Source organism: Candidatus Nitrosopumilus sp. bin_6a (assembly GCF_054095695.1).
On record NZ_JBSWSR010000009.1, the window covers coordinates 1 to 57,671 of the forward strand.

A 57,671-nucleotide genomic window follows, 5' to 3' on the forward strand; every position below is an offset into this window, starting at 1 on the left:
GGAACAAATGGAACTGTACATTCAGTACCACAATCAGAACAAGTTACAGTTGTAGATTCATCTCTACTGTCATTTCGTGAGCCTCTATCATCTCTGGAATATCGTGAGCCTCTATCATCTCTGGAATTTCTAAAAGAACGTGATGTTTTATTTTCTCGTCTTGAATTTCTTCCATCGGTTTTTCCATCAGAATATTTTGATTTGTATAATTCCATTGATAGAGAATTGGAGATCAATTGGTTATAGATACTTAGAGCTTTAATTTGTGCCTAAAAGAAAAAAACCACATCAAACCAAAGATTTATCCATTTCAGTGGACATTATTTCTTGTACTTTTAGAAAATAGAGTTTTGTCGAATAAGGCATATCATCCAAGTTATTGTCAACTGCAATCATAAAATATCGTACAGCTCGTTTTGAGATATCTAAATTGAATTTCATAGTCAAGACAGGATCTTGGTGAACTTTGATTTTATCTTGTAGCCATGGTGGAGCCATTTCAATGGTCTCTCGAATAACTTTATCATACCAATATGAAAGATTTTGAGGATGTAGACCTTGTTTAAGATTAGCTACATCAGTATCAATTTTTTTCATCATATGATTAATGATTGCCATGAGGCTCAATCTGTTAATTTTGTTTTATTCCAATTACTCAAAGATCGATAAGCTACTTGTCAATTGATAGCAAGTTACCATCAGCATCAATTTCTGAATTTTTGATTCTTGTAGTAGATATTCTAGTACCATCTTTTGCCAAAAACATAGGAATTATGATTACTTTGACAGGAGGAAGATTTCGTTCTTCTCTTAATTTGTTGAGCATATTTCCTTGATTACTTGTTTCATCACTAACAACTAATGCTTCAACTTCTTTTTTTAAAACTGCAGGTCCAAAATCATTATCTAGTTTACTTATTTGAAAAGAGGAATTTGGAAATTCTTTTGAAATAATTTTAGTTAAATTTTCTAGTCTTTTTTCATATTTGTTGATTGTAGTTTTTCCTTTTTTTATAGCAAATTCATCACTAGTTAATCCAATGATTACTTTATCAGAAATTTCAAATGCATTTGAAAGCAATGTTAAATGTCCCTTGTGAATAATATCAAATGTACCTCCCATAGCAATCAAAGAAAATTTAGACATGCAAATCTATGAACTTCTTTGAAAATAAATCTACTTTATTCATATGTTTTAAGGTGAAATAATTCAAAAAATTGCTTTATTATTATAACTTCATGAAGCCTTCTTTGATTAAGAATTGAATGCCTTCGACAAATGAGTTATCATCGATTTGACCATCTGCCCACCATCCTGCATTATTCTTAATCCAATCAGGGATTTTGTTATTTTGAGCAGATGCTCCTTGTTCAGTTAATGGGATATTCATAAAATTTTCTTTGATTAAGAATTGAATGCCTTCGACAAATGAGTTATCATCGATTTGACCATCTGCCCACCATCCTGCATTATTCTTAATCCAATCAGGGATTTTGTTATTTTGAGATGCAGTATCATCAGAATTTACAGTAAATGAAATTATTGCAATTGTTGTTTTTGTATTTCCATATTGTGCCTTGACGGTGAATTTTCCATCACTGAATTTTTCATTTAATAGAATCTCATGAGAAAATGTACCATCAATATCTACTGGAACTTTTTGAGTGACAACCAAATTACTTCCACTAAAAATGGAAATTCGTAGATTTCTTTCTACATCATACTTGTTTACATTACCAGAAAAGATAGCAGAATCTCCAAGAGAATAGGTTTCATTATCAGATTTAATATCTACAGTATAATTATTAGAACTGGTTTGTACTGGAGCACCACCATATCCTAAAGCCATCTGTCCAGAAGAGGATACAACAATTAATGAAATGATAGAAATGATGAAGAAATTCTTAGATATCATAATCAACAATGCATATTTCTTTCTTCATTTAAAGGATGGGGGATCTTGAGATTAAAGAAAAATTTCTAGTTCACAATTATGAGAGCAATTGGACCTTGATCAGCTATTGGGACGTTGTTTCTATCCCATACAAAAGTTTCAATATAATACAATCCAGTTTTTTCCGGAATCCAATCTATAGTTTGAGTTTCTTGTCCAGTTCCGATAAATCGACCATCAAATTTTCCAACATATTCAACAACAGGAGAGGTACCTGATTCTTTTACTTGAACATAATAGGTATATGCCGTTTCAGCCGACTCTTGATCTGATGCAAATTGAATCAATGTTTCACTTTTGATATAAGCTGGAGAACCAACAGTGAGTTCGGATAATTTATTTCCATTAGAATCTTCCACATATACATCAGAGATAGTTACTAGCTTAGTAGGAATTTGTGATTTTGGAATTTTGATATCAACAAAGTCAGAAATAAAAATATTGGATTCTGCAAACAAGAAAAATCCTACAGCTCTTGAATCAATTTTTTCATTAAATTCAAAGGGAACATCAGTATTGGGATTCACATCACCGAGTTCAATTGTATACACTCCAAGAAATCTGGGAGGTTCAAATCCATCATAAAATGCAAGATAGACATTAGTCTCAGAATTTGGAGCACCCCCATTTTCGAGTATGCCTGAAAATCTAAACGAAGTGTCCAAAAAAACATCGGTCGAGTAAACGGATAATCCCTTTTGTTTTGGTACTGAAGAATCAAATCCTAAAAGAGAAACAGATGCCTGAGTTATGTTGGGATTTGGAGTTTGTGAACGTATAGAATAAGGAGATTTTCCATTAGGAGCAATTACTTCTAATGTCGTATTTCCTTGTACAATCTCTAAAGGAGTTGTGTCATAGTCATCATAAAATTTTACTTGTATTTTGACATTGGTTACAGGAGTTAAGGAATTGTTATTTTCAGCCAGTCCAACTACAACAGTATATCCTTCATCATCTTGATACACAAATGGAGATTTACTCAGTAATATGTTTAGAGTAGAAGGAGTGTCAGTAACTTCTGCAGAAAATGCTTGTGAGAAAGGAACCAAAAGTAGAATTAGAAATGTGCATAGAATTACCTTCATCATAATTTTCTTTAAGAAATGAGATTAATTTCAGGTAACATATCAAATAGTGAACAAGAAAGGTAACAACGTTAAACCCAGTTTACACTAAAAAGAATAAAAATAAATTAAAAATTGATGTAATTTTTATTTTCTCTTTGCGGTAATTGCTAACCAGTAAATTAAACCTGGAGTTAAACCAACAATGAGTGGTATGAATACCGGCCATGCGTCTGCTGCTGATGCCATATAGAAAAACGAAAACTTATCCTATTTAAATCCATCCAGGAGTCTGAATTCCAGCATAGATCGGAGAGATTGAAAAGTGGACCGGACGGAATTTGAATCCGTGACCCCCCGCGTGCAAGGCGGGTATACTACCAGGCTATACTACCGGCCCACATGAAGAATGAATAAAGTGTGGATTTTAATTGTTGTCTTCTTGGCAAGAATTTTATTTGAAAACACGATCGATTTAATATGGTACTTTTAGAATCACAAATCAAACTAAAAACTGGAGATATTGCACCAGATTTTGAATTAATGGGAATTGATGATAAAAAACATTCGTTGAGTGATTATAATGATTACAGGGGGATTTTAGTAATTTTCATGTGTAATCATTGCCCATATGTTAAAGCAAAAGTAGACGCACTAAACGAACTGTATGAAAAATGTGGTAAAGATATTGCAATTATAGGAATCAACAGTAACGATTCTACTGATTATCCAGAAGACAGTTTTGACGCCATGAAGCAAACGGCCAAAGAGAAAGGATTTCAATTTGATTATTTGGTAGATGAAACACAAGAGATTGCAAAGAAATATGGTGCAATGTGTACACCAGATCCTTTCTTATTCAATGCACAAAAAGAGTTGGTGTTTCATGGAAAAATAGACAATGCCATGAAGCCAGACGACAAGGCAACAGAAAAGACAATGATTGTCAACATGGAGAAATTATTGTCTGGAGAAAAAATTGAAAAAGATTTTGACCCATCAATTGGGTGCTCAATCAAATGGAAAGAAAATTAAACTTAAATGAGTCTTGCCTAGAGATTTGTTCGTGGGCTCGTAGCTCAGCTTGGCTGGAGCGTTCGACTGATAATCGAAAGGTCATGTGTTCGAATCACATCGGGCCCATTTTTCATTATTTTAGATTTTGAGATATAGTTTGAGACCATTGTAAAATATCTTCAATTTTTTCAGATATCAAATCAGCATGAATTTTAGATTTTTTAGATACTTTGCCACAAAGGGCCAATTTCATATTTTTTCCAGATTTTTCAATTATTGGGTTTATGGAATCTGCGAAAAAGTTCAAGCCTTCATCAGTTTTGGAAAATACTACAATGATCAAAATACCAGATTTTTGTTTCCATATTTTTCCTATCAATTTTTGAAAATCAAGATCAAACAACACGTTGATTGATGAAGACATATCCCCCAAATGAGAAACCTTCCAACCATCAGAGTGATAAACTGCAGATGCTGCTTCAGAACTCAATCTGCTTTGGGCATCAGATGCCATAACAATCAAATTTTTCTTTGGATCAGAGACAACTTGAATTTGATTAAAAATCTGTAGTGATTTTGATATAGTGTTAATCAAAAGATTTTGTTCGGAAGTTCCAATCTTTCCATCATCATATAATTTTGTCACATGTTCAATCGAAGGAAAAATTACTTCAAGCACCAAACGATTTACAGTTCCTCCAGAATGCAAACAATTACGAATTAATGAATATACTTGGTCTTCAGTTCCCTTTACCAAATATTCAATATACTTGGGAGCTACTTTGAAATAATCATCAGGAAAACTAAATGATTCTTGTCCTGGTTCTAAAAACCACAAAGTGACATTTCCGATATTTTTTTGTCGAAGTAATCCTTCTGCTGCAAAAACCTTGAGATATTTTGACATCGTAATTCTGTTGATACCAATTTTTTCAGAAATTTCAATTCCAGACATTCCAGAAACATCATCATCCAAAATCGAAATTAGTTTTTGTCTAATCTCTTCAGTAGAATATCCTTTACCCATAGTGGTCTTGGACTATGGTATTCTATAAAGACTAATTTTGATTTTCTAGAAAGGCACTATTTTAGAATAAAACATTATATACTTGGGTACTGTATAGTACGGTAAGGAAAAGTAAATTGCCAAAAGCTGGATTCAAATCAATCACTGTTTCGGAAACTGTTTATGATAAATTCCATGAAGTTTATCAAAAGAGTAAAGACGACCTAACAATGAAGGGTGTCAACAGTTTTGCAGGTTATGTTACTTACATGTTAGAAGAGATGATGCAAAAGGATAAGACCTTTGCAAGATATGCTCCAAAGATTGAAAAAATTTCAATCGACGATGATCGTGTTGTGTTAAAAGATAATATCAAAAATAGAATTGCAGAAGTTGCAATTCAAAAAGGCGAACTGTTTTGTCAGTTGTGTGATGAAAAAGATTGCGTACATGTTGGTTTTGTATTTTCATTACCAGACGTATATGAAGTTCTAAATTCTAGAGGAATCAAAAATCCAAGATAAGGTGGAGGAGGTGGGATTTGAACCCACGAACTCCTGAGAGACAGGATCACCCATTATTTGATCTTAAGTCCTGCATGTCCAAAAGCACAAAGTGCTTACTTTGGCCAGGCTTGATTACTCCTCCAAAAGGATAAAAATCTGAGTGAAATTTAACAGTTTAGAGCTTATTCGCTCAAAATGAAGAATTATAAGGATTTTCTACAGGGTGAATTTGTGCTTCGGTAGCTCAGTCTGGTAGAGCGTTACATTGGTAATGTAAAGGTCACGGGTTCAGATCCCGTTCGAAGCTCCTAATAATTTCTAATCAATAATTCATGGTGACCAGTTCTCTTTTTAGAATTGGAATTGATTGAACGGTTGGCCTGAATCTTATTAACTTTCCAAGGTTTTGCAGAGAACATATCTGCAACTTCTTTAGAATTAGAATTTGATAATAAGACCCTGCAGCCTTTGGAATCCAAATCCATACAGAGTTCTGCCAATCTACTAAGATCATCATGTGTGAAATCCTTGTTAGTGTAACTTGTAAAATTAGCAGTGTCACTAACTGGTTGGTATGGCGGATCAAAGTACACAAGATCATCTTTTTTCGCATCTCGAAGAACTGCTTCAAAATCCCTACAATTGATAGACACTTTGCTTGATTGTAAAATATGGCTTACTGAACGAAGATTATCTTCATTTACGATATTAGGATTAGAGTATTTGCCCAATGGAACATTGAATTTCCCCTTACTATTTACTCGATATAACCCATTGAAACAAGTCCTATTCAAAAATATCAATCGAGATGTTTTTTCGATTTGGCTTCTAGGGTTACTTTCTCTAATAGAGTAATAGTAAGATTTTGAATCTTTTTGATAATTTTTTTCATGATTTTTTAGTGATGTAATAAGATCTTCGACTCTATCCCTGATTGTAGTATATGACAAAACAAGATCAGAGTTAAGATCAGAAATACTACATTTTTGACTCTGTCGTTCAGTCAACATATGGAATAGTAATGCACCTCCTCCCAAGAAAGGTTCGAAATAGGTTCCAAATGTTTCAGGCAAATTTTCATTTAATATTGGAATCAATTGGCGTTTTCCACCAGCCCATTTTACAAAGGGTTTTGGAGTAGAAAGGATCTGACTAAATTGTTGCTTCACATAGTATAATCACAAGATTACATATTGTCAAAATAGACAATAAAAGATCACAAGCTGTGTGGTATTTTTTAATCAAATTTTTGTAGAGAACACTCTAGAGGAAAATAATAAAATGAAAAGGAAAAGGTTGGAGTTTTAGTCCCACTTTGACCAGGCGGCCATCCATCTGTATGTCCAAGTGTTCAATTTACAACCTAAGGCTGCAAATGTACATGCCAATACTGCACCTGCACCTGCACCGAGTGCAACTGGGCTGTTATAGAATTTGCCTACTTGCGGTTCGATTGGTGTCATATATGGTGGCAATGTTGGTCTTGGGTATTTGAATGCCGTCTCTAGTGGGTCTGCTACTGTTATCAGGTTTACCATGTTGAACAATGGTAATGACATTCCTACTAGTACGCCGCCGAACAGTATCAAGGAGTGCTTGTTCTTCTTTGTTGCCCAGTATACTAAGTCCAACAGCATTGCTGATGGTAGCCAAACTGGAGTTACAATGAAGTCATATGGGTATCCTAGCGAAAACCATGCGGCTTTAGCTATCCATGTGTATACTGTCATAATTAGAGCGTAGTACGTTGCTGTGCCTGGAACGCCTGTAAATGTTAGGTAATATGTTGCACCTACAATAAGCATCAACGTTTGCGATATTGAGAATACCGTGTACGAAGTCCAAGCCCAGTCAGTGTAGAAGATGTAGTCTCCTGCATTAATTGTTAACAGTGTTGAGTTAACTGCAACTACTACTATGAATAAGTAGTGTGTACATCGTCTTAACCAGACCATAAGAAAGTGAAGAAACGGTCAGTATATAAAATTTTAGAGTGTGATGGAGATCGTCATTTTCGAGTATAAATTAAAACGAAAAAAGAGCTAAAGTATTTTTTAAAAATTAAAATGAAAAAGAAAATTGCTGAAGGGGTTTCCTTCTAGTTACCAACCAACGTATAGTGATACGAATAAGCAAAATACAGTTGCACCGGCAACACTGCCGCCAACTATACCATTGCTATTTTTGTTGGAACCTTCTTCCATGACTTTAACACAGAAGATGTAACCTATTGCGATAATGATTGTTAGTACGATGAAGGCAAAGTGACCACTTGCTGTTGGATATGCCCATGGATAATAGAAATATCCTGCTGCAGTACCACCAAAAGTTGCCAAAATTGCTGCCCAGAATGATACTGTGATCATGCCGGTCATGTTTTCAACGCGTTTTCCAATCATTCGTTCTATGTCAGCGCTTGATGAACCGCCACCGCCACCAGAACCGAATCCTTTTGGAAGAGTCATTCTGGAATTATTCTAATTCAGATTCTTTTAAGTCTTTCTTAAATGAGCATACCTAGTACGATCTACGTTATTGAAAAATAATAAAAGAGAAAAAATGTGCTAATGCACTTTTTCTAAGGAATTGCTCTGCTGTACAATTTGCCTTCTAAGGCCATCTTGTACATCTCTGCAACGTATGGGTTCTCTCCTGGAGTTTCTGCACCAAGTTCTACGAGTCGAGCATATACTCTAACTACGTATGCTAATGCACCCATGAAAGCCACTACGACTCCCATGTTAAACATCCAGTGATTTGGAACTGCAAAGATTTCTTCTACAAACCAGAAATGCCACATCTCATTGACACCAATTGTAAACATGGTTGCAAGGTAACCAAGAATGGTCATCTTCAATCCAGTGTTCATTGAATTATTTGGGCCTCTAAGAACTGGGATTTTTCTATCATAGATTGCTGCTGCTCCCCATCCAAGTGGTAATGTGATGAAGTGGGAGTATAGCCACCAGTGAGCTGGTGTAAATGCACTATCTCTGATAGAGGTTTGATGCAAAGAACCATCAACGAAGTTATCAACTTCGACTGATGCTGCAGTAGAACCCATAGCAATAACGATGAGCCAGACTTTCTTTAGTCTCTGGATCTCAACTTCTTTTGGGATTAATGCGGGCATCTGTGCCATGCATACCATCATGTGAATTCGGAATATAAAGTAAGAGTTTGAAATAAGAGTTATTTTATACAATTTTTTACAAGAAATAAATAATATTATAGAAAAATTACATGTTAGTGCATTCAAAATAATTTAAATTTGAACATTTTTTTATCGATTTCATTGTTATACATCAATGTTTAACATCGTTGATAATGTCGATCCTCGTTACTAAGGTAAAACATATAACGACGTGTTTCATCTCCTCATTTTAGGGATAACTATGGTCGAAAAAAGAATTTTCGTATTTGGACTTGCTGTAGTACTTGCACTAGGAACTTTAGGTTTCAACTGGGTTGAATCCGTACTTCCAACTGCAGATGCACACGGTGTCCAAGCACAACTCCAGAGTCGTTTCATCAGAATTGAGGATGAAACCTTCAACAGACAATCCCTACAAACTGGCGAAACCTTGACACTTCAAGGAACATTAGTCAGCTTAGTAGAAAGAGACCTTAGAGGATGGCTATCCATTTTCTCAGAGTCAACCAACGCAGGTAATAGATGGGAGATGTTGGCAAGAGATCCACCAGGAAACGTCTTTGACATTCCAGGTAACTCAATTGTCGATTACTCATTGTCTGCCAAAGCACTTGAAGCAGGTGTATACCACGTACACACCCAACTCAACGTTGCACAAGTTGGTCCAGGACTTGGTCCAGGTCAAACAGTAGTCGTTGAAGGAGATCCAATAATCAAACCAATCCCATATACTAACATCGCATATCAATCAATTATTATCGGTGTAGGATATGTCATTACGTTTGCAACACGACCCTGGCAAGTAATCTAAACAACCCAACCTTTTCCTTTTCATTTTCTAGATACTCTTTACGTCTAACGTAAACCAAGTTTTATCTTCTAGAAAACAATAGAGAAAACATGCTTAGTTTCAAGATAACGAAATTGGATATTTTTCAGAGTTATTTTTTTGGAGAAACAGAATTTCGTTCTGATAAATACAAAGTAAACATACAAAATCAAAGAAGAGGAAAAGTTCTAAAATTACCTTTTGAGATAAAACCACAAAATCAAAAAATTGTTGTCAGGGTTTCAGGAAAAGAAGACTTGTTTGTTGAAGATTATCTTCCATACAAGGGAGAATCAGAATGGCTTGAAATTGACTCTGACGAGATAACATATTTTCTTGCAGATCATCAAGACCAATGCGATACAATTGAAATCATGTATGAATAAAGGAAAGGACTTTAAGGAATCTGATTAAAATCATCACACGATGAAATATCCTGGAATGGGGGATCCATACAAGAGAAATAAAACTCTCAAATTTCTAGCCATTACAGCAGTTATAGCAATATCAGTAGGGGTTACCAGTTCAGTACTTCAAGGTCAGTTTAGTCAAAACGATCCTCTCAAAGTCTGTATCAATGATAGAGAAACACCTTACAAAATGAAGGTCACTTTAGAGTTGATTATTGACGGTCTTCAAACACCTATTCCTGCCAACATCAATGCAGGACTAAATGAGGGAGAATGTAAAAGAACCATGTATACGCTAACTGATGATGGAACCATCTATGTGGAATGGGAAGAAGAATACTCATGGGAAATTGGTCACTTTTTGTGGATGTGGGATTTTCCTCTAAGAGACATGGATCAGGACAAATCGACATTTTATGTCAATGATAAAGAATCTAGCCAGTTCATCAATACCCCATTGCAAGATGGATATCACTACAAGGGGGTATTTACCACAAAAGATTATGACTCATCAAAAGACAAAGATTTCCTACCAGAACTAGAAAATTAGATGTTGTAGACTTTGTCAAAAAATCAAATTTTTAAATTTTAAGATTCAATACAGTTTTCACTAAAAGAAATTAAAAATAATGAAAAGATGAAAGGTGGTAAGTTTACCAGTATTTGCCGTTGTCTGGAATAAGACCGATACCTTCTCTTTCAAAGTGTCTGTCTAATTCATCAACCCATCTCTCACGGTTGTCTTTGTAAGCCCAGCCGTGTACACGTAACCAGAATGAGATAATTCCTAGAAGGAATATTGTGAACATAATGGTTCCGAAGATGTAAATCATTACATCGTAGAATAATGGGTCGTAGTTTGGTCCTAGTTGTCCTGTAATTGTAGACAGGATGCTAAGGAAAGTACCTACGATAGGAATCATAATAATTTGGCTCTATTTGTGCGATATATACATTTCTTTTATTATCAGAAAGTACGAGATCAGTATTCATCAAGAGTAGAAAAAAGAAACTCAGTTTACACTAGGAATAGATAATAAAATAAGAGAAAAGTGAGGTTTGTTTATCCTCTTCCCATTGCTGCGTATTTGCCAGATCTTCCTTTAATGAAGAATGCTCCTGCAATACCACCGAATACTGCTGCTGCAATAACAGATGCACCAACTACACCACTTGCATCAAGATATGGAGTTCCTGAGCCAGCTGCTGGATTTGCTTCAGCAGATGCGACTCTTCTTGCTTGAATCTCAAGTGCTTCTTCTAATGTGTATGATCCGGTTTGTCCTTCACTACCGACGTTACCCATGTATTGGGCGAATGCAACTGCATTTTCTGCATACATTCCGATTGTGAAGACAGCGATTAAGGATGCTGCTAATAGTATTTTTGTATTCATACCGTTTACCTGCTCGTTTTGGCGCCAGAGACTTATTTAACTTTTATTCTGAACCCCAAATTCCGGTTCAATGTACGAGATCAGTATAAGTAACGTTTAATTCTGTTCTATAATGAGCCAAATCATGGGACGAATGCATACACACAGACATGGAAAATCACATTCAATTAGACCTGCTACACTTCGTGCACCTTCTTGGATAACTCAGAGTCCTGCAGAAATTGAAGAGTTAGTAATTAAATATACAAAAGACGGTTTGACCCCTAGTCAAATTGGAATTAAATTAAGAGATCAACATTCCATTCCTTTGATCAAACCAATTACCAAAAAAAGCATGGGACAGATTTTAGAGGAAAATGATTTGAAAGCAGAAATGCCAGAAGACCTTGAGAACATTGTTAAAAAAGCAGTAGGTCTTCAAAAGCACCTTAAAGCAAACAAAGGGGATAATAGAAATGTCAGATCTTTGGAATTAATTGAAGCCAAGGTTCACAGACTATCAGTCTATTACAAAAGAATTGGAAGAATTTCAAAAACATGGAAGTATAAATCCGTGGTTGCTCAGTTAGAGTAATGGCAAAATCACTAGATGAATCACTTTCTTATTTCAAAGATAAAATTTTAGATTGTATAAAATCAAAAAAATCAATTTCTGTTACAACTCACATAGATTGTGATGGATTAACATCAGGGAGCATAATTACTAAAGCACTAATCAGAGCAGGAGCAAACTGCACAGTTAGAACATCAAAAGAATTTAGCAAAAACATAGTAGAATCTTTCAAAACAGATTCCAGAGATTTTCATGTTGTGACGGATCTTGGAGGAGGTTTTGCAAATGAATTAGATAAAACATTAGGAGATAATTGGATTGTTTTAGATCACCATCAAATATCAGAAAATGAATTGGATAATCAAAATGTGATCAATTCATGGAAATATGGAATTGATGGAGGAGTAGATATCTGTGCAGGCGGAATGGCATATTTGGCCTCAGCCGCACTAGATGAAAGAAACTCAGATCTATCTGCAATTGCAGTTGTTTCAGCTTTGGGCGATAGACAAGACCAAGGAGAAAGAAAGTCATTTACAGGTAAAAATTTTGAGATTGCAAATATTGCCAAAGAGCAAGGCTTGGTGGATATTGATTTAGATTTATTGTTGGTGGGAAGGGAAACAAGACCACTTGCAGATGCTTTGGCATTTACGTCCCAGCCATTTATCGAAGGTTTGACATGGAATAGAGATGCATGTCTATCAATCCTCCATTCATCAGGAGTTAAACTCAAAGACGAGGGAAGATGGAGAGTTCCAGCCGAACTAAATGAAGAAGAAAAAAGGCAAGTGATTGAGGCAATTACAAAATTTGCTTCAGGTAAAAATACAACAGAAATAATGTCAGAATTGATTGGGTATACCTATACATTTCCAAGAGAAGACAACAGGAGTTTCTTACGTGACGGAAGAGAATTTTCAACAATGCTCAATTCATGTGGAAGGATTAACCGTTCAGGTGTTGGAATCGCAGTTTGTATGGGAGACAGAAATAAGATCCTAAGAGAAGCTGAGATGATTCTAACAGATTATAGAAAAATGATTAGGGAATACATGAATATTTTATCCAATGAAAGATGGAGAATTTCGGAAAGTGAAACATGCATAATGGTAAATGGTGAAGATATTGTTCCAGAAACAATGACAGGAACCATCTCATCATTGATAGCAGGTTCGCCTAAAAACTCAGGAAAAATCATAATCTTGAGAACAAAGGCTGAAGAAAACACAATCAAATTCTCATCAAGAAAATCATTTGGATGTACATCAGACATCAATCTTAGTGAAATAATGAGAACAGGGGCTGAGAAATTTGATGGTATTGGAGGAGGCCACAATGCAGCTGCTGGAGCAAAAATAACTAAAGACAAATTGGATGAATTTCTTAACTACTTAGAAGTAAATGTCGTTAACGTGTCAAGTTCAAGTAATTCTCAATAACATTTCAAAAGAAAAAGCTGAAACTGTCAAAAAGGCCTTAGAACCAGACAATGTAGATTTTCCAGAAGGATTGAGTCTTTATATTGAAAATATTGATAACAGTCTAGTTTTTAATTTTGAAAGTAAAAAGAATATGAAACAGCTAATAGGGACAGTTGATGAAGTGATGGAACATATCCAGGTTGCTCTAAAGGTGATTGAGTGATGTTAGACCCAAAACTAGTCAAAGAAAAACCTCAAATCATTCGAGACATGCTAAAATCTAGATCTGTAGAATTTGATGTGGATGGATTAATTGAATCGGATCAAAAAAGACGCGAATTCATCATCAAGACTGATGAGTTACGAAAAAAGAAAAATCAAGTAGCATTAGAAATTGCTCAAAGAAAAAAGGCAGGAGAAGATGCATCGTCAATTTTATCAGAAATGAAAAATGTTTCAGAAGAACTTGCAAAATTAGAATCAGAGCAATCAGATATTGAAAAGAAATATTCTAGATTGGCACTAACTATTCCAAATCTAGTTCATGAATCAGTTCCTATTGGGACAGATGAAACATCAAATAAAGAAATAAGAAAATGGGGGAAAATCCCAGAATTTGATTTCAAAATTAATGATCATATAGACATTTCAGAAAATTTGGATTTAGTTGATCTTGAAAGGGCCGCCAAAGTAGCAGGAGCCAGATTCTATTATTTGAAAAATGATCTTGTAAGATTAAATCAATCATTAATTCACTATGGATTAGATTTTCTAGCAAAAAAAGAATATTCTCTTGTTCAGCCTCCCTATATGATTAACAGAGAATCTATGGAAGGCGCAGTTATTGCAGATGACTTTGAAGAAGTAATCTACAAAGTTGAAGATGAAGATCTATACATGATTGGAACATCTGAGCATGCCATGGCAGCAATGAGATCAAAAGAAATCATAGAAGGAAAAGATTTGCCTTTGAGATATGCAGGTGTTAGTCCATGTTTTAGAAAAGAAGCAGGTGCACATGGAAGAGATCAAAAAGGAATTTTCAGAGTCCATCAATTTGATAAAATTGAACAATTTGTATTTTCAAGACCAGAAGACTCTTGGAAAGAACATGAAAGAATGTTATCAGTTGCTGAAGAGTTTTACCAAAACTTGGAAATCCCACATCGTGTGATGCTATTATCAACGGGAGACATGGGAAAAGTATCAGCCAAAACATATGATATTGAGGCTTGGATGGCAGGACAAAATGCCTATAGAGAAATTGTTTCATGTTCAAACTGCTTAGAATACCAAGCAAGGAGATTAAAGATAAGATTCAGAGATAAAACAAATGAAGACACCCAGTATGTACACACCCTTAACAGTACTCTGATAGCAACAACCAGAATTTTGGTATCAATAATGGAAAATTTTCAAACTAAAGATGGACACATAAGAATTCCTAGTGTTTTACAGAGTTACATGGGAAATCAGAAAGAGATCTAGTGACATACCCTTATATTTTGGGTTCAAAGGTCGTTAATAATTGGCACGTAGAAAAGGTCGAGTAAAGGACAAGTGGCGAGAAAAACGCTGGGTTACAGTACATGCACCAGATTCATTCAACAATGTTCCTATTGCTTATGTTCCAATAACAGACGATGAGAATGCAGTAGGCAGAGTTTTAGAGGTTACACTATATGATATTCTAAAAGGAGACCCATCACAACATCAATACAAAATTTATTTCCAAATTGATAAAGTTGAAGGGGACAAAGCATCAACAATTTTCAAAAGATATGAATATTCAAAAGAATTTTTGCGTAGTTTAGTTAGACGTGGTTCATCTAAAATTAATTTTATTGCAGATATCAAAACAAAAGATGGATACATCTTTAGAATCAAGCTACTTGCTTTAACACACAGACAACTTAACACATCTAGACAACATGCTTTGAGATTAATTGCAAGAGATGTAATCAATAAAACAATTCCAGAAATGACAATAGATCAATTTGTTCAAGCAACATGTTATAGTAAAATCAATTCAGATATCATGGCAGCATTCAAGAAAGTAATCAGAGTAAGACACGTAGGTCTAGAGAAAGTGAAACTCGTTAGAACTGCAGATAAAGAAACAAAATTACTCGAAGCATAATCAAGAGTTATTCTTTTACAATAATGGCACATAAGATTGAGATATCAATTGATGTGATTGTTCATGCAACAGAAGATATATCAAAAATTTTTCAATCTTTTGAAGATACTTTAGATGTTAGAAGAGAAGATTTCACAATAGAAGAAACAGAAGGACATTATGAAAATCCAATAACTTTGTTGAAGGCAAAAATTGTGAAAAAACAGGCTCAAAATTTCATGAATAAATTACTTGAATCATTATCCAAAGAGCAAGTAAATGAGTTAATTGATGAAATTGAAGAAAGGACAATAGATTCCAGATTTCATATGAGACTAGATAAACAAGAATTAATCAAAGGAAATCTAGCAGTTAGAGAAAAAGACACTATACAATTGAAAATACATACGCCAATATACAACAAAAAAGATACTGTCAAAACATTTACAGAAATTTTTCAAATTGCCAACTAGATTAAATAGTAATAAAAGAACTATACAATTTGGGAATGAGGAAATAACAGCCGCTCCAGTCTGAGCGAAAGCTTTGAAGACGCCGCGACGAACCGACCCCTTTTATCGATCAATGGTTTTGATAATGGATTTTTCCACCATATTTCATGGTATTATTTTAAATACGGATAGACAAACCGGAATATCGTGTCAGATTATGATGTAATAGTTGCAGGAGGCGGTCTTGCAGGTACAATTACAGCACAAGCTATTTCTCATTATTCAAAGCAAAATCTGAAAATTCTAGTTGTTGATAGAAATACAGAATTTTTACCAGGTCGAAAATCACTAGCTGGATGGGTATGTGGAGATGCATGCTCCAAAGAAGCAGTTGATTTTATGTCAAAAAGAATCAAAGTAGAATGGACTAGACCTGAAATTGAACATGATGTAAAAGGAGTCATGGCATTCTCGCCAGACAAGGAAACTGCAATTCCATTTGATGGTTCAGGTTACATGTTAAATCGTCAAAAACTACCAGAGATTCAAAATGAAAGATGTAGAAAAATGGGAATTGAGTTTAAATTTGAAATTAATCTTACAGGCCTGATTTATGAAGGACAGCAGGTAGTTGGAATTCAAGGAGTAGATAACAAAACAAAGCAACCATTTAAGAAAACATCAAAAATTGTAATTGATGCTACAGGAGTTACATCCATGCTTAGAAATGGATTGCAAAACTCTACCAAAGTTGAAAAGAGAATTGATAGACGAGATTTAGAATCAACTGGAAGATACATCATGCATTTTGAGCCAGGACAAAAAGATCTTTCAGAATTTGATCCAGATTATTGTATAATACATTTAGATCAAGACATTGCCCCAGGGGGTTATGGATGGGTGTTTCCAAAAGGAGAAACCAAAGTAAACATAGGTTTGGGAGTTGAAAAATCTCTTTTAGATAAAAGAAACAAGAGATTAGGTAAAAAAGACAATGTAGAATCACTCATGAAAGAATATCTTCATAGAAATGTTGCAATTAAAAATGCAAAATTATCTGAAGACCCAGAGGATATTAACAATAATTCAGGAGTCTTTCAAGTTTCAGTTAGAAGACAAAACGATTGCATGGTGTCTGGCGGATATATGATGGTCGGAGATTCCGCATGGATGCCAAAACCAATTGACGCTGGAGGAATTGGACCAGCTTTGATTGCAGGTACAATCCTAGGAAATAACGTTGCACAAGCATTAGAAGCAAACGATGTTTCTGAAGCAGGATTATGGCAATACAATTTAGATTATATCAAAGAATACGGATACAAAACCGCAGGTCTTGAACTTTTTAGAAGACTTGTACAACAAATGTCAAATGAACAAATTAGTTATGGTATGAAGCACTTTTTAGGAAATATGGATGTCGAGGCAATTAGTAAAGGAGAACATCCAGACTTTTCAGGATTAGGAAAAATTGGAATGATTATCAGAGGTGCGATGAACAAAACAGTTGCAGACGGACTCAGATATACATCCAAACAAAATCAATGGTTAGTAGATCATTACAACAACTATCCAAAAGATCCTTCAGGATTTGACGAATGGAACAAAACATTACATCAGAAACTTGATGAGGCTTTTGCAAAAATAGAAGCATTTGATTCTAAGATCTAATATTAAATATTGTGTAAATCAATGAAAACATACTTTGGAAGAAGTGCAATATCTTGATTGGAATAATTCAAACCATATTTTAGACAAAGCGTATGAAGCAGGTCTTTTTGTACTCATTATAGGGCCTAAAGGAACAGGAAAGACATCTCTAGTTAGAGATTTTGCTAAAAACAAGAAGGTAAACTTGGAATCTATCAATTTCAGTCTCAGAACTAGAGAAAGCCATCTGGTGGGGACAAAGACGCTGACAGATGGAACAGTAAGCTTTGACGAAGGAATATTGATCAAATCAATGAAAAGTGGAGATATGCTTTACCTCGATGAGATAAATTCAGCAGAAGCAGATGTTTTACTTAGACTAGATGAAGCACTAGATGATAGACGTCAGATTGCATTAAAGGAATCAACAGGGGAAGTAATTAAAGCAAAAGACAGTTGGTTTGTGGTTGCAACAATTAATCCATTGACACATAGCGGAACAAAAGAATTACCACCTCAATTACTCAGCAGATTTCCAGTACGAATCAGATTAGAGTATCCTCCAGAAAATATAGAATTAGAAATTATTAAAAAACATGTTTCAGGAAATTATGAATCAGAAATAATTCAAGCAATTAAACTCGCAAATACATTAAGGCAAGCTGCTGCAGTTGAAGAACTATTTTATTCACCTAGCTTAAGAGAAACCATTGCCTTTGGAAAATTACTAGACAAAGGAATGTCGCCAAAAGAAGTTGCAGACATTGTTTTTGGAAATGTCTACACACAATGGGGAAATATAGAATATCAAAAAGTCAGTGACATTATAACGTCAATGTTTGGAAATTAAATGCAAGCAATTCAACTTCAAAACGATTCTTTAGTTGAAATAGCAACATTTCTTGTTAGACGATGGTCTGAAAAAGACAATATCATAGTAGAAATTTCAGACAAGACAGAAACTAAAACAAGACTAAAAGAAAACAAAGTAATCTTAACACCCTTAGAAAAAAGAATAGGTAATGATTTTCAAAAATATCGACAATTTAGAACGTCATTATGGTATGAAGCAATGAGAATAAAATATTGCAAAAAAATTCTCAGTAATGATCATGCATTTGGATTTATTCTAAACGCGATGGAAACCCAAAGAGTGGAACAGTTGGGAAGAAAGGTTTGGAAGGGCATGGATGATGAAATTATTTTCAACTACACATACATGTTAGTTGCAAGACCTCAATTAAATACAGTATATGGAAAAGCAAGGATAGTAGAGGCATTTTACCAATATTTTATGTTTGGTGCAATAAAAGGAGAGATTCAATCAAGCAATTTTGAAAAAATAAAAAAAGCATCAATGTTAGCTAAAGAAATTCTCAACAAGGCAATTAAGGATAAACAAGGCACTGATTGGATTGAAAAAAAAGTCACAGAAATAATAAAGATATTAGATATTGATTCTCTTCTAACAATTCCAGTATCTTTGCCATTTATGAAAGCTGGAATGGCATTATCTGAAGATGAATTACTAAAAGTTCTAAAAATAATTTCAAAAAATAAAGGAGATTTTGAAATTACAGATCCAGATTCAATAGTTAGAGGTGATGATGTGTATGATGAATACAAAGTATTACTAGATGAAAATAAAAAAACAGAAAACAGAGGATTGTCCACAGAAACAGTAGGAATTCAAATTCCATCAACAAAAAATATCGATGAAACAGCAATCTATGATTTGAGATTGATTAACGGATTAAAGATGAAATTTAAAGAATGGAAATCAGGATGGAAAGAACAACATCTAAGATCTGGAGATGAGTTTGATGGAGAAAACTACATTGAAGGGAATGATCCATTTTTTACAGATATCAAAAAATCAATTAAAACAAAAATTGTGATACTGTTAGATCATTCTTCTAGTATTGCATCAGATGCAATTGAGTACAAAAAGGCCACCTTAGCACTTTGTGAAGTATTATCTTTTCTCAAAGTAAAATTTGCAGTTTATGCATTTAGCACTGAAAATAGAGCAATGGTATGCTGGTCAATAAAACCAGAAAATGTCAAATGGAATAGTATTACTGCAAAAAGATTGGCACAAATCGTTGCCAATGGCTCCACCCCATTGGCTGAAGTCTATGATAAAATATTTCCAATTTTACAGTCAAAAAGACCAGATATTTTTTTGACATTGACTGATGGTGAACCATCAGATCCAGATGCAGTAAGAAATATGACTAAATCATTCAAGGGATTGGGAATTCGCATGGTTGCTTTAGGATTAGGCCCAAATACTGTAAGGGCAACAACAATTGCAAATAATCTAAAACATTTGGGTTATGAAAAAACCATGGCAGTCAGTAGACTAAATGATATTCCAAACAAGGTAATTAGCATTTTAGATGGGTAAATTTTTGATTTTACTATCAGGATATTTTATATGAAGTAAAAAATCAAGGCCATCTAGTTAAAAGATATGTCAGAAAATAATTTTGATAAACCATTACTTGAAAAATTTGAACGAGAAATTTGGAGTAGAATCCCACATTTAGAAAACGGCAAAGTGGTCAATGCAACACCGCTAATTGATCTAACCAGTGATCTTAAAGAATGTGCAAAAAAGCTTTACAAGTTAGATATTTCAGACTTGGACTTGAAAGTATATGGAAAATTTGATGCGGATTTAGTATCAGGTTCAATCAAAATCAGACCAGCAATTCACATAATGCACGATGCAATTAAAACTGGAAAGTTGAAAAGCGGTCAAACAATTATTGAGGCAACATCAGGAAATTTCGGAATTGCTCTGGGACAGATGTCAAAACTTGGATTGACCGTTGTGTCTCTTGTTTCAAGAAAATTACAAGAAGGGGTCTTTAAGGAATTAAGAAACGAGAATATTCGTATAATGGATTTGGATATGGATATTTGTCCTGCTCCAGGAATGAAAGATAGTGATGCTGATGCACTGGTTGCAAAAGCAACTGCAGCAAACATTCGTTCTCAATTAATCGAATTAGGTTTTGATCCAACAAATTATGATAACTCAATTTCAGAAGTTGAAACATTATTGGCAGCACAAGACATTATCAATTTAGCAAAACTGCTTGCAAAGATTTATGATTGCTTTTGTCCAGAACAATATGATAATCAATTAAACATTGAGGCTCATAGAACAATAACAGCTGTAGAAATTGATCAGCAGTTACAAGAAAAAGGGGATTCGTTAGAAGACTATAGGATAATTTGTTCATTTGGAACAGGTGGCACATCTGGAGGACTGAGTAAGTACATGAATGAAAAATATGGAAAAAAAGCCGTACATGTAGTATTTCCATCTCCAGGTCAAGATGTTGCAGGAATTAGAACAAAAGCTAAAGCAGATGGATTAAAGTTGTATAATCCAGAAGCATATTTTGCTGAGCATGAAGTTGATTTTGGACAGGCAAAACATTTACTAAAATTCTTTGTAGATAAAGGTCATAATATTGGTGAAAGTACAGCACTTGCTCTATACTCAATATTAGAAATGCTAAGTGAAGGAGAAAAAGGAAAATTTGTGGTTGTGGTTGCTGACGGTATAGAAAAATACAGAAAAAATCTAGAAGCAGCATCATCTAACCAACGTATTCAAGTTTCATTGGAAGATGCAGCATCCAGTGTTCAAGATTATGATAAAATAATTTGGGTACATACACAATATACTCCAAAAGAGGAAGGAATTGAAATGATTGCAAAATCATTAGGCGTAAATAAAGAAAAAATCACAATACCAAAGGCAAGTACCATTAATCAATTATTGTCAACACAGCAAATTCCAGAGGAGCTTAGTAAAGATCTAGATGGCTCTAAGGGCAAATCACTATTAATTTGCATGGCAGGAAATACGTCATTAATGACGGCTCAAGTACTTGCTAGCAAAGGCATAGTAACTGAAAGTTTGAATGGCGGAATAACTAATTTACCTGAAGGAAGAGGTAAAAACCCAGGGGAATTTATCAAAGCTGCAACTGAATAGTGTCTTGAAATGTCTTTCTGTTTCTCAACCATTTGCTGATCTAATCATATCTGGGAAAAAGACTATTGAATTAAGAAGATGGAATACAAATTTTCGTGGAGAATTTTTAATTCATTCTCCATTAAAAATAAGAATAGAAGATGCTAAAAGATTAAAAATCAAAAAGAAATTTGTTACAGGTGCAATAATTGGAAAAGCACAACTTTATGATGTAAAAAAATATGATTCAGTAAAAGAAATAAAATCAGATGAAAGATTTCATTTTGCATCAAAAAAATTTCAAAACAAAACTTTTGGATTCATGTTAAAAAATGCAAAACCATTAAGAATTCCAATACCGTGGAAAGGTCAATTAGGTTTTTTTGAAATAGATATTCCAAAAACAAAGATCAAAAACAAAAAAATAGTTTCAGAAATAATAGATGAAGAATATCGTTATCAGTGGATTGGACATCATTGAGGAACTGAAAATCTCAAAAAATTTGACTAGTATATATAAAGCTCATATTTAAAGTACCTCATTATGCCACAAACAAAACCAATTGTTAGTGTAGAAAATGTTGTCGCATCAGCATCAGTAGATCAGAAAATAGATTTGATTGAAATTACTGAAAAATTTCCAGACACAGAATATCATCCTGAACAATTTCCAGGCCTTGTATTTAGATTAACTAATCCTCGAACTGCCACACTTATCTTTAGAACAGGGAAGATGGTTTGTACTGGAGCTAAATCCGAAGAGATGGCAATAAAAGCTGTCAATACAGTAGTTCAGAAATTAAGAAAAGGTAAAATCAAAATTAAAAAAGATGCAGTCATCACGGTACAAAATATTGTTGCAGCAATTAACTTAGGTGGAAAAATTCATTTAGAAAAAGCTGCTAGAACATTACCTAGAAGTATGTATGAGCCAGAACAATTTCCAGGACTAATTCATAGAATGCTGGATCCAAAAACAGTGATACTATTATTTGCATCAGGAAAATTAGTTTGTACTGGAGCTAAAAAAGAATCAGATGTTTATCGTTCTGTTCATAATTTACATGCATTATTAGAAGAAAAAAATCTAATGATTTATGATCAATGATTAACTGTTTCAAAAATTGGCTAAAGATATTTTTGAGGAAGAAAAAATCAGATTAACTCCAGAGAAGGGTTTTGCTTTGGTTGGAATAGACTATTTTGCAGAATCAGGAAACCAATTGTATATAATTGAACATTTTGAAATGTATCAAGATGCTTTAAATGCAAAAAAAGATCGAAAGAATCAGAATGAATTTTTTGTGTTGTACAAAGGAACTGGAAATGAATTTTTTTGCAGATAGATCAGAAAGATGACAAAACTTTATTAAATTTTACAAAATCTCTTATCACCCAGTTAAAAATTAAAAAAATATTGCCTAATGAAACAAGTGATTTGATTGATACTTTATATCAAAAAGAAAATCCTGTTAAATCAGAACAAACATCTAAGCAAATTATTCGAAAAAGTGCAAAGGGGAAATATCAAATTTTTGATGAGGTAGAGTTTACGCGTGGAAGAGAGGTCTTAGGAGATTTAATTGTACATGGGATGATAGCCTCAGGAGGAACGGATATTGACTGGCTTATTGAACATAAAGGTGGTTTTATCATATTAGAATTCAAGGGATTTCATAATGATAAAATTAACATCGCAAAAGGCCAAATGATTGCATATGAAAAACTGCATGAGAAATTAAACATGACAACAAAATGTTATCTTTATGTAGTTGGATGTGATGATATCGATTTTTCTAATCCAGATTCGACAATATGGATTTTTGAGATGAATCAGTGGAAATCAGGTGCAATACCAAAAAACACTACTGACATTTATGGAGATGATACAGCAAAACAAAACAAATTCATTGTTTATCGTGAATATATGCATGAAGTTAGTGTAGAAAAATTACGAGATTTAGTGGATTTACATTGGAAAGAATTTGAATAAATTAAGCAATAAATGAGAATGTGCTCGAGATTATTTCCTTACCATTATCCACTTTGATTGTATAAGTTCCAGAATTTTCCCATCCAGGGCCTCCAGCTATTGCTAAAGTAGAAAATTTCCCATTGCTTTTTAGTGAAACTTGTTCTGCCCATACAAGTTCATTGTTTTGGTTTTCTATTGTAAGATTTACATTTCCAGTTGTGTCAGATACACCGCTAATTGAAATCAAATCTTTTTTGTTGTATGATTTTAAATCAGTTTGTACAGATAGTGAAGTTGGAGTATTATTTGTGCCAGTATCAATTTTGGTGGTAACATCTGCGATACCACTAAAAGCTATTGTTACAGCAATAACTACTACTAAAGCAAAACTACCTATTCCAAAAATGATTTTTTTGTTTTTTGGTTTAGAATGAGAGATTTTTGGGATAGTTTGAAGTGATTGAGTTTGTTGTAATGGTTTTATTTCAGATAATGCAACATCTGGAACGTGTTTTTCTTCAACATGAGGTTTTTGAATAAATTCCGGTTTTTTTCCCAGATGTTTTTCAGCTAATTTTCTTACATAATTTCTTTCATAATTACTAATTACTTCATTATTTTCACAAGCCCTGTAAATCTGCTTTAGAATTCGGTCATCTCCAAAATCCTTATCCAAGAGATCTTTTACATCATCCAATATTGGATCTGTCATGTTAATTTTCTCTAGAATTGATTATTTATGAATATATGTCAAAAAGCTACTTTGAATAGATTTTTTGGGCTTGAATTATGACAGTTCTGATGTAATCCTTGGCTGTTGAATCTGTCACTCCCATTTGTTTTGCTCTAAGATAAAGATCGGTTTCTTTAGGATTTGTCAAGTAATATTTTAAGAGATAATTGAGTCTATGAGACCTTTTTTCATCACTTTTCATGATTTTATTTTTCTTTGGCACTAAAAAGGTCAGAGGATAATGACATAACCAACCAGAAAATATAGTATCATAAAATTTGGATAAAAACATATGATCTTTTTTAAACAATACGAAAAAAGAATGGAAATGAAACGAATTGATGCAACTATTCAAGCAACCAAAATCGGTGCAGTGACTGAGGCAATTACAGGCATTGTCGGAGGATTCTCCATCATGGAGGGAAAGGGTAGAGGTTCAGGTGCCAGACAAGAAATGAGATCTGGTAGAGGAACAGGCACCATTACTGCTGAATATAATCATGTTGCAATTGTAAGTACAGTTGTAGATGACTCAGACGTAGAGAAAATTTCCTCAGCAATTGCTAATGCAGCTTTTACAGGAAAAGGAGGAGATGGAATTATTGTAGTATCCAATGTGGATAACGTCATGAATATCGCAACTAAAAAGAGTGGTTCTGAAGCCCTCTAATCATTTTCTTTTATCAAATAACATACAATTTGTGGAGGTATTATCTGCTGAGAGGGTAACTACTCCTCTCAGGGGTGTTATCCCTTTGGGGGACATATTTTTGAAGGGATGGAATAGTATTACAATTTGAGTATAAAAGCAAAGGATTTTGAAGAATTATTGTTGGCCTTCAATTCCCATCAACGTTAGTGTTGATCTAATTTTTGGAATTTTTCGTATCTTCCAAGTAATAGTTTCTCTTAGTGCTTCAACTTGACTTGATTCTACTTTAGCCAAAATATCGTATGCACCAAAGGTTCCATGTACTTCAACAATACCTTCAATCGATTTTAGTTCTGAAATCACTGTTTCTTCAGAACCTAGCTCACAGTTTATGAGTACATAAGCTGTTGCCAATTATGATTTAGCTCCTATTTTCATACCTAAAATGTTCTTTTGAAATATATAAGAATAGTCCGATTTACTTAAAAATTCAACATGAAATAGAAGGATTTCACAAACAAATGTAAAGGAATTTAGAATAAATCAAAAGATTTCTAAGATGAAACGTATGCATTACTCATAATTTTTTCTAGATCTTCAATATTTTTTGAAAGAGTGATTTTAGAGCGTAATTTAGAACCACCTTTCATACCTTTAGTAAACCTCATGGCTTGACCCTTGATATTTGCAAATTTTATTTTATATCTACTAGTTAGATGCAAATAATCAAAAAAAGAATCCAATCTATCTTTGAAAGAATATTCGTTGTAGGAATTTGTTTTCAAATAATCATTAATTTGTTCAAATAAAAATGGATTGCCCATAGCTCCTCTTCCAATCATTACATAATCACAATTAGTATTATCAATCATGTTTTTAGCATCCTCAGGGCTAGTAATATCTCCATTTCCAACAATTGGAATTGAAGAAATTTCTTTTAGTTCTTTTATCATATTCCAATCAGCTGTTCCAGAATAACCCTGACTAACAGTTCTTGGATGTAGGGTGATCATTTGGATTCCTTCATCTTCAGCAATTTCAGCGATTTCTCTAAAAAGGAATTTACTAGCATCAGTAACTCCAGAACGAATTTTTAGTGTTACAGGTTTTTTTACAGCACTTACCAATGTTCTAAAAATTTGTTGTGTCAAATTGACTTCTTGTAACAATGCTCCTCCTGCCATTTGCTGTGTGATATGAGGTGCAGGACATCCCATGTTATAATCAATTATATCAAAAAAAGGTTCTACAATCTTTGCTGCTTTTCCTAAAGTAGGAAGATCAGAACCAAATAATTGAATTGAAAGAGGGCGTTCTTCATCAGAATACTCAATAAACTCTTGTATAGTTTTCATTCTTTCTTTAAGTTGACTTTCTTTTGCAACGATACTATGAATATTTGTAAATTCTGTAACTACTAAACCAGCTCCCATTTTTTTACATTGTAAACGAAGAGCAGGATCACTTACTCCTGCCATAGGAGCTAAAAATGCCTTACTAGAAAATTTTGGAAGCATATCTGAACTTTACAGATTGAATATATTTATCATACAAAGGGTTTTGTAAAAAATTCTATTTAATTATCAGGGCAGCCGTCTGTGTCTCTGTCACCATCATAATCTTCAGGATCAAGAGGACACAAATCTTCATCATTTATGATGTCATCTAAATCATCATCATGGACAAATCTCTGTTGTTCTGGAGCAGTATCAGGACAGCCGTCATGATCATTGTATTTATTCCAAGTTTCAGGACTGGTTGGACATGAATCAATTGCATCATAGTATCCATCATCATCAGAGTCAATTCTTGTTGGAGTTGTAGATGCTGCTGCTAATACATCTGGACAGCCGTCCCAATCCAAATAACCATTAAAGTTCTCTTGTTCATCAAGACATGTATCCCATCTATCATCTATTCCATCACCATCAACGTCTGGGAAACTATATGATGGTCCAACAGAGCCGGTTGAATCAGGGCAGCCGTCTGTGTCTAGATAGAAATTATAAGTTTCAGGTTCTAATGGACATGCATCAATTGAATCTGGAATGCCGTCTTGATCAGAATCAAGTTTAGAGGATTGTTTGTCTGGACAGCCGTCTGTGTCTTCAAATCCATTGTATGTTTCTGGTTGGTTTGGACAATAATCTAGATTATCTATAATACCATCACCGTCAGAATCAAATGCAAGTTTATTATCAGGAATTGAATCTGGACAGCCGTCTGTGTCTAGATATCTGTTGTAAGTCTCTTTAATATTAGGACATTGATCTATGTTATCATTTATACCGTCAAAATCAGAGTCTCCAAATGAATCATAATCTACTGAATCTGGACAGCCGTCTTCATCTTGGAATTGATTAAATCTCTCTCTAATTGTTGGACACGCATCAGAAATATCGGGGATTCCATCATAATCAAGATCAGACAATGCAGATTGTGAAAATCCAGGTACATCAGGACAGCCGTCTTTATCCAAATAACCATTATAGTTTTCTTTTTCATCCAAGCATGCATCCCATCTATCATCTATTCCATCACCGTCAACGTCTGGAAATAGATACGATGAGGTAATTGAGTCTATAGAGTCTGGACAACCATCACCATCTTTGTAAAAATTGTATGTTTCAGGTTCTAGAGGACATGCATCAGAAATATTTAGAATTCCATCCATGTCAGAATCAAGTGTTGAACTAAAGTTGTCAGGACAGCCGTCAGTGTCTAAAACACCATTGAAAGTTTCCGGTTGGTTTGGACAATGATCTAGATTATCTACAAGTCCATCACCGTCAGAATCATAAGTTGATTTATTGTTTACAATAGAATCCGGACAACCGTCTTCATCTAAGTAAAAATTGTAGGTTTCTTTATTATATGGACAAACATCATATTGATTTAAAATTCCATCACCATCAGTGTCTCCTGATATCACATATTCAATTTCATCTGGACAGCCATCTTCATCTTGGAATTTGTTGAAATTTTCACGATCTAATGGACAGTTATCAACTGAATCAAGAATGCTATCATGATCAGAATCAATTAAACCATTAGAATCTGAACCAAGAACATCTATACAGCCGTCCCAGTCTAAATATCCGTTATAATTTTCAGGTTCGTTTAAACATGCATCCCATCTATCATCTATTCCATCACCGTCAGTGTCTGGGAATGTGTATTGAGGGGTGATAGAATCAACGCTGTCAGGACAGCCGTCTGTGTCTAGATATCTGTTGTAAGTTTCAGGTTCTAATGGACATGCGTCAAGAGTATCAGAGATGCCATCTCGATCCGAGTCTCTCAAGCTTGATGTATCATCAGGGCAACCGTCTTTGTCATCAACACCATTGAACGTTTCTGCACGATTTGGGCAGTTATCCATAAAATCGGGATAACCATCGCCATCAGAATCTGCAATGCCTTTTGTACCATCAGGAGATAAATCTGGACAGCCGTCTTCATCTTGGAATTTGTTGTAAGTCTCTTTTACAGTAGGACAATTATCAATATGATCTTGAATTCCATCGTAATCAACATCATACCATGGAACAAAGTCTGCTGGACAACCGTCAATGTTGTTACCGTATTGTGGATCATAGTCTTCTAGAAGATGGGGACAAAAATCTAGATTGTTTGGAACTCCGTCACCGTCAGAATCAATTGTTTCATTAGCAAAAACACTACTTGGCATCATGCCAATTGTAGATGTAAGTAAAAGCAAAAAGCCTAAAAGATATTGTTTTTTCATTCTATGATTCCGCTATTATCAAGTATTTATTAAGTCTCACGTTGAAGTGGTTCTCTAAAAATAGTGAACAAATAAGATTATGGATCTGGGCATCCATCTAAATCTCTGTCACCATCATAATCTTCAGGATCAAGAGGACACAAATCTTCATCATTTATGATGTCATCTAAATCATCATCATGGACAAATCTTTGTTGTTCTGGAGCAGTATCAGGGCAACCATCCCAATCCAAGTATTTATTCCAAGTTTCAGGGCTAGTTGGACATGAATCAAGTGCGTCAGGATAACCATCACCATCAGAATCTGTTGATGTAGGCGTGGTAGATTCTGCTCCAGGAACATCTGGACAGCCGTCTGTGTCTAGATAGTTATTGTAATTTTCAGGTTCATCAATACATGAATCCCATCTATCCTCAATTCCATCACCGTCAGTGTCTGGGAATGTGTATTGAGGGGTGATAGAATCAACGCTGTCAGGACAGCCGTCTGTGTCTAGATATCTGTTGTAAGTTTCAGGTTCTAATGGACATGTATCATATATATCTGGAATTCCATCTTGATCAGAATCAAGTTTAGACAATTGCTTGTCAGGACAGCCGTCTGTGTCTTCAAATCCATTGTATGTTTCAGGTTGAGTTGGACATAAATCTAAAACATCTGGAATTCCGTCACCGTCAGAGTCTGCGGTGGATTTATTGTCAGCAATATAATCTGGACAGCCGTCTGTGTCTAGATATCTGTTGTAAGTTTCTTTAGCAAGAGGGCATTGATCTATATCATCATAAATTCCGTCACCGTCAGAATCACCAACGGATAGATAATCAATGCCGTCTGGACAGCCGTCTTCATCTTGGAAACCATTGTATCTTTCTGCTAATGTTGGACATTGATCTAGATGATCTGCAATGCCATCATAATCAGCATCAAACATGTTACCAGCAGTTGTACCAGGAACATCTGGACAGCCGTCTGTGTCTAGATAGTTATTGTAATTTTCAGGTTCATCAATACATGAATCCCATCTATCCTCAATTCCATCACCGTCAGTGTCTGGGAATGTGTATTGAGAGTCGATAGAATCAACAGTATCAGGACAACCGTCTGTGTCTAGATATCTGTTGTAAGTTTCAGGTTCTAATGGACATGCATCAAGAGTATCAGAAATACCATCTCGATCAGAATCATTGCTTAAAATATAATTATCAGGACAGCCATCTTTGTCTAAAATTCCATTGTATGTTTCTGATTGGTTTGGACATCGATCAATGTTATCTATTATTCCATCACCGTCAGTGTCAAATGCAAATTTATTATCTGCAATATAATCAGGACAGCCATCCAAATCTTGGAATTTATTGTAAGTTTCAGGGCTGAATGGGCAAGAGTCATTGTGATCTGCAATACCGTCACCGTCAATATCACCAGAAATCATGTATTCAATTTCATCAGGGCAACCGTCTTCGTCTTGGAATTTATTGTAATTTTCACGATCTAATGGACAGTTATCAACTGAATCAGGAATTCCATCATAATCAGCATCTGGAGCTTCTAATGAAGTAACACCAGGTACATCAGGGCAACCATCTGTGTCTAGATAGTTATTGTAATTTTCAGGTTCATCAATACATGAATCCCATCTATCCTCAATTCCATCACCGTCAGTGTCTGGGAATGTGTATTGAGAGTCGATAGAATCAACAGTATCAGGACAACCGTCTGTGTCTAGATATCTGTTGTAAGTTTCAGGTTCTAATGGACATGCATCAAGAGTATCAGAAATACCATCTCGATCAGAGTCTTTTAAAGTCATAATATTATCAGGGCAACCGTCTTTGTCATCAACGCCATTGAACGTTTCTGCACGATTTGGGCAGTTATCCATGAAATCAGGATAACCATCGCCGTCAGAATCTGCAATGCCTTTTGTACCATCAGGAGATAAATCTGGACAACCGTCTTCATCTTGGAATTTGTTGTAAGTCTCTTTTACAGTAGGACAATTATCAATATGATCTTCAATACCGTCATAATCAACATCATACCATGGAACAAAGTCTGCTGGACAACCGTCAATGTTATTACCATATTGTGGATCATAGTCTTCTAGAAGATTAGGACATTGATCTAGATTGTTTGGAACTCCGTCACCGTCAGAATCAATTGCTTCATTAGCAAAAACACTACTTGGCATCATGCCAATTGTAGATGTAAGTAAAAGCAAAAAGCCTAAAAGATATTGTTTTTTCATTCTTAGATACTCCTAAAGATCAGGACATCCATCAGTATCTCTATCACCATCATAATCCTCAGGTTCTAGAGGACACATGTCATTTTCGTTAATTATATTATCTAAATCAGCATCATGTTTGTATCTTGATTGTTCTGGTGCAATATCAGGACAACCGTCATCATCTTGATACTTGTTCCAAGATTCTTTAAGATTTGGACATGAATCAATCTCATCGATTATTCCATCTTCATCACTATCAACTCTAATATTTCCAGTAGGCAATACATCTGGACAGCCGTCATAATCAACATATTTGTTCCAAACTTCATCTTGTTGAGGACACATATCCATTACATCTGGAACGCCATCACCGTCAGAATCAGGTTGTGTGTTATCAGTATCTGGACAGCCGTCATCATCTTGGAAGCCATTATAATTTTCAGCAACTAGTGGACAATCATCACTAACATCTGGAATACCATCATTATCAGAATCTACTACGAATGACTTTGTAACTGAGTCTGGACAGCCGTCATCATCTTGGAATTTATTATAAGTCTCTTTAGCAGTTGGACATGCATCAATTCCATCTGGAATACCATCCATATCTCTATCATTCTTTAAGATGTAATTATCTGGACAACCATCTCGATCTAAAATTCCATTATATGTTTCTGGTTGGTTTGGACAGTGATCATTGTAATCGTTAATTCCATCACCATCAGAATCTGGGGCACCTTTGTTATCTGCTACATTATCAGGGCAACCGTCTAAATCTTGGAATTTATTGTAAGTTTCAGGAACTAATGGGCAATCATCTAAATCATCTACAATACCATCAAAGTCCGTATCTAAACTAGTGATAAAATCAGGGTAATCTGGACAACCATCTTCATCTTGGAAGCCATTGTATCTTTCTCTATCAAGAGGACATTCATCTACAGAATCTAAAATACCATCATAGTCAGAATCAGCACCAGTTGGATTATCTGGACAACCGTCATGATCTTGATAACGATTCCATGTTTCTGAAGTAGAAGGACATTGATCTAAAGAGTCTCTAATACCATCACCATCAGAATCTAATACAGCAACATCTGGACAACCGTCTTGATCAAGATAACCATTTTTTGTTTCAGCAACAAGCGGACATTTATCTTCTAAATCAGCAATTCCGTCACCATCATAATCAAATCCAAATAATCCAGAAACACTATCGGGGCAGCCATCATGATCATTTATGCCATTGTAAGTCTCTTTAGCAAGAGGGCATTCATCTAGATTATCTGGAATACCGTCTGAGTCTCTATCAGATGTAGAAGTAGTATCAGGACAGCCATCTCTATCAAATACACCGTTGAAAGTTTCTGGCTGGTTTGGACACAAGTCAGCATAATCATTTATTCCATCACCGTCAGAATCAGGAATCCCTTTATCAGAACCTACAAAGTCAGGACAACCGTCTAAATCTTGAAATCTATTGTAAGTTTCTTTTACATTAGGACATTGATCAATACTGTTTGGAATTCCATCCAGATCAGAATCAACATCACTTGAATAAGGAGGAATATCTGGACAACCATCTTCATCTTGGAAGCCATTGTATCTTTCTGGATCTAATGGACATACATCATCAACATCCATAATTCTATCGCCATCTGCATCATTTAATATACCTGCAAAAGATGGAAGCGAATCAGGACAGCCGTCATAATCTGCAAATCTATTGAAAGTTTCTGGCTGGTTTGGACAAATATCAAATTTGTCAGCTATACCATCACCATCTTTATCGTTAAATGAAGTATCTAATGCAACATCTGGACAACCATCAGTATCTCTGTAACCATTATACACTTCTGGTTCATTCATACACAAATCAATTTTATCTTGAATGCCATCATTATCAGAATCTATAAAACTTAAATCATTAATTGAATCAGGACAACCATCCAAATCTTGGAATCTATTATAAGTTTCAGCACTTAGTGGACATTCATCTGCAAAGTCTGGAACTCCATCCAAATCTCTATCACCTGCACCATAAGTATCAGGACAACCGTCTCTATCTAAAACACCGTTGAAAGTTTCTGGCTGGTTTGGACAATTATCAACTAAATCAATAAATCCATCGCCATCAGAATCTGGTGCACCTCCGGGTCCAGTTCCTGGAAGAGTATCAGGACAACCATCTTCATCTTGGAATTGATTGTAATGTTCTTTAAGATTAGGGCATTGATCAATATGATCCTCTATTCCATCATAATCCTCATCATACCATGGTACAAAATTGGAAGGACATCCATCAACTGCTCCTTCATAATCTTCCTGTAAATTAGGACATGCATCTAAAGAATCATCAACACCATCATCATCCAAGTCATCAGCAGCAAAAACAGGGCTAACTGGCATACTAGTCAATGTAGCTAGAAGTAGCAATAAGAATGACAGAGAGTGTATTTTTTTCAAAGCCTAAAAATACGTCGAGGATCCAGTTATTAAACCTCACTCTGGAATGTATCAAAAAATCAAGAGATTTCAGAAAAGTTTGCATGTTAGACAAAAAACTCGATTAATTTAAGTAAACCAGAACACGATCTGAACTGATGAGTTGTTCTGGAGAGACAGTTGAAGAAGAAGATCGTTTAATTCAGATCAAGCCTGCAATATCTGATCAATTAAAAAAAGCAAAGTACGGTGTATCTGATCATTCTACAGTAGAACTCTGCCATTGGACAAAAAAATCATTCAAACATGAGGGCAGTTGTTATAAACACAAGTTTTATGGAATTTCAACCCATAGATGTATGGAATTTTCACCAGCTGGAATGCATTGTGAAAATAGATGTGTGTATTGTTGGAGGCCAATGGAATTTTATGATTCAATGAAAATGGAACCAGAACATGTTGCAGAACCTAAAGAAATTTTAACAAAATTAATGGCTGAAAGAAAAAAATTAATCAATGGATATTATGGAGATTCAAGAAATGATAAACAAAGATTAGATGAATCGTTATTACCTAGCCATTATGCAATTTCACTTTCTGGTGAACCAACAATGTATCCAAAACTTCCAGAACTAATCAAGTATCTTAATTCACTTGAAGCAACAAAATCAATTTTTCTTGTAACAAATGGTCAAGAACCAGACATGATTCAAAAATTACAAGATGAGAATGCATTACCAACACAGTTGTATCTGTCTACAAATGCTGCAGATTATGAATCATTTATGAAAATTAACAAGCCAAAATATAATGACTCTTGGGAAAGGTGGAATAGAACACTTGACATGTTAAAAGATTTGAATACACGAACAGTGTTAAGAATTACTTTGATTAGAGACTATAATGATCAAAAAGAAAATATCTCACTATTCACAAAAATGTTTGAAAAAGCAAGCCCACATTTTATTGAAATTAAATCATATATGCATATTGGACGTTCAACTAACAGATTAGAGCATGCCAACATGTTAGAAATGGAAGAGGTAAAGAAATTTAGTGAAGGAATAGCAAATCAAAGTAAAATGTTTTCAGTGATGGATGAAAGTATTGTTTCAAGAATCTCCATATTACAAAATAATGAACGATTTATTGATCGTTACATCCCTACTTATTCAAATACCATTTAGAAAATTTCTTTAATGCTTTGTATCTATGAGACAATTCATTTTTATTTTCAAGTTCAGCAAATGTTTTCTTTAAATTATTTGGAATGAAGATAGGATCATATCCCCAACCTTTTCCTTTTTGAGATTTAGAAATTTTCCCATTTAGTTTTCCATCAAAAGACTCTAAAAAATTTTTATCACAATAACTTATGAGTGAAATAAATTTTGCATTGCGATTATTTTTTACGAGTTCTAGAATTCCTTTATTTCCAATAGTTTTGAAAACATATGATGAGTATGGACCAGGAAAACCTCCAATTGAATCAATGAATAAACCATCATCTTCAATCAGAATAGGTTTTTTGAATTTAGAAAAAGCATCTCTTGCTTTGGCAAGTGCAATTTCATGTAGTGAATTTGATTGGATTTCTTTTAGATCAGATTTCAAAAAACCCAAACTGATTCCAAACAAATCTAAAATTTTTTTTGCCTCATGATATTTGTGACTGTTTGAAGAAACAAAAAAAAGATCAAACGACTTGCGCATATCTACCACGACTCTCAATATCTGAAACAAGTTTAGTAATTTTGGAATAATATGCTTGACCAACTATTGATTTGTACCCATTAAGGAAATTTTTCCATGATGAAAGCATGATTCTTGCATGAGCACTATTAAGAATCTCTTTAATTAATCTCAAATCAACTGCATGGTCCTCAGGTTTTATTGTGATTTGAGATAATCCAAAATCAATTACAAATATAGTTTTTTTAAATAAAATAAAATTCGAAGTTGTCAAATCCCCATGCATGATTCCATTTTTGTGTAAAATTCCAACTAATTTTCCTATATCTTTTGATAATTCAATGATTTTTGATTCAGATAAATCATGAACAGGTTTTCCAGGAATTTCTTGCAGCATAATAGAAGCATCATCTAAATTTACAAAATAAACAAGCGGTGTAGGAATTCCATATGATTTAACAAGAGATAATGTTTGTGATTCTTTAATTGTTCTTTGTTTACGAATCTTTGAGTCAAGTGAAGGATTTCTATACTTTTTGATTTTTCTAATTTTTAATATTGCATTAGAATCATGCCATTTAGTTTGATACAAATCTGCCTCGGCTCCTTTTTTGACTAGTTTCATTAACATTATATCCAGAAGAATTCAATAAAAATTAATCATGGATAAAGGAGAAAAAAGAATCAAGCAAGAAGATTGTAGTGAAGATAAACTAGGTGCAGGAATTCTTACATTAACTAACAAAAGATTGGCATTTGATAAAACAAATGCAAGAGTGATGGATTTTTCAAAACATTTTGGAGAGACTGTTTTAGATATTTCATTAGACAATGTAATTAAAACATGGAAAGAAGGATTGTTAATGAAAAAAGTCTGTTTTGTGGCAAAAACAGAGAAGGGAGAACAGACTTTCAAGTTTGGAGTTTTTAATACCAAAAGTTGGGTTAAAAGCATTGATCAAGCAATTGATGAAAATAAGAATCAATAATCTACTTTAACAGAATCTAATCGCCATGATTGAGTTACAAATGTATCTTTTAATGCAACGCCTTGTTTAACTTGAGATTCTAGTAGTCCAGTCCAACATATTTGACTTCCACAATCTCCTGCATATTGCAATGGCACTACAAAAAATTTACAACCATGTCTTTTGCACACATCTTTTAGCATTGCAGATAGCCGTTTGTTTGCTGCAACTCCTCCTACTATCATCAATTCTTTTTTTCTTGTAAATGACAAGGCACGCTCTACTGCTTCACTAATCATTGCAAATGCAGTTTCTTGAAGAGAATAACATGCATCTTCTTTGTTTTTTGTTGCAACAGATTTAGTTGCAGATAATAATCCAGAAAAAGATACATCATTTCCTTTTACAGAGTAAGGCAACAACACATAGTTTGAAGATAAATTTGCTAATTCTTCAATATTTTTTCCACATGGAGATGCAAATCCAATTGATCGACCAAACTGATCAAGCAACTGACCTAAAGTAATATCCAAAGTTTCACCAAACACCCTCCATTGCTTATTTAGAAATGCCAAAAGCATAGTATGGCCTCCTGAAACCAAAAGTACCAACGGGTTAGTTGCACCAGTTAACAATTTCCCTAATTCAATATGTCCAATTGCGTGATTAACAGGATATATCGGAATTTTGTAAAAGGATGCTAATGAACGTGCAACTACTGCTCCCACACGTAAACATGGGCCTAATCCTGGACCTGCAGCATATGAAACAATGTCCAGATCTTTAATTGAAATATTTGCCTCTTTAAGACAATCAGATAAAACTAGAGAACTATTTTCAATGTGATGACGAGATGCCTCACGAGGATGAATTCCTTCTCCCTCATCAGGACGATAAATTTTTCTAATATCTGATAAAATTTTTCCTTTTTTTCCAGTTTTTTCGATAATTGCACAAGAAAATGTATGAGCTGTGCTTTCAATTCCAAGACCTAACATACTAACCACGACTTAATGTTGATACAATTTTGATAACATCGCCATTTTTTAGTTTTTGATCTCCGCTAATCCTTTGTTTCGTCTTACAATCTATTGCATGTAGAAATCCTTTTGCAATATCAGCATGAATTAATTCGGCTAGATCTTTTGCAGTCGAATCTTGAGGAACTAATTTTGTATCAGGTAGTATGATTCCATCTTTGTTGGTAAGCTTTGTTTCATCCTCAACAGGGTAAACCACAATAAATTTCAGAGAATCAAAAACTGCAGTGTTTAATATTTTTTGAATTCCAGTTGAAGGAATTTTTGAAAAAACTGATTTTACTAATTCAAGTGCTTTTTGTTGTTGTGGAGGAATTTCTTTTCCTTCAACTAGTGTAAAACCTTCATTGCCAGAAGAATAATTTACAATTCCAGCTTTGGATGCCTTTCGTAAAAGTAATTCAGTTTCAGCACTACAGGGAATAACAATGTCAGGGATTTTTTTAATGATTTCAAGATCATGACAAAGATCTGCTTTGTTTGCTGCTATGATCATGGGTTTTGTACTTTTTCTTAACTCTTTAACAAAAATTTCAATGTCATCATCATTCCATTCTTTTGGATTTTTTGTCACAAATCCTAATTTTTTGAGAATTTCTTGAACTTGAAAATCTTTAATTCCCAAACCAGAAAATCTTTTTGCAATACCATCAGTAAGCTTTGCTCGTTTTTGATCTATTTCACGAGTTATCTTGTCCCATTCTCTTTTCAAAATATCTGCAAACCATTGATCAAATTCATCTTGAACAAAAGCAACGTCTTCTAACGGATCATGTGTTCCAGCTGGAACAGGTTGACCTTGAATATCAGTAGTTCCTGCTATGTCAACAACATGAATTAAAACCTCAGCTTGTCTTGCATCATCTAGGAATTGGTTGCCTAAACCTTTTCCTTCATGTGCACCAGGAACTAATCCTGCAACATCAATGAGTTTCACCGGAATAAATCTAGTCCCACTTACACATAATTCATTGTCATGTTTAATTCCAAAATGTTTGCATGCACAATCTGCTTTTACATATGCCACTCCAATATTTGGTTCAATTGTAGTAAAGGGAAAGTTTCCTGATGCTACAGGAGTTTCAGTTGCCGCTGAAAAGAATGTGGATTTTCCTACATTTGCCTTTCCAAGTAAACCAATTTGCAATATTGTGCAAAACTCAATTCTACTTATTAGTATTGCAGAAATCATTTAATCTGCGAATTAGACTTTCAAAGCATGTCAATTGTAATCACAGGGAATCCAGGAGTTGGAAAACACACAATTACACAAGAAATTGCCAAGAAAACAAAATTACCTGTAATAGACATCAATACAGTTGCAAAAGATTCAGGATTATTTGAAAAAAATGAAGATGTAAATGATATCGATGTTGAAGAATTAGAAAAAATCCTAAAACAAAAAATTTCTGAAAAAAATATCATTGTAGGACATTTGGCACCATATGTTTTAAGAAAAAATCAGATAAAAATCATGATTGTTTTAAGAAGAAGCCCCTATGATTTAATGTCAGTTTACAAAAACAGAGAATATTCAGATAAAAAATGCAAAGAGAATACAGGTAGTGAGATTCTAGGCATTATTGCGCATGATGCAATTGCTAAATTTCAAGAAAAAGTGTTTGAGGTAAATGTCACAGGAAAATCCATTCCAGAAGTAGTAAAACAGGTAATGCTAGCAATTTCACAAAATGAAGGGAATGAACAAGTAGATTGGCTTGAATTAATGAGAGAAAATAATGATTTGGGAAAATTTTTTGTTGATTGATTAAATAACGCCTTTGAATTTGTGTAGTTACTTGTTTGAAATTTCTAAAACTGATTTAGCGGGAAGGATTGGTACTTTGTATACCAATCATGGAAAAATTGAGACTCCAGCATATGTTCCAGTAATTCATCCAGTAAAACAAACAATTCCATCTAAAAAAATTCGAGAAATTGGTTTTGATTTAGTAATTACTAATGCATACATTACAAAAAATAATTATGGTGATGAGGCTGTTGAAAAAGGAATTCATAAAATAATTGATTTTGATGGCGGAATCATGACAGATTCAGGAGGATATCAAGTTCTTGAATACGGAGATGTCGATGTGTTACCACCAGACATGGCAAATTTTGAAAAAGGAATCTTGACTGATTTTGCAATTCCACTTGACAAGCCAACAGGATATGGAATGCCAATTAAAAAAGCACAAGATTATGTCAAACATACTCTAAAAGTTTCAAAAGAAACACTTGATGACAAATTAGACAACGGTCAGATCTGGATTGGTCCAATTCAAGGAGGAGAACACTTTGATCTAGTTGGTAAATCTACAAAGAGTTTGGTGGAAATGGGTTTTCAGATGCTCGCTTTGGGAAGCCCAGTCGAATTCATGGAATCATATGAGTATAGATTGTTGGCACAGATGATAGTTGCTGCAAAAAAACAGATGCCACATTCAATTCCATTACATCTTTTTGGTGCAGGGCACCCTTTGACAATACCATTTGCAATAGCCCTAGGATGTGACACATTTGATTCAGCATCATACATGCTTTATGCCAAGCAATTGAGATACATCACAGATGACGGTACACGATATTTGTCAGATATCGAGGTGTTTCCATGTAATTGTGAAGTATGTTCAAAGTACACCCCTAAAGAATTTCTTCAATTAGATGCAACTGAAAAAATCAATCAATTGGCAATCCATAATTTGTATGCAATCAAGCTTGAAGTAGACAAAGTGAAACAAGCAATTCATGAAGGGAGGTTATGGGAATATGTTATAAAAAAGGCAAGAGCTCATCCCAAATTATTTGAAATGATTGAAGTGATGACAGAAAATTATGAATTTCTTGGTTTAGGTACTCCAAAATTCAAAGAAAAAGCAATTTTTTTGTTTAGTAAAGAGGATCAATATAGACCGGAAGTCCAATCTTTTCATAAAATTGTTAGAAAATTCAAATCAAAGAAAAAGAAGATCATCATAATTAAAGAATCAAGTTCAAAACCAGGGTATCTCTCTCATCAATATACAGGATTAAAAAAGAGGCTCAAAGATTTTGAGTCATTTCAAATATGTCAATACAATCCAATTTTAGGATTAATCCCAATTGAAATTTCAGATATTTTTCCAGCCGCACATCATGAAACAGCCAGAATAGATTTCAAACCGGAGGAATTCCACACATTTGAAAAAACATGGAATGATTTCTTTTCAAACAATAAATTTTCAGAAATCAGCTATGATAAAGAAAATGAATTTCTCAAATATTTTGTTAAGACCTTACCAAAAGAGATCAAGAAAAAATCTTTTGAATAATTAAAAATAAGAAAAAAGAATGTGCTAAAAGACGCTGCTTATAGAGCGGCGTCTTCTGCCCAACCTTTGATGAAGATACCGTTTTTGTGAAGAGGTACTGGTTGTCCAGCTGTGTAATTCATTGGTCTCATCCAAAAGATTGATTTTGTTGGGCATACACCTATGCATGCACCATCAGAAATACATCTTTCTGGGTAAAAGACAAATGCTTTACCTCTCTTCCAGCCTTCAACAGGTTTTACTCTAAGGACATCAGGACCAAGAGTTGTACAGATTTCTACACATAGTGCACATCCGATACATCTTTGTTCATCAATGTCTGGAAGTATTGCTATTGGCATTACAAAATTAGAATTGATTGGTGACTATTTAAACCATGATTGAAATTCATAACCCTGTTATGAAAATGATCGAGTCAAAATACGTGCGCAGAATCTAGATTAAAAAATTTAAAAAACAAAAAGATAACGTGTTGTACACGTTTATTTTCTCATTGCATCTATTTGACCAGAAGTAACCCAGTCAAGTAGTTCTGCTGAAGATGGATTAAGGTCTGCTTTCTGATTCATCAGATTGTTAACCCAAATCCAGTTAATTTGGTTTAGGAGTGGTTTGTTTGCTTCGTCACCTGCACGTGTTTTAGCGACGACGGCTTGATCTTGTTGTCCTAACCATTCTTGGAAGCTTCTTCCCATGAGGATCGAATCTTAGCTTACACTAATTAAAGCTTTTGTAGATTCCATGATAGGCACAATGATCGGATCGCCCCTACGAAGGTTTTAACGTAGATAGAATTTCATTTTAATTCTTGAAAGTCAAAGTTCTGGGTGCGGCAAATGAAGTAGGTAGATCAGGATTCTTGGTAGATTGTAATGGAACAAAACTATTACTAGATTATGGCGTAATGTTTGGACGCAGAGGCAGTCCTCCTCAATATCCACTCCACGTAAAACCAAAAGATTTGGATGCCATCATCATCACTCATGCTCATCTAGACCATTCAGGTAATGTTCCATCTCTTTTTGTAAGTGGGAATACTGATGTTTATGCTACTCCGCCAACATTTGATCTTTCAAAGTTATTAATTGAAGACATGCTAAAAATTGAGAAAAATTCCCATCCATTTGATCTGCCAGAAGTAAACAACATGATGAAAAATGCCAAAGAAATCGGATTTAGACAAAAAGTTACTAAAGGAAATGCAACTTTTGAATTAAGAGAATCAGGACATGTGATTGGTGGAAGTACAGTACTTGTAGAATCAGAGAAAAAGCGTCTTTTCTATACAGGAGACATTAAAACTCATGGTTCTAGAATGCTTAAAGAAATGGATTTAGACGTAGGGGAAATTGATTTACTAATTACTGAGAGCACATATGCTAAGACTGAACAAAAACCTAGGAAAGAATCAGAAGCGGAATTGATAGAATTTGCAAATGAAGTAATGGATAGAAAAGGAACATTATTCATCCCCTCATTCTCAGTTGAACGCTCTCAAGAAATTGCATGCATCTTGAGAAGTTCAAATTTTAAACATAAGATCATCATGGATGGAATGGCATTAAAAGTAAACGAGATAATGTTCAAACATCCAGATTACCTAAGGGATCCACAAGTATTTTCGGATGCCATAAAGCATGCAACATCCATCAGAGAACACGCAGAAAGAAAACGTGCCATGGAAGAACCATGTGTTGTGATATCACCAGCTGGAATGCTAGTTGGAGGAAATGCAGTGTATTATTTACAGCAGTTATCTTTTGACAGTAAAAATGGCATCGCTCTAGTGTCTTATCAAGGCGAAGGCACACCTGGAAGAAAGTTACTTGATACAGGAATGGTATCAACTAGAGGCAAAGATCTTGCTGTTAAAGCAGAAGTAAAACAATTTCAGTTTTCAGGACATGCAGATAGAAAAGAATTGTTTGATATGATCAAGCAGATTAAAGGTAATCCAAAGGTATGTACTGTTCACGGAGACGCTGAATCATGCGATATGTTTGCCAAAGAAATTCATGAACAATTTGGTTTAGAAGCATTTTCTCCAGCAGTTAATGAAGAAATCACTGTTTAAGATGCAAAATAATTGTATAGTAGATGTAGATAACTCAATAAATAGCGGCCAAGTATTTCTTTGGAAAAAAAATAACTCAAACTGGTATGGCGTAAATGGTCAAGACATTCTAAAAATAACTGATTCCGGCAAAATAAAATCATATAAAAATATCAAGACAGATTTTTTTCGAAAAAAAGACAATATCAAAGAAATTATCAAATCAATTTCAAGAGATCCCATTACAAAAAATGCTGTAAAGCAGTATCCAGGATTGCGAATATTCGAGCAAGATCCATTTCAATGTTTAATTTCATTTATTGTATCATCAAACTCCAATATTCAAAAAATCAAAAGCAGTTTAGAGAATTTATCAACAAAGTTTGGCATTAAAACAGAATTTGAGAATCAAGAATTTTTTTTATTTCCCAAACCGGAAAACCTTGCAAAGGCATCAATAAATGAAATTAAAAGTTGCGGTGTAGGATATCGTGCTAATTTTATCAAAGAGGCAGCAAACAGAGTAATGTTGAAAGAAATCAATTTTGAAAACTTGAAAAAATGTAATTATCAAGAAACCAAAAAAGAAATTTGTAAAATTCCAGGAGTAGGAAACAAAGTTGCAGATTGCATCATGTTATTTTCATTAAACAAGTTAGAGTCATTTCCATTAGATAGATGGATGATCAGAATTCTAGAAAAATATTATTCAGATAAATTTCAACTTGAAACTAAAACAATTACAGAAAAACAATACGAAATCCTTCATGAAAAAATTGTTGAATATTTTGGTCCATTTGCTGGATATGCGCAGCAATTTCTCTTCAAGATGGAAAGAGAAAACTACCAAAAGAAGTGGCTGTAAACCCTTAAAATGGTAATTAATTGCTAGATTTTTGGGCCCATAGCTCAGCATGGATAGAGTGCCGGACTTCTAATCCGATGGTCAAGGGATCGAAGCCCTTTGGGCCCGCTTAACAAAATTATTATTCAGATTAGAAGCAAGGCTTTTGTGAAAGATTTAGAATTTGAACTAAATTCAACAGATATTCATCCAAATTCAGAAATTAAAGGAACAATATCAGTTGCATATCCAGGAAGATACGATGGTGTTGTTGTAAATACAACAATTTTGGATTCAAATGAACATATTATTTACAAGTCATACAATGGAAAAAAAATTTCTCAGAATGTTTCCAGATTATTTATCAACAAAGATGTCATGCCAGAACATAAAGCAGAATTTTCAGCAATCATTAATTTTGAACCAAAACAAGAACATGAAATTAAATTCAGAGTGTCAATTATTGAGCAACATAAAGAAATTGAAAGTAAAATAATTTTTGCAAAATATTCTATCTAGAATCTACTCTTTTCTACTATAATTGAACCAGTCATCCATGGATGGGGTTGACAATGGTAATGTACTTCTTGAGGTTCAGTAAATAGAAATTCATACTCATCTCCAGGTTTTAAAACTCCTTCTGAGCCAAAGTCCCCGCTATAACCATCGGCATGACGGTGATCAGGGGTAACAGTATGAGCAGTATCATCATAATTTATCCATTTTACATTATTTGTAAAGGTCAGCAATACAGTTGGTTTGTTTGGAACATAGTTATCATTACCCTCAATTACTGCACCTGGGACAATTTCAATAATGAAGAATTCTTCTTCTGGATGTAAAATATGATCAGAGACAGATGGTTTTGCCATAGATTCAGGAAGATAAAATGAAGTGTAAAATACAATAGAGGCAGACATGCCAATAATTAATGCAATCATACCGATTCCATATGCATGGCTTGATGTTGGTGTGCTCATAATTTTTTCACTCCATCAAGATCGTTAGAGCCGATATTTGAATTGTTATTTGCGTTTACTCCCAGATCTGCCTTAGTTTTTGGTACAGATACTTCAGGTGCCAATTCTTTTGCTTCAGGTTTTGTGTTAGATGTTGCTCCACCCTCAGAAAGTTTACTTGATTCTTCAGAGGTTTCAGGTTCTGCAAGTTTTGGTTTCTCATCTACCACAGGTATTGGTGCAGGTGGAGGGGCATTCTTTTCTTGGCTCATTGCATATCTGTAAACATGGAAGAATGCAGCAAACACTAGCAGTATAATTCCTACAAAGAACAATGAAACATTCTTCATTCCAGTTAATGCTGCATTGTAAGCTGCAATGTTTAAGAATACTTGGAATGCCAAAAGTGCAACCAGTAGCCAGCTAATCCATTTTTCTGAAAGGTTGATAGTAGCTACTTTTTGCGGACCATTGCTTTTTGCAAGTTTTGATTTTCGTTCAGCTTCATTTGCTAATTTGATCATCATGTACGTAAATCCAAATCCTAGCGGTACCAACAAGATCATCGTTGAATAGAAGAATATCGGATCAATTACCAAACGTTCAACTAATGGAATTGAAATATCGGGTGAAATGTAGAATCCCCAGTATGTCGTAACCATGATTTGAGCAAGACTGGTAATTCCAAATGCAGTAATAATTGGTCTATCTCTCCATGAGAACTTCTTGTATCTATCGATAAATGGAATTAACACAAACGATATAATGAATAGTAATGGCCATAGCAAGCCTGTAACAAACTTGTCATATTGCGTCCTCATGAATGCATAGATTCCAGTAAGATACCATTCAGGAACTGTGACACCTGGAGGGACTGTGGGTTCGAACTTGAAACCCATATCAATTGGGAATACACCACCTGTAATCAAAATAGCACCACCTATTGCCATTACCATTGGCACATCAAAGACCAGGAATCTTGGGAAATGTACAGCCATTAATCCCAACATGACTATAGGCAACAAGAAAACATGTTGAGCATAGAACCTTAACACAAAGTCTGAGAACCCACTACCCAGCGCCGCATCACGGATAGTCGGTCCAACAACTGGAATAGATGTTGTCAACGACGCTGCAATACTAATGGCAAGTTCTGCCCGTTCACTGAAAATAACATCATATCCTGTAAATGCTTCAAGAATAGTAACAGTACCAAGAATAACACCAGTCATCCATAAAACTTCATTTCTAATTTTGTATCTTCCACTAAAGTATTGGTAATACATGTGAAGAACAGCTAATAGCACCATAGCGTTTGAACCATGATAGTGAATATTTCTAATGTGGAATCCAAATGGGACTTCATCATTAATGAATGCAACACTGTCCCAAGCTCTATCTAGAATTGGCTGATAGTAAAACATCAGTAATGCACCAGAAACACCAAGAATTATGAATACGATGAATGTGAGCATTCCCAAGAATCCAAACGGACTGACAAATCTTGCAGGAAATGAAAATTTAATTGCTGTAAAGATTGTTCTGTCTACTCCATCCCATAACCAATAAAGGAATGCTACAACCCCAGTTCTTCTTTCAAGCGAAACGGCCATATCCAATTACTCCATTATCATTTGCATTAAACTTTGGTGGTAAGATAAACACAAGACCATCTGAATCAATATCTAATGTTAATTTAGGCAATGTATTTGATGGTGCGGCTTGTACAGATGCAGGACCAACAAATGCAGTTCCAGTCATTGGATCATACATACTTCCATGACATGGACATTCACCTCTCTTTCTTCCATCATCAGGCCAATACTTCCACAAACACCAAAGATGCAAACAAATCATACTATAAGCCCGTAAAGAAGAAACGTCATTTTTTCCTCCACCTAATTCTTCAGGAAGTCTAATGAATTGCCATTTACGAAATGCTTCTGCATCAAGTGCAGCATCTCCTGTTGCAGGATAGGTAATAACTTCTGCATGATTAATAGGATAAGTGTTGATATTAGCTTGAGTGCCATCAGGCAAAATTACTGGCACTCTTTCAAGAGATGCCTGATTAGGGTTTGGCATGTAATTGCCAAACGGGACAAATGGAGCGAAAGCTAATCCAGTGCCTGCAGCTCCCATTAATTTTAGAAAGTCTCTTCTGGATAATCCAGACTTTTTTGTCCCCAGTTCCGACATTCAGCTCTCGTACTCGGCAAATTGCTTATAAACCTTGTTCAGTCATTTAGGAGGTTTTTGTCTAAGGATGAAAATCACAACAATTCCGATCGCAATTCCAATGATTATTCCAATTCCAATTCCAAGACTAAACGGAGGTTCAGAAATGGTATCAGGGTCTTTTTCAATAGTTATGGTTTCAGGTTTTACTTCAGAAGCATTTGAAGCTGGAATAAATTCGGATTCTATATCTTGTAGTTCATTTTCCAAAATCATTTCAGTAGAAATGTTTGAGAATTTAGCTACAAGTGTAATTGGCTCAGTAGTTGATGAACCACCAAACAAAGTCGAATGTGCCAACAGCGTATATGTTCCTGTTTGATTAATTGGAACATAAAGAACTGTTGATGTTTCATCTTTATTTTTTACTGGAAAAAATCCACCTCCTTGACTAAAGATAGAATTACCAAGCCAATCAAGTGAAGCCCATCCAAGAAAATGTCCAAATACACCAGATGGAACATTTGTTTGTACAATTTGTCCAGAAGGATCAATCACAAATACAGAGAGATTTGTGTCATCATCAATCCAGGAAAGTTCTATTGCTGCAGAATTAATTGATTCATTTTGAATGTCAAAATAATATTGTCTCCAATCACCAGCCATGTAACGATTAGCCATGTCAAATGCACCTTTAGTGAACCCGTTTCCATAAAGTACATCATCACTTTGCATACCTTTAATCAAAATTGTTGAATCATTTTCCATAACAGGTTGTTTAATTACAAAAGAAACAGGCGCATTTACAACATGTCTATCACTTTCAAAAGTCAAAAACCCTTGATACACACCTGTTTTGAAATCATTTGGAGTAACTAATGTTATATCAATAGTCGATGATTTTTTTGGAGGAACAGTAATTGTTTCAGATTCTAGCCATATTAAAGACCATTTTTCTTTTTCGTAATAACTTGCAGTTATTGTATAATCCATGGAAGTCGAATTTTGTTTTGTTTCACCAAGCCAATAAGAATATCTTGCAGGGACAGGATAAACTCCAACTAGAGGAACGCCTTCAAACTTTTCATCAGGTTCTGAAACTCTAAGTTCTTGAACAGTTCCCCAAGAACCAGCTCTGTTAATCATAGATAATTCGTTGCTAGTAATTTTTGTGTCATTATTGTTATCAGTCCAATCATAAAGATAGAGAGATGCAATTTTCAGATCATCAGCATAAACATCTGAAGTATTATTCATAAAATCATCAAATTTGAAATTTGCATTCAATATCATCAATGAAGATTCATCAGGTATTGGATCATCTTCATCAAAAAACGTCACAAGTTCAGTAGAATTACCAAATTCAGATAATCTGACATAGTTAGGAGCAAAAGTATCAGTTTTGTTTAAAATGGAATCTTGTTGTTGTACAATTGTTGTTCCGTTAAGATGTGTTTTGGACATTAATGATATAGTTTGAGGTTTTATTTTAATTGTAAGAGGATCATCAGAAGGATTTTCAACTGTAAAAGTAATAGTACTTCTTTCACCAGGAAGTAATTGTCCTGCAAACCAACTTGTCATAGGAAATGAATGTGCAGGAAATTGGAATTTTTCAAATCCAATTGATGTAGAGTTGATCTTTTTAATTGCAGGTTGAAGAATCTTTTTGATATTATTAAATGAACCATCATTGTAAACTATGAAAACTCCATTTTCACCATTGACATAATCTAAAGCAGATTCTGTATTTGCCAATCCAGAACCTTGAGTGAAAGGATCATTTTGCAGATCAGTTGCAGTTGACATTAAAATATTTTTGATCAGAAAAGAATCATAGTCTTTTGATTGTTTTTTCATTTCTTCGATTAGAATTGCAGCACTTCCAGATACAAGAGGGGCAGCCATGCTAGTACCTCCAAATAATGAAAAAGATTCGTCTTTGGAATCTTTGTTGACTTTTAATACATTTGAAGGTACAAAGCCATGAGCGCCAATACTCATAATGTCAGGTTTCGGATCTCCGATAGAACTAGGACCTCTACTTGAAAAATCAACAACATGATTAGAATGAACAGTTGTGTTTCCAAAGCGTGGTTGATCTTTGAAAGGACCATATCCAACAAATACATTGTTGGTAGTAGCTCCTACAGATATTCCAAACGGTGAAGCGTTTGGCAATCCAATTGTCCCATAACCATGACCAGAATTTCCTGCACTAGAAATTATTGTAACGCCATGATAATCATCATCTAAAGAATTAGGAGTTGCCAAGACACTTAAGATCAATGATAGAATATCCATTCCAGGCGAAGCATTGAAACTAGGAAAGTTTGAGACTCCCCAGCTATTAGAAATTATATCAACTCTAGGTTTTCCTGAAAATTCCCAGTTGTGATCTTTATTTTCAAATCCTGCTGACCATAACCAACCATAGACAGTATCACCAAACCATAATGCCTTTACTGGAACAATCTTTGCATCAGGAGCTACACCAGTGATAGAATATTTTTTTGAATTTTTGTAAATGTCATAAGTTTCTTGTCCGCGAGAAACAATTGATGCTGCACTAGATGTTCCATGTCCCATAAAATCAGTCATTATACCAAAGAATTCACCATCAGAATCCAATGCAGGTAAAAGAGTTCCATTAATCGCATTTAGAGTATCATGGATGTCAGTGGAATTTTTTCTAATTGCATTATAAACATCAAGTACTTGCGCACCAAGTGTTCCTGCACTGTAGTCATTTTTTCCATCACCATTTGAATCATAAACAAGAAACTCTTTTCCACTTCCCAACACAATTGGTTTCTCATCAGTAAAATCAAAATCATAATTTGCCTTTTTTCCAGATTCCAAATCAAATCTTGTATAGTCCTCCCAAGAAGTACTCAGATCAGGAATAATTGTATCATACACACCTGCAGTAAAAGAATCAACAACTAAAACAGGCACCACCTGAATTCGTGCCAAAGGACCGCTTAATCCTCCTTGATATATCACTCCAAGATGATACACTCCACTTTTTGATTTGATATAATTTCTATTATCATCTCCAATTTTCATATCATTTGTTAGCGTACCATTGAAAACTACTGAAGATCCTACCTGGGGGAAAAATGAATTGTATATCGGTATGTCACTTCCTTTACCGCCTTGAGAGATATCAAGGAATACTCCATCACGTGTAACATATGCAGAAGAAGTCATATGTGATGGAATTGGCTTGCTATAATTTCGAATAATTTCATTTTTATCTATATATGCAAAAAAAGTTGCATTTGTTAATACAATTCCTTGTCCATCAGGGTCTAGCATTATAGGATGATTAGTCTTGTCTCTTGCAAGGGAATGTTGTATATCAGGATTTGAAAAATCAACTCCAGTATCTACAATAGCAATTACAGTGCCGTTTCCTGTTGAATTGTATTTTGTTTTAGCCAGATTTGAACCTGTAATATCACCTATTCTAGATGCATCTTTAGTTTCATCTGAAGAATGAAAATCCAATTTGAAATCTTCAATAACATAATACCCCCGTGAAACTAGATCAGATGCCAAAGTTTCAGACATAATAGAAACAGAAAAGAATCCATTATCAGATTGGATTCCATAAATTGAATTGGATTTTAAAAATTCATTTTGTTCTAGACTGTTTCCAAAAATTAAATATCTTTTAAAATTATTTTCAACAAAAAAATCAGAATTTACTTGTATTATTTCAGAATCAAAAATCAGTTTATCTTCAATGTTAGCAACATTATTCATGTCACCAGAAATAAATGCATGTGAATTAGTTATCATAGGTGAAAAAAGCAACAGTGAAAAGAATATAGCCGCTTTGGGCATGATTAATTTTTTAATCTTATCTTATTATAACTATCTTCTTCTAGCAAGAATTGCAATTTGTAGTGCTACAATTAGTCCTACTGATGCAATGATTGGTAACAATAATGCGTTAAGTTGGGCAGAAGATTCACTGATTGATTTTGCAGACAATGCAAAAGTTCCAATGTTTTCATCGATTTGGCTACTTGCATATTTCAGAGTTGTATCAAATCCTTTAATTTCTGATTTTAATACCTCTAGTTGACTAGATGTTTCATCTAAAATTGAATTTAGTTTAATTATTTGTTCTGAGATTCCTCCAAGATCTTGGCTTAGAACATTTGTAGCTGCCGAACCATGAGATGTTGTTCCTTGACTAAATGCAACTACATGAAATACATGAGTTCCTTCTTCTATGGGTGTATAATCAACATAGTACAGTCCTTGATGAAGTGTTTTAAATGAATTAGTTAATGTGACAGATATTCCAGAAGGAAGATGTACATGTGTTGTGCCTAATAATTCAGCAGGTTCATTTCCTATCAAAAGTCCGTCGCTAGTAGTTTGAACAAACACCCTGATTGGCTGATTTATTGCGGCAGTCTCAGGAGCAAAAACCAAAGTGTTTACATTTCTTTCTACAGGCACATCAAGTAGTTCTGTCGTAGATGAAAATTTTACATCAATTTTTTGAGATATGCCATTTTGTTCTGTACTGATTGCCTCAACAGTGTATGTGCCGTATGGAAAATTAGTTGAAGGCTCAGGCCAAGTTAATAATCCATAATTAAAAGACCCATTTTCGTTTGTAGTTATTTGATCAAATTTTGCAATTGATTCATCAGGAGCAAAAATTCGTATGATCAAATTTTCTTCAGGTAATCCTTTCCCGTAGACTTGCAGAGTGTGTTCTGGAGAATACACCTTACTGTTTGTAGATAATGTAAGTTCTGCAAATGAATTCGGGATGCTCATCAAGAAGAACAGGAAAAAAACAGAAAGTAATATTTGAAATTTCAATTTAATTAATTGCCAATCTTCTCCTAGATATTACTTGTGAAAAAATTGTGCATAACTTTCGTTAAGAAGGATTCAAAAAAAAGAAAAAAAGGGTAATTAGAACTAGTTATCTTACTTATTGTACAGTTACTGTTGTACTGACTGGTGGTGATAATGCCGTTGGATTATCTACTGATTCCCATACAAATGCAGTTGCTGTATAAGTTCCTGCTTGTGTTGGAATCCATGATAATGCCGGGCTGAATGATTGACCAGCAGATAGTGAACCTGTAATCCATGCTAGTGAGACTGTAACACCGTTACCATCTTGAATCTGTACCAAGTATGCGAATGGTTGCTCTCTATCCTGACCATTTGCTAAGTCAGCGCTGATTTGTACCTGTTGGTCAACGGAGACAGTATCTAAACTGTTACCGAATGCATCAACGGTTCTCAAGTTAGCAGCTGGTGCTCTCTCAAGAGGTGGTACTACAGTGCCAATTAGTGAAGTGGCAGTAATATCAAGTTCATCTGCAGTTGTGTACGGATCTGGTAGTGTATTGTCCTCATATTCTGCGGTGACAGTGTCACCTTCTGCGACTCTGAGTCTGTGACCAGAAGATTCGTCAGTAGTTGTGAAGAACACAGTACCCTCGAAAATTCCGGTTGCCTCATTAGTCTCAGTTACAGTAAGGTCAATACCTCCGGCGTCGGAGTCAGACCACACATCGACATCGAAGTTGTCGACTGCTTCTGGATCTAAGTTCATGTCTGGATCAATTACTCTTACAACACCTGTTCCGCTAGCTGGGTAGCTTGCTTCTAACCATTGTACCTCACCAATATTCCATCTAATTAATGATGAACCAACTATAGTTTCATCCTCTGAGAATTCAAAGGAGACTGTAAGTCCGTCATCATCGTCAGTTGGAAGTTTACCATCAGTTGGGCCTGAACCGGTTGCAGATCCTAATGTTTTATCATTAGAACCGTCACCATTAGCATCGTGTGTGAATCCAGTAAGGATAACCTCACCAGTAAAGATGCCTGTATCAGTTCCAGTTTCGACGAGTTTGTATTCATCGATATTGAATCCTCTGGTAGAGACCTTTATTGGGTCTGAACTAGTGTTTCCAATTTCATCGATTAAATCACCGTCAAAGTTGTGATCTGGAGCAACAATGGTAATGTAGACTTTATCAGTCCATGTGTATACTTTTTGGTCAAGTTCGACAGTTGCACCGAAGTTAGAAGTAAAGATTGTCAAGTTGACATCTTCATCTTCATTGCCTACATAATCAGCACCTGATGGACCCCAATCTGTATACTCGAGGACAATTTCTTCTCCTCTTTCTAAGTTATCACCATCTAAACTTTGAGGAATTTCGACAACAATCTGGAAGATTCCAGTGCTATCACCTGTTTCTCTAAAGTTTAGTGGTTCTGGGTCAAATGCGGTTCCTTGGCCGTCAGCATCACCCATGGTGATAGTGGCAGCGTCAGAGTCCCATTCAATTAAGTCCAAATCATATGTCTCAGCCTGATCATTGTCCAAATCTAAGTCTGGTTCAATGAGGGTTAAGATCATGTCAGATCCAATAATGTAAACTGATTTGTCGGATTGCAGTACACCGTTTCTTAGGTCAAAGGTAGCAGAGTCAGTAACAGTGTTGACATCACCTGATGCATCAGCTGGATCAGTGTATTCTACTTGGAGAATATCTCCTTGTAAGATACAATAATCACCAGTTGTTGCGGCTTTGTCAAATCTGTCTGTTTCTAAGTTTCCTGAGGCATCAAGTATGTTTGTCCATGTATCTGTTGTACTTGGGCATGTAGTACTTGCTGGGCCATCAGTATACCTTATTACGATGTCAGATTCAAATATTCCTGCGTCAGGAGCAATTTCAGTCATTGGACCGAATGCTCTTGTTGACTCGGTGTTTGTACCATCAGTATCAATAGTGCCTTTTAGGGCAGCATCACCGCCAGCATAACCGAGAATTACTGAAGAAGAGCCTCTTATTACGGAGATCTTTACAGGTCCTCTGTTATCTGTGCTGTTTGTACTAATGGTATCTTCACCACTTGCAGATATATCGAAGTCTGGATCGTTAACTCTAACGTGAACAATTAGATTACCACCTGAAATGAATTCACCAGTTTGTAGACCTTGAGCAGAACGTGATGTGTCTGCTGTATTCATTCCTGTTTGATGTATTGGGAATAATGCTCTACCTTTTGGTGTTTCATTTGTACTATCTGCTGTAAAGTCTGACTCTACACCAAATGGTACTGGGTAAACTGTTCTGTCTAGACTAACTGATCCTGTGTTGGCACGAACTCCTGCGGAGTCGCCAACTTCAATGACCTCACCAGATGCATCTCTGAAATCAACATAGTTGACTTCAATATCGAGACCGGTTACAGATTCTGATGCAGTTGCACCAGATCTACACCATGCATTTGGAATTTGGAAATCACCTACAAAGACACCAGATTCTGGTCCAGTTTCAACTAGAGTAAATCCAGTTGCACCAAGTCCAGTATCTGTTACGCCTGCGTTACTTAATGATGTAGCACATGCTGTGACGGTAGGGGTGGTCCATATTTGATCATCAAATGTGACATCTAACAGTCTACCGAGTTGATCACCGTTTGACAGTGTGATTGAGGTGCCTGTTGGGGCAGCTGCAGAACCTACTGTATCACGGTTTGCATCTCCTGTAAGTGTGACTGTTGTATAGATTTCAATAAGATCAGAGTCTACGTTAAGATCTAAGTCTTCAAGTGTAATTGTAACTGTGTCAGCATTTTTGTAACTGTTTGAATCGAATGATACAACACCAGAGTGACTTGGTGCTTCTTCTTGATCAGCTATTTGTGTTGAAACACCATCTGCACCAAGGTCAAAGTAATTAACTCTTGGAGAGTCTTCATCAGTTAAATCTTCAATTACAATGAAAGTTGGATCATTGGCAATTGGTGATAGATCTGAATAGGTATTTACATCAAGTATGTTTAGTTGATTGATCATGACATATTCAAGTGAACCTTCAAAGGTACTTGAGTTGTCACTACTCTCTTCTAATTCCAATCTGATAATTTGGTTAGCGACTCTTGTGTCAGCTTCCAAACCATCATTTTTGAATCCAAATGAGAAGAAGTCAATTACAAATGGGTCAGAACCAACATCATCAGTGGTAGTACTATTTGCTACAACCAACAAGCTTATTGCTGTTCCAGCAGTTTGCTCGTCAAATAAGACAGTATTAATTGCTGTACTGTTAATATTTGTCAAAGATTGTGCTTTAACATCGTTTGCTATTTGGATGAGGAAGTTACTACCTGTACTGATAGTTGTTGTTGTAAGGGTGTTATTGACCAAGTATACATCTACTAATCCAGTAGTAATGCTTCTGACGTCTATGTTAAGGAAATTAAATCCATGTAAACGGTCAGTTGCAACACTTCTGGTATCGCCAATAGATTTTTTCAGTTCATCAATATCAGTATTCAAATCAATAATAGTTGCATTAAATGTTGATGCACTACTTGTTGAATTTGCGAAAATACCTCTTTGAGAGAAACTATCGACTAAGAAGTTGGCACTTGTTCTGTTATCTGCACCTAAAGCATATGTTTCTTGAGCAACACCGACATTAGAAGCACTTGGTATGAAATTACCAGCAGCTCTAAGATCGAACATCATTGCTGTAACACTTGAACCATCACCTAGGGTGAATGGATCTCCTGTTTTCAATGATGGGATTAATGTTGTTCCATTAACATTCAAATCAAGGTCTTCATCTGCTCTGCTGTTTTTATTGGCATCACCATCAACTAATATGACTTGGATCTCTTCACCAGAGTTCCATTCATCATCAGTTGCTATCATGTCAATTGTAGCAAAGGAGTTTCCGACAAGGATTGTTGCTGGACTCTCATTGTAATCAATTGTTGCAGATTTACCTCTTGGAGCATCGGTTACAACTTGTACGATAGATGTATCTGATTCATCATAAGTACCGAAGACACCAGTGTTTGGTCCTTGTTCTGTAACAGTAATTGGTTGACTAGCAGCTGAAAGGCTGTTAGTTGAACCAGTACTTGTCATAGCTACATCTTCGTTATCATTTAAGGTAACGATAGCGGAACCAGTTGATTGGGTATCAGCATTTAGTAATAAAGTACAGTTATCTTCACACATCAAACTAGATTTAACACTGACAATATCGTTTGCTGCAACGACTACGTCGTTATCAGCATTGCCATTTTCGTCGAATACTTGGTAGTATCCAGTACTGTTAGATGCTAGTGTTGTCCATGTCCATGAGTCTTCATCTGTTGGGTCGATATTAAGCCAAGGGTCTGTCACTGTTACGTGAACTTGTGCACCTTGTGGATATACTACTCTATCTAAACTTAAACTTGCAAATTGATCAACAGTATCAAAAGTTAATGTGGTTGATTGTGCACCACCACCTTTGTTATACTGTACGACAACATTACCAGTTGGGTTTAATGTATAGAGTTGAATGAAAGGCCAGTCAGGGGTTGCTGTACCTGCAGTAGTGTTTAAGCCAATTTGGCCAACACTGCCACCAGTAACTCCTGTCATTTTATTTACTGCTTTTGCTTCTCTGACAACGTGATTTTCAATGGTTGCGGTTGTTCCACCGGAACCAGCTGATGAGGCACCTGCACAAGCGGCAGTGATTGGACCACCGTCTGCGTTACCATCTTCATCGTCACCATCTGCTCTTGTTGCATTAGCGATTGCGACACCAGAAGTATCTGTCAATGTAATACCAAGAACTCTAGAAGCTGTTGCTGCACTACAAAATGAACCAAAGTCTAAGCCTGTACCGTCGATGGTTGATGTAGCATCGGCTTTTTGGGCCATGTCTCTGTCTGCAAAGTAGCCATACCAGTTACCATCTACGGCTTGAACCATTCTCAGGATCTTACCGTTTACTGTAACGTCTGGCTCACCTTTTCCCTCATTAGTATCGTCAATATCACTATCGATTACGACGACCTCAATTACTTGAGGTCCTGACATATAGTTATCAAACTGTGAGTTTTCTGCGGAAACAAATAGGTTAGCGTTGGCGGCAAATGCTGCTGGCATAAAGCCTGGAGCTGCAATTGTCATTCCACCTGCTAACATAATTGTCATTAATGTAAGACTAGTTATTTTACGTCCTATTTCGTTATTCATGTTATTGGTTTATTTCGTAAAAATTAGTATAAAAGGCTAATGGACGAATTGTCCACAATTAACGTGTTTTTTGTAATTTTTTTATTAAATTTGAGAAATTAATAAAAATACTAGATTATTTCGTTACAAAAATTGTGCTTTATCCCATGAAATCTAATTTGATCCGTATATTTTTTATATTTTACCTATAATTTATGTAATTTTTACAGACTATTTTATGCCTTTATCTCTTTACCTAACAGACTTTTGTACAAAGAGATGGCATCAGATTCATCTTTTGGGCCTACCACAACAGCAGATCCTTTTTTCATAAAGCTTACAGATAATTCATTAGTTCTCAAAGATAATCCCAAGTCCCCCTGATTATCAATTGTGAATCCTTTTTGTTTTCCAATTGCAGTAACACCATTTACATCAAGATCAAATGTTTCAGTTGGAGTGATAGAATAAGTTCGCTTACCACGATTACGTCCACACAGTTCTTCTAAAATTAATTCTTCTTTTTGTACAACTTCAAGTTTACCGGTTCCACATATTGGACATTCCTCAGCTCGAAACGTTCTAGTGAAATTAAAGTCCAAATTTTCTAAATCAATGTGTAAAATTCTTTGAGAAAGATTAGGATTTTTACCGAGAATTACTTTAACTGCTTCGGCAACTTCAATTGCACCAACAATAGAAAGTATTGGCGGATGAACACCTTCGATACTACATGTTGGCATTGTATTTTCATCTAATTCAGGGAACATGCAAAAATAACATGCAGATTTTTTAGGTAAAACAGTAAATACTTGTCCAGATGTTCCAACGGCAGCTCCTGTAACAAAAGGAACCTCAAATTTTATACACGCTTTATTTAATGCGTATCTTGCATTGACACTATCAAGTGCATCAATTACAACATCACATCCTTCAACAACTTCAAGTGCAGTATAATCATTTACAGATATAGCAAGTGCTTCAATTTTACAATCAGGATTTAGTTTTTGTAATTTTTTAGCAGCGACTTCAACTTTGACTTGACCAACATCATCTTCATCAAACATCATTTGCCTATGTAGATTAGATAGTTCTATTACATCTCTATCAACGATACGTATAGTTCCAACTCCCATTGTAGCTAATCTAGAAATTATTGGATGTCCTAAACCACCAGTTCCTACAACACAAACTTTTGCATTTTTTAATTTTAATTGTCCACCATATCCAATTTCTTCCAACATTACTTGTCTTGAAAATTTATCCAATTCTTT

At 34.9% G+C, this 57,671-nt stretch carries 57 protein-coding genes, 5 tRNA genes and 2 pseudogenes (1 of these 64 running past the window's edge); 30 read left to right on the forward strand and 34 right to left on the reverse strand.

The features are described 5' to 3' along the window. The 6 genes and pseudogenes from ACW9XA_RS09085 to ACW9XA_RS09110 form a co-directional block, all read right to left on the reverse strand. Nucleotides 1-236: pseudogene (locus ACW9XA_RS09085) on the reverse strand (hypothetical protein); the annotation flags it as partial. A gap of 52 nt (nt 237-288) precedes the next feature. Next, a complete protein-coding gene (locus ACW9XA_RS09090; RefSeq protein WP_457764015.1) occupies nt 289-618 on the reverse strand; it encodes a hypothetical protein in 330 nt (109 codons plus the stop codon). Nucleotides 619-670: 52 nt separating this feature from the next. After that, nucleotides 671-1,147, reverse strand: a complete 477-nt coding sequence (locus ACW9XA_RS09095) for a phosphopantetheine adenylyltransferase (RefSeq protein ID WP_457764016.1) — start codon at nt 1,145-1,147, stop codon at nt 671-673. Between the two features lie 82 nt (nt 1,148-1,229). After that, a pseudogene (locus ACW9XA_RS09100) lies at nt 1,230-1,493 on the reverse strand (hypothetical protein); the annotation flags it as partial. 488 nt (nt 1,494-1,981) lie between these two features. Next, nucleotides 1,982-3,046: a hypothetical protein gene (locus ACW9XA_RS09105; RefSeq protein ID WP_457764017.1), complete on the reverse strand. Its 1,065-nt coding sequence runs from the start codon at nt 3,044-3,046 to the stop codon at nt 1,982-1,984. 302 nt (nt 3,047-3,348) lie between these two features. Further along, nucleotides 3,349-3,422 (reverse strand) — tRNA-Ala (locus tag ACW9XA_RS09110). A gap of 80 nt (nt 3,423-3,502) precedes the next feature. On the opposite strand from ACW9XA_RS09110, the gene ACW9XA_RS09115 reads away from it, so the two are divergent. Together ACW9XA_RS09115 and ACW9XA_RS09120 are read left to right on the forward strand one after the other, a co-directional pair. After that, a complete protein-coding gene (locus tag ACW9XA_RS09115; RefSeq protein WP_457764018.1) occupies nt 3,503-4,057 on the forward strand; it encodes a thioredoxin family protein in 555 nt (184 codons plus the stop codon). Nucleotides 4,058-4,090: 33 nt separating this feature from the next. Next, nucleotides 4,091-4,165 (forward strand) — tRNA-Ile (locus ACW9XA_RS09120). Nucleotides 4,166-4,172: 7 nt separating this feature from the next. On the opposite strand, the gene ACW9XA_RS09125 is transcribed toward ACW9XA_RS09120, so the two are convergent. After that, complete coding sequence (locus tag ACW9XA_RS09125; protein WP_457764019.1) at nt 4,173-5,066, reverse strand: ArsR family transcriptional regulator; 894 nt, start codon at nt 5,064-5,066, stop codon at nt 4,173-4,175. A 116-nt stretch (nt 5,067-5,182) separates the two neighbouring features. Here ACW9XA_RS09125 and ACW9XA_RS09130 point away from each other — a divergent pair, with 116 nt between their 5' ends. Beyond that, complete coding sequence (locus tag ACW9XA_RS09130) at nt 5,183-5,569, forward strand: hypothetical protein (protein WP_014965810.1); 387 nt, start codon at nt 5,183-5,185, stop codon at nt 5,567-5,569. A gap of 2 nt (nt 5,570-5,571) precedes the next feature. On the opposite strand, the gene ACW9XA_RS09135 is transcribed toward ACW9XA_RS09130, so the two are convergent. Continuing rightward, nucleotides 5,572-5,693, reverse strand: a tRNA-Leu gene (locus tag ACW9XA_RS09135). Between the two features lie 91 nt (nt 5,694-5,784). On the opposite strand from ACW9XA_RS09135, the gene ACW9XA_RS09140 reads away from it, so the two are divergent. Beyond that, nucleotides 5,785-5,858: transfer RNA gene (locus ACW9XA_RS09140), tRNA-Thr, on the forward strand. A 1-nt stretch (nt 5,859) separates the two neighbouring features. Here the strand turns inward: ACW9XA_RS09140 and ACW9XA_RS09145 are convergent. The 4 genes from ACW9XA_RS09145 to ACW9XA_RS09160 form a co-directional block, all read right to left on the reverse strand. Continuing rightward, on the reverse strand, nt 5,860-6,720 hold the full coding sequence (locus tag ACW9XA_RS09145; RefSeq protein WP_457764020.1) for a DNA adenine methylase: 861 nt from the start codon (nt 6,718-6,720) through the stop codon (nt 5,860-5,862). Nucleotides 6,721-6,855: 135 nt separating this feature from the next. Then, nucleotides 6,856-7,506 carry an ammonia monooxygenase gene (locus ACW9XA_RS09150; protein WP_457764021.1) on the reverse strand — a complete coding sequence of 217 codons (651 nt, stop codon included), beginning with the start codon at nt 7,504-7,506 and terminating at the stop codon, nt 6,856-6,858. A gap of 147 nt (nt 7,507-7,653) precedes the next feature. Beyond that, entirely contained in the window at nt 7,654-8,016 is a 363-nt protein-coding gene (locus ACW9XA_RS09155) for a hypothetical protein (protein ID WP_457764022.1), read from the reverse strand. 113 nt (nt 8,017-8,129) lie between these two features. Further along, nucleotides 8,130-8,693: a methane monooxygenase/ammonia monooxygenase subunit C gene (locus ACW9XA_RS09160; protein WP_014965814.1), complete on the reverse strand. Its 564-nt coding sequence runs from the start codon at nt 8,691-8,693 to the stop codon at nt 8,130-8,132. A gap of 253 nt (nt 8,694-8,946) precedes the next feature. Here ACW9XA_RS09160 and ACW9XA_RS09165 point away from each other — a divergent pair, with 253 nt between their 5' ends. From ACW9XA_RS09165 to ACW9XA_RS09175, 3 genes are all read left to right on the forward strand, one after another. Continuing rightward, on the forward strand, nt 8,947-9,516 hold the full coding sequence (locus ACW9XA_RS09165; protein ID WP_457764023.1) for a methane monooxygenase/ammonia monooxygenase subunit B: 570 nt from the start codon (nt 8,947-8,949) through the stop codon (nt 9,514-9,516). 89 nt (nt 9,517-9,605) lie between these two features. Then, nucleotides 9,606-9,920 carry a hypothetical protein gene (locus ACW9XA_RS09170; RefSeq protein WP_457764024.1) on the forward strand — a complete coding sequence of 105 codons (315 nt, stop codon included), beginning with the start codon at nt 9,606-9,608 and terminating at the stop codon, nt 9,918-9,920. A gap of 40 nt (nt 9,921-9,960) precedes the next feature. Continuing rightward, nucleotides 9,961-10,494 carry a hypothetical protein gene (locus ACW9XA_RS09175; protein ID WP_457764025.1) on the forward strand — a complete coding sequence of 178 codons (534 nt, stop codon included), beginning with the start codon at nt 9,961-9,963 and terminating at the stop codon, nt 10,492-10,494. 103 nt (nt 10,495-10,597) lie between these two features. Here ACW9XA_RS09175 and ACW9XA_RS09180 read toward each other — a convergent pair whose 3' ends face one another. Together ACW9XA_RS09180 and ACW9XA_RS09185 are read right to left on the reverse strand one after the other, a co-directional pair. Beyond that, nucleotides 10,598-10,867: a hypothetical protein gene (locus ACW9XA_RS09180; RefSeq protein ID WP_300325593.1), complete on the reverse strand. Its 270-nt coding sequence runs from the start codon at nt 10,865-10,867 to the stop codon at nt 10,598-10,600. A gap of 140 nt (nt 10,868-11,007) precedes the next feature. Next, the gene (locus ACW9XA_RS09185; RefSeq protein ID WP_457764026.1) at nt 11,008-11,340 is read right to left on the reverse strand and encodes a hypothetical protein; all 333 of its coding nucleotides are present in this window, start codon (nt 11,338-11,340) and stop codon (nt 11,008-11,010) included. 124 nt (nt 11,341-11,464) lie between these two features. Between ACW9XA_RS09185 and ACW9XA_RS09190 the strand changes: the two genes are divergently transcribed. From ACW9XA_RS09190 to ACW9XA_RS09255, 14 genes are all read left to right on the forward strand, one after another. Further along, nucleotides 11,465-11,914 (forward strand): 30S ribosomal protein S15, encoded by a 450-nt coding sequence (locus ACW9XA_RS09190; protein ID WP_300325590.1) that lies wholly within the window; start codon nt 11,465-11,467, stop codon nt 11,912-11,914. Further along, on the forward strand, nt 11,914-13,335 hold the full coding sequence (locus ACW9XA_RS09195; RefSeq protein ID WP_457764027.1) for a DHHA1 domain-containing protein: 1,422 nt from the start codon (nt 11,914-11,916) through the stop codon (nt 13,333-13,335). Before ACW9XA_RS09190 ends, ACW9XA_RS09195 begins: the two co-directional genes overlap by 1 nt. Beyond that, nucleotides 13,298-13,540, forward strand: coding sequence for a KEOPS complex subunit Pcc1 (locus tag ACW9XA_RS09200; protein WP_457764028.1), 243 nt, complete (start codon nt 13,298-13,300; stop codon nt 13,538-13,540). The genes ACW9XA_RS09195 and ACW9XA_RS09200 overlap by 38 nt, the downstream gene beginning before the upstream one ends. Then, entirely contained in the window at nt 13,540-14,805 is a 1,266-nt protein-coding gene (gene serS / locus ACW9XA_RS09205) for a serine--tRNA ligase (RefSeq protein ID WP_457764029.1), read from the forward strand. Before ACW9XA_RS09200 ends, serS begins: the two co-directional genes overlap by 1 nt. A 40-nt stretch (nt 14,806-14,845) precedes the next feature. Beyond that, entirely contained in the window at nt 14,846-15,457 is a 612-nt protein-coding gene (locus ACW9XA_RS09210) for a 30S ribosomal protein S3ae (protein WP_457764030.1), read from the forward strand. Nucleotides 15,458-15,480: 23 nt separating this feature from the next. Then, the gene (locus tag ACW9XA_RS09215) at nt 15,481-15,909 is read left to right on the forward strand and encodes an RNA-binding domain-containing protein (RefSeq protein WP_457764031.1); all 429 of its coding nucleotides are present in this window, start codon (nt 15,481-15,483) and stop codon (nt 15,907-15,909) included. Nucleotides 15,910-16,095: 186 nt separating this feature from the next. Further along, nucleotides 16,096-17,559 (forward strand): NAD(P)/FAD-dependent oxidoreductase, encoded by a 1,464-nt coding sequence (locus ACW9XA_RS09220; RefSeq protein WP_457764032.1) that lies wholly within the window; start codon nt 16,096-16,098, stop codon nt 17,557-17,559. A 43-nt stretch (nt 17,560-17,602) separates the two neighbouring features. Further along, nucleotides 17,603-18,388 carry an AAA family ATPase gene (locus ACW9XA_RS09225; protein ID WP_300325623.1) on the forward strand — a complete coding sequence of 262 codons (786 nt, stop codon included), beginning with the start codon at nt 17,603-17,605 and terminating at the stop codon, nt 18,386-18,388. Continuing rightward, nucleotides 18,389-19,948: a VWA domain-containing protein gene (locus ACW9XA_RS09230; protein ID WP_457764033.1), complete on the forward strand. Its 1,560-nt coding sequence runs from the start codon at nt 18,389-18,391 to the stop codon at nt 19,946-19,948. Nucleotides 19,949-20,014: 66 nt separating this feature from the next. Then, nucleotides 20,015-21,556 carry a pyridoxal-phosphate dependent enzyme gene (locus ACW9XA_RS09235; RefSeq protein WP_457764034.1) on the forward strand — a complete coding sequence of 514 codons (1,542 nt, stop codon included), beginning with the start codon at nt 20,015-20,017 and terminating at the stop codon, nt 21,554-21,556. A gap of 4 nt (nt 21,557-21,560) precedes the next feature. Next, entirely contained in the window at nt 21,561-22,016 is a 456-nt protein-coding gene (locus ACW9XA_RS09240) for an ASCH domain-containing protein (RefSeq protein ID WP_457764035.1), read from the forward strand. Nucleotides 22,017-22,079: 63 nt separating this feature from the next. Then, a complete protein-coding gene (locus ACW9XA_RS09245) occupies nt 22,080-22,643 on the forward strand; it encodes a TATA-box-binding protein (RefSeq protein WP_300325570.1) in 564 nt (187 codons plus the stop codon). Between the two features lie 16 nt (nt 22,644-22,659). Continuing rightward, nucleotides 22,660-22,881: a hypothetical protein gene (locus ACW9XA_RS09250; RefSeq protein ID WP_457764036.1), complete on the forward strand. Its 222-nt coding sequence runs from the start codon at nt 22,660-22,662 to the stop codon at nt 22,879-22,881. A gap of 71 nt (nt 22,882-22,952) precedes the next feature. After that, nucleotides 22,953-23,528, forward strand: a complete 576-nt coding sequence (locus ACW9XA_RS09255) for a hypothetical protein (protein WP_457764100.1) — start codon at nt 22,953-22,955, stop codon at nt 23,526-23,528. Nucleotide 23,529: 1 nt separating this feature from the next. On the opposite strand, the gene ACW9XA_RS09260 is transcribed toward ACW9XA_RS09255, so the two are convergent. Then, complete coding sequence (locus ACW9XA_RS09260) at nt 23,530-24,222, reverse strand: hypothetical protein (protein WP_457764037.1); 693 nt, start codon at nt 24,220-24,222, stop codon at nt 23,530-23,532. A 46-nt stretch (nt 24,223-24,268) separates the two neighbouring features. Then, nucleotides 24,269-24,535 carry a hypothetical protein gene (locus tag ACW9XA_RS09265; protein WP_457764038.1) on the reverse strand — a complete coding sequence of 89 codons (267 nt, stop codon included), beginning with the start codon at nt 24,533-24,535 and terminating at the stop codon, nt 24,269-24,271. Between the two features lie 30 nt (nt 24,536-24,565). On the opposite strand from ACW9XA_RS09265, the gene ACW9XA_RS09270 reads away from it, so the two are divergent. Beyond that, nucleotides 24,566-24,913: a P-II family nitrogen regulator gene (locus tag ACW9XA_RS09270; RefSeq protein WP_457764101.1), complete on the forward strand. Its 348-nt coding sequence runs from the start codon at nt 24,566-24,568 to the stop codon at nt 24,911-24,913. 156 nt (nt 24,914-25,069) lie between these two features. Here the strand turns inward: ACW9XA_RS09270 and ACW9XA_RS09275 are convergent, their stop codons facing one another. The 5 genes from ACW9XA_RS09275 to ACW9XA_RS09295 all read right to left on the reverse strand — a co-directional run bounded on the left by ACW9XA_RS09275 (nt 25,070) and on the right by ACW9XA_RS09295 (nt 33,283). Next, nucleotides 25,070-25,309, reverse strand: a complete 240-nt coding sequence (locus tag ACW9XA_RS09275) for an Lrp/AsnC family transcriptional regulator (RefSeq protein ID WP_457764039.1) — start codon at nt 25,307-25,309, stop codon at nt 25,070-25,072. A gap of 140 nt (nt 25,310-25,449) precedes the next feature. Then, entirely contained in the window at nt 25,450-26,412 is a 963-nt protein-coding gene (gene dusB, locus ACW9XA_RS09280; RefSeq protein WP_457764040.1) for a tRNA dihydrouridine synthase DusB, read from the reverse strand. Nucleotides 26,413-26,471: 59 nt separating this feature from the next. Next, nucleotides 26,472-28,643, reverse strand: a complete 2,172-nt coding sequence (locus ACW9XA_RS09285) for a thrombospondin type 3 repeat-containing protein (RefSeq protein WP_457764041.1) — start codon at nt 28,641-28,643, stop codon at nt 26,472-26,474. Between the two features lie 77 nt (nt 28,644-28,720). Continuing rightward, entirely contained in the window at nt 28,721-30,892 is a 2,172-nt protein-coding gene (locus tag ACW9XA_RS09290; RefSeq protein ID WP_457764042.1) for a thrombospondin type 3 repeat-containing protein, read from the reverse strand. 12 nt (nt 30,893-30,904) lie between these two features. Then, the gene (locus tag ACW9XA_RS09295; protein ID WP_457764043.1) at nt 30,905-33,283 is read right to left on the reverse strand and encodes a thrombospondin type 3 repeat-containing protein; all 2,379 of its coding nucleotides are present in this window, start codon (nt 33,281-33,283) and stop codon (nt 30,905-30,907) included. A gap of 194 nt (nt 33,284-33,477) precedes the next feature. On the opposite strand from ACW9XA_RS09295, the gene twy1 reads away from it, so the two are divergent. Then, nucleotides 33,478-34,506 carry a 4-demethylwyosine synthase TYW1 gene (twy1, locus tag ACW9XA_RS09300; protein ID WP_457764044.1) on the forward strand — a complete coding sequence of 343 codons (1,029 nt, stop codon included), beginning with the start codon at nt 33,478-33,480 and terminating at the stop codon, nt 34,504-34,506. Here the strand turns inward: twy1 and rdgB are convergent. Next, the gene (gene rdgB, locus ACW9XA_RS09305; protein WP_457764045.1) at nt 34,484-35,032 is read right to left on the reverse strand and encodes an RdgB/HAM1 family non-canonical purine NTP pyrophosphatase; all 549 of its coding nucleotides are present in this window, start codon (nt 35,030-35,032) and stop codon (nt 34,484-34,486) included. The genes twy1 and rdgB overlap by 23 nt on opposite strands. Further along, nucleotides 35,016-35,636 (reverse strand): KEOPS complex kinase/ATPase Bud32, encoded by a 621-nt coding sequence (locus ACW9XA_RS09310; RefSeq protein ID WP_457764046.1) that lies wholly within the window; start codon nt 35,634-35,636, stop codon nt 35,016-35,018. Before ACW9XA_RS09310 ends, rdgB begins: the two co-directional genes overlap by 17 nt. Nucleotides 35,637-35,673: 37 nt before the next feature. Between ACW9XA_RS09310 and ACW9XA_RS09315 the strand changes: the two genes are divergently transcribed. Continuing rightward, on the forward strand, nt 35,674-36,000 hold the full coding sequence (locus ACW9XA_RS09315) for a hypothetical protein (RefSeq protein WP_457764047.1): 327 nt from the start codon (nt 35,674-35,676) through the stop codon (nt 35,998-36,000). Here ACW9XA_RS09315 and kae1 read toward each other — a convergent pair. Together kae1 and ACW9XA_RS09325 are read right to left on the reverse strand one after the other, a co-directional pair. Next, nucleotides 35,994-36,977 (reverse strand): KEOPS complex N(6)-L-threonylcarbamoyladenine synthase Kae1, encoded by a 984-nt coding sequence (kae1, locus tag ACW9XA_RS09320; protein WP_457764048.1) that lies wholly within the window; start codon nt 36,975-36,977, stop codon nt 35,994-35,996. The genes ACW9XA_RS09315 and kae1 overlap by 7 nt on opposite strands. A 1-nt stretch (nt 36,978) precedes the next feature. Beyond that, nucleotides 36,979-38,166, reverse strand: a complete 1,188-nt coding sequence (locus tag ACW9XA_RS09325; protein WP_457764049.1) for a redox-regulated ATPase YchF — start codon at nt 38,164-38,166, stop codon at nt 36,979-36,981. 72 nt (nt 38,167-38,238) lie between these two features. On the opposite strand from ACW9XA_RS09325, the gene ACW9XA_RS09330 reads away from it, so the two are divergent. Together ACW9XA_RS09330 and tgtA are read left to right on the forward strand one after the other, a co-directional pair. Beyond that, the gene (locus ACW9XA_RS09330) at nt 38,239-38,787 is read left to right on the forward strand and encodes an adenylate kinase family protein (RefSeq protein WP_457764050.1); all 549 of its coding nucleotides are present in this window, start codon (nt 38,239-38,241) and stop codon (nt 38,785-38,787) included. Nucleotides 38,788-38,818: 31 nt separating this feature from the next. Beyond that, a complete protein-coding gene (gene tgtA / locus ACW9XA_RS09335; RefSeq protein WP_457764051.1) occupies nt 38,819-40,330 on the forward strand; it encodes a tRNA guanosine(15) transglycosylase TgtA in 1,512 nt (503 codons plus the stop codon). A 38-nt stretch (nt 40,331-40,368) separates the two neighbouring features. Here the strand turns inward: tgtA and ACW9XA_RS09340 are convergent, their stop codons facing one another. After that, nucleotides 40,369-40,671: an ATP-binding protein gene (locus ACW9XA_RS09340; RefSeq protein ID WP_007403030.1), complete on the reverse strand. Its 303-nt coding sequence runs from the start codon at nt 40,669-40,671 to the stop codon at nt 40,369-40,371. 141 nt (nt 40,672-40,812) lie between these two features. Next, nucleotides 40,813-41,025, reverse strand: a complete 213-nt coding sequence (locus tag ACW9XA_RS09345; protein WP_012215921.1) for a hypothetical protein — start codon at nt 41,023-41,025, stop codon at nt 40,813-40,815. A gap of 113 nt (nt 41,026-41,138) precedes the next feature. On the opposite strand from ACW9XA_RS09345, the gene ACW9XA_RS09350 reads away from it, so the two are divergent. The 4 genes from ACW9XA_RS09350 (at nt 41,139) to ACW9XA_RS09365 (ending at nt 43,746) form a co-directional block, all read left to right on the forward strand. After that, complete coding sequence (locus ACW9XA_RS09350; RefSeq protein ID WP_457764052.1) at nt 41,139-42,404, forward strand: MBL fold metallo-hydrolase; 1,266 nt, start codon at nt 41,139-41,141, stop codon at nt 42,402-42,404. Next, nucleotides 42,385-43,248: a DNA-3-methyladenine glycosylase 2 gene (locus ACW9XA_RS09355; RefSeq protein ID WP_457764053.1), complete on the forward strand. Its 864-nt coding sequence runs from the start codon at nt 42,385-42,387 to the stop codon at nt 43,246-43,248. Before ACW9XA_RS09350 ends, ACW9XA_RS09355 begins: the two co-directional genes overlap by 20 nt. A 33-nt stretch (nt 43,249-43,281) precedes the next feature. Beyond that, nucleotides 43,282-43,356, forward strand: a tRNA-Arg gene (locus tag ACW9XA_RS09360). 39 nt (nt 43,357-43,395) lie between these two features. Further along, a complete protein-coding gene (locus ACW9XA_RS09365; protein WP_457764054.1) occupies nt 43,396-43,746 on the forward strand; it encodes a hypothetical protein in 351 nt (116 codons plus the stop codon). Here ACW9XA_RS09365 and ACW9XA_RS09370 read toward each other — a convergent pair. The 7 genes from ACW9XA_RS09370 to ACW9XA_RS09400 form a co-directional block, all read right to left on the reverse strand. After that, nucleotides 43,743-44,207, reverse strand: a complete 465-nt coding sequence (locus ACW9XA_RS09370; RefSeq protein WP_457764055.1) for a cupredoxin domain-containing protein — start codon at nt 44,205-44,207, stop codon at nt 43,743-43,745. The genes ACW9XA_RS09365 and ACW9XA_RS09370 overlap by 4 nt on opposite strands. Next, the gene (locus ACW9XA_RS09375; protein ID WP_457764056.1) at nt 44,204-45,799 is read right to left on the reverse strand and encodes a cytochrome b; all 1,596 of its coding nucleotides are present in this window, start codon (nt 45,797-45,799) and stop codon (nt 44,204-44,206) included. The genes ACW9XA_RS09370 and ACW9XA_RS09375 overlap by 4 nt, the downstream gene beginning before the upstream one ends. Next, complete coding sequence (locus tag ACW9XA_RS09380; protein ID WP_457764057.1) at nt 45,783-46,385, reverse strand: twin-arginine translocation signal domain-containing protein; 603 nt, start codon at nt 46,383-46,385, stop codon at nt 45,783-45,785. The genes ACW9XA_RS09375 and ACW9XA_RS09380 overlap by 17 nt, the downstream gene beginning before the upstream one ends. Nucleotides 46,386-46,427: 42 nt before the next feature. Then, nucleotides 46,428-50,171, reverse strand: coding sequence for a S8 family serine peptidase (locus tag ACW9XA_RS09385; protein ID WP_457764058.1), 3,744 nt, complete (start codon nt 50,169-50,171; stop codon nt 46,428-46,430). A 75-nt stretch (nt 50,172-50,246) separates the two neighbouring features. After that, complete coding sequence (locus ACW9XA_RS09390; protein ID WP_457764059.1) at nt 50,247-51,170, reverse strand: methyl-accepting chemotaxis protein; 924 nt, start codon at nt 51,168-51,170, stop codon at nt 50,247-50,249. A gap of 160 nt (nt 51,171-51,330) precedes the next feature. Further along, complete coding sequence (locus ACW9XA_RS09395) at nt 51,331-56,418, reverse strand: hypothetical protein (protein WP_457764060.1); 5,088 nt, start codon at nt 56,416-56,418, stop codon at nt 51,331-51,333. 215 nt (nt 56,419-56,633) lie between these two features. Continuing rightward, nucleotides 56,634-57,671, reverse strand: the 3' portion of a protein-coding gene (locus ACW9XA_RS09400; RefSeq protein WP_457764061.1) for a ThiF family adenylyltransferase. Its footprint extends 294 nt past the window's final position; only the last 1,038 of its 1,332 coding nucleotides appear in the window; its start codon lies off the right edge, out of view — the gene reads right to left on this strand; its stop codon occupies nt 56,634-56,636.

What these genes read in the sequence shown, in the direction of transcription:
- rdgB (WP_457764045.1), bottom strand. Translation starts at nt 35,032, where the DNA reads ATGCGCAAGTCGTTTGATCTTTTTTTTGTTTCTTCAAACAGTCACAAA.
- ACW9XA_RS09095 (WP_457764016.1), bottom strand. Translation starts at nt 1,147, where the DNA reads ATGTCTAAATTTTCTTTGATTGCTATGGGAGGTACATTTGATATTATT.
- ACW9XA_RS09115 (WP_457764018.1), top strand. Translation starts at nt 3,503, where the DNA reads ATGGTACTTTTAGAATCACAAATCAAACTAAAAACTGGAGATATTGCA.
- ACW9XA_RS09235 (WP_457764034.1), top strand. Translation starts at nt 20,015, where the DNA reads ATGTCAGAAAATAATTTTGATAAACCATTACTTGAAAAATTTGAACGA.
- serS (WP_457764029.1), top strand. Translation starts at nt 13,540, where the DNA reads ATGTTAGACCCAAAACTAGTCAAAGAAAAACCTCAAATCATTCGAGAC.
- ACW9XA_RS09185 (WP_457764026.1), bottom strand. Translation starts at nt 11,340, where the DNA reads ATGAATACAAAAATACTATTAGCAGCATCCTTAATCGCTGTCTTCACA.
- ACW9XA_RS09390 (WP_457764059.1), bottom strand. Translation starts at nt 51,170, where the DNA reads ATGAGCATCCCGAATTCATTTGCAGAACTTACATTATCTACAAACAGT.
- ACW9XA_RS09200 (WP_457764028.1), top strand. Translation starts at nt 13,298, where the DNA reads ATGTCGTTAACGTGTCAAGTTCAAGTAATTCTCAATAACATTTCAAAA.
- ACW9XA_RS09190 (WP_300325590.1), top strand. Translation starts at nt 11,465, where the DNA reads ATGGGACGAATGCATACACACAGACATGGAAAATCACATTCAATTAGA.
- ACW9XA_RS09395 (WP_457764060.1), bottom strand. Translation starts at nt 56,418, where the DNA reads ATGAATAACGAAATAGGACGTAAAATAACTAGTCTTACATTAATGACA.
- ACW9XA_RS09165 (WP_457764023.1), top strand. Translation starts at nt 8,947, where the DNA reads ATGGTCGAAAAAAGAATTTTCGTATTTGGACTTGCTGTAGTACTTGCA.
- ACW9XA_RS09260 (WP_457764037.1), bottom strand. Translation starts at nt 24,222, where the DNA reads ATGACAGATCCAATATTGGATGATGTAAAAGATCTCTTGGATAAGGAT.
- ACW9XA_RS09215 (WP_457764031.1), top strand. Translation starts at nt 15,481, where the DNA reads ATGGCACATAAGATTGAGATATCAATTGATGTGATTGTTCATGCAACA.
- ACW9XA_RS09160 (WP_014965814.1), bottom strand. Translation starts at nt 8,693, where the DNA reads ATGGCACAGATGCCCGCATTAATCCCAAAAGAAGTTGAGATCCAGAGA.
- ACW9XA_RS09270 (WP_457764101.1), top strand. Translation starts at nt 24,566, where the DNA reads ATGGAAATGAAACGAATTGATGCAACTATTCAAGCAACCAAAATCGGT.
- ACW9XA_RS09380 (WP_457764057.1), bottom strand. Translation starts at nt 46,385, where the DNA reads ATGTCGGAACTGGGGACAAAAAAGTCTGGATTATCCAGAAGAGACTTT.
- ACW9XA_RS09090 (WP_457764015.1), bottom strand. Translation starts at nt 618, where the DNA reads ATGGCAATCATTAATCATATGATGAAAAAAATTGATACTGATGTAGCT.
- ACW9XA_RS09150 (WP_457764021.1), bottom strand. Translation starts at nt 7,506, where the DNA reads ATGGTCTGGTTAAGACGATGTACACACTACTTATTCATAGTAGTAGTT.
- ACW9XA_RS09195 (WP_457764027.1), top strand. Translation starts at nt 11,914, where the DNA reads ATGGCAAAATCACTAGATGAATCACTTTCTTATTTCAAAGATAAAATT.
- ACW9XA_RS09295 (WP_457764043.1), bottom strand. Translation starts at nt 33,283, where the DNA reads ATGCCAGTTAGCCCTGTTTTTGCTGCTGATGACTTGGATGATGATGGT.
- ACW9XA_RS09370 (WP_457764055.1), bottom strand. Translation starts at nt 44,207, where the DNA reads ATGAGCACACCAACATCAAGCCATGCATATGGAATCGGTATGATTGCA.
- ACW9XA_RS09170 (WP_457764024.1), top strand. Translation starts at nt 9,606, where the DNA reads ATGCTTAGTTTCAAGATAACGAAATTGGATATTTTTCAGAGTTATTTT.
- ACW9XA_RS09330 (WP_457764050.1), top strand. Translation starts at nt 38,239, where the DNA reads ATGTCAATTGTAATCACAGGGAATCCAGGAGTTGGAAAACACACAATT.
- dusB (WP_457764040.1), bottom strand. Translation starts at nt 26,412, where the DNA reads ATGCTTCCAAAATTTTCTAGTAAGGCATTTTTAGCTCCTATGGCAGGA.
- ACW9XA_RS09180 (WP_300325593.1), bottom strand. Translation starts at nt 10,867, where the DNA reads ATGATTCCTATCGTAGGTACTTTCCTTAGCATCCTGTCTACAATTACA.
- ACW9XA_RS09155 (WP_457764022.1), bottom strand. Translation starts at nt 8,016, where the DNA reads ATGACTCTTCCAAAAGGATTCGGTTCTGGTGGCGGTGGCGGTTCATCA.
- ACW9XA_RS09315 (WP_457764047.1), top strand. Translation starts at nt 35,674, where the DNA reads ATGGATAAAGGAGAAAAAAGAATCAAGCAAGAAGATTGTAGTGAAGAT.
- kae1 (WP_457764048.1), bottom strand. Translation starts at nt 36,977, where the DNA reads ATGTTAGGTCTTGGAATTGAAAGCACAGCTCATACATTTTCTTGTGCA.
- ACW9XA_RS09310 (WP_457764046.1), bottom strand. Translation starts at nt 35,636, where the DNA reads ATGAAACTAGTCAAAAAAGGAGCCGAGGCAGATTTGTATCAAACTAAA.
- ACW9XA_RS09375 (WP_457764056.1), bottom strand. Translation starts at nt 45,799, where the DNA reads ATGGCCGTTTCGCTTGAAAGAAGAACTGGGGTTGTAGCATTCCTTTAT.
- twy1 (WP_457764044.1), top strand. Translation starts at nt 33,478, where the DNA reads ATGAGTTGTTCTGGAGAGACAGTTGAAGAAGAAGATCGTTTAATTCAG.
- ACW9XA_RS09175 (WP_457764025.1), top strand. Translation starts at nt 9,961, where the DNA reads ATGAAATATCCTGGAATGGGGGATCCATACAAGAGAAATAAAACTCTC.
- ACW9XA_RS09285 (WP_457764041.1), bottom strand. Translation starts at nt 28,643, where the DNA reads ATGAAAAAACAATATCTTTTAGGCTTTTTGCTTTTACTTACATCTACA.
- ACW9XA_RS09230 (WP_457764033.1), top strand. Translation starts at nt 18,389, where the DNA reads ATGCAAGCAATTCAACTTCAAAACGATTCTTTAGTTGAAATAGCAACA.
- ACW9XA_RS09125 (WP_457764019.1), bottom strand. Translation starts at nt 5,066, where the DNA reads ATGGGTAAAGGATATTCTACTGAAGAGATTAGACAAAAACTAATTTCG.
- ACW9XA_RS09385 (WP_457764058.1), bottom strand. Translation starts at nt 50,171, where the DNA reads ATGATAACTAATTCACATGCATTTATTTCTGGTGACATGAATAATGTT.
- ACW9XA_RS09105 (WP_457764017.1), bottom strand. Translation starts at nt 3,046, where the DNA reads ATGATGAAGGTAATTCTATGCACATTTCTAATTCTACTTTTGGTTCCT.
- ACW9XA_RS09355 (WP_457764053.1), top strand. Translation starts at nt 42,385, where the DNA reads ATGAAGAAATCACTGTTTAAGATGCAAAATAATTGTATAGTAGATGTA.
- ACW9XA_RS09340 (WP_007403030.1), bottom strand. Translation starts at nt 40,671, where the DNA reads ATGCCAATAGCAATACTTCCAGACATTGATGAACAAAGATGTATCGGA.
- ACW9XA_RS09345 (WP_012215921.1), bottom strand. Translation starts at nt 41,025, where the DNA reads ATGGGAAGAAGCTTCCAAGAATGGTTAGGACAACAAGATCAAGCCGTC.
- ACW9XA_RS09290 (WP_457764042.1), bottom strand. Translation starts at nt 30,892, where the DNA reads ATGAAAAAACAATATCTTTTAGGCTTTTTGCTTTTACTTACATCTACA.
- ACW9XA_RS09265 (WP_457764038.1), bottom strand. Translation starts at nt 24,535, where the DNA reads ATGTTTTTATCCAAATTTTATGATACTATATTTTCTGGTTGGTTATGT.
- ACW9XA_RS09245 (WP_300325570.1), top strand. Translation starts at nt 22,080, where the DNA reads ATGCCACAAACAAAACCAATTGTTAGTGTAGAAAATGTTGTCGCATCA.